General features: G+C 55.8%; 51 protein-coding genes and 1 pseudogene (2 of these 52 only partly in view). 21 read left to right on the top strand and 31 right to left on the bottom strand.

Going from position 1 to position 57,671, the window contains the following annotated elements; genetic code table 11:
* The 4 genes in view from pth to J2X72_RS15970 are tightly spaced (at most 14 nt apart) and all read left to right on the top strand, a layout consistent with a single transcriptional unit that may run on beyond the window.
* A protein-coding gene (gene pth / locus J2X72_RS15985; RefSeq protein WP_310073404.1) for an aminoacyl-tRNA hydrolase crosses the window boundary here: on the top strand, positions 1 to 5 show its final stretch. 721 nt of this gene lie to the left of the window's left edge; 5 of the gene's 726 nt are visible here — the last part of the coding sequence; its start codon lies beyond the left edge, outside the window; its stop codon occupies positions 3 to 5.
* A 12-nt stretch (positions 6 to 17) separates the two neighbouring features.
* Entirely contained in the window at positions 18 to 1,121 is a 1,104-nt protein-coding gene (gene ychF, locus J2X72_RS15980) for a redox-regulated ATPase YchF (RefSeq protein WP_210003110.1), read from the top strand.
* Positions 1,122 to 1,135: 14 nt separating this feature from the next.
* Complete coding sequence (locus J2X72_RS15975) at positions 1,136 to 1,603, top strand: MaoC family dehydratase (RefSeq protein ID WP_310073402.1); 468 nt, start codon at positions 1,136 to 1,138, stop codon at positions 1,601 to 1,603.
* Entirely contained in the window at positions 1,600 to 2,088 is a 489-nt protein-coding gene (locus tag J2X72_RS15970) for a MaoC family dehydratase (protein ID WP_310073400.1), read from the top strand. The genes J2X72_RS15975 and J2X72_RS15970 overlap by 4 nt, the downstream gene beginning before the upstream one ends.
* A 72-nt stretch (positions 2,089 to 2,160) precedes the next feature.
* On the opposite strand, the gene J2X72_RS15965 is transcribed toward J2X72_RS15970, so the two are convergent.
* From J2X72_RS15965 to J2X72_RS15945, 5 genes are all read right to left on the bottom strand, one after another.
* Positions 2,161 to 2,706: an adenine phosphoribosyltransferase gene (locus tag J2X72_RS15965; RefSeq protein WP_310073398.1), complete on the bottom strand. Its 546-nt coding sequence runs from the start codon at positions 2,704 to 2,706 to the stop codon at positions 2,161 to 2,163.
* Between the two features lie 100 nt (positions 2,707 to 2,806).
* Positions 2,807 to 3,670: a cytochrome c1 gene (locus tag J2X72_RS15960; RefSeq protein ID WP_210003114.1), complete on the bottom strand. Its 864-nt coding sequence runs from the start codon at positions 3,668 to 3,670 to the stop codon at positions 2,807 to 2,809.
* Positions 3,671 to 3,690: 20 nt separating this feature from the next.
* Positions 3,691 to 4,989, bottom strand: coding sequence for a cytochrome b N-terminal domain-containing protein (locus J2X72_RS15955; protein WP_210003115.1), 1,299 nt, complete (start codon positions 4,987 to 4,989; stop codon positions 3,691 to 3,693).
* 21 nt (positions 4,990 to 5,010) lie between these two features.
* On the bottom strand, positions 5,011 to 5,574 hold the full coding sequence (petA, locus tag J2X72_RS15950) for a ubiquinol-cytochrome c reductase iron-sulfur subunit (protein WP_210003116.1): 564 nt from the start codon (positions 5,572 to 5,574) through the stop codon (positions 5,011 to 5,013).
* A 289-nt stretch (positions 5,575 to 5,863) separates the two neighbouring features.
* Positions 5,864 to 7,711 (bottom strand): ABC transporter ATP-binding protein, encoded by a 1,848-nt coding sequence (locus tag J2X72_RS15945; RefSeq protein WP_210003117.1) that lies wholly within the window; start codon positions 7,709 to 7,711, stop codon positions 5,864 to 5,866.
* 51 nt (positions 7,712 to 7,762) lie between these two features.
* Between J2X72_RS15945 and J2X72_RS15940 the strand changes: the two genes are divergently transcribed.
* Entirely contained in the window at positions 7,763 to 8,239 is a 477-nt protein-coding gene (locus J2X72_RS15940) for a tRNA (cytidine(34)-2'-O)-methyltransferase (RefSeq protein WP_310073395.1), read from the top strand.
* Positions 8,240 to 8,286: 47 nt separating this feature from the next.
* Here J2X72_RS15940 and J2X72_RS15935 read toward each other — a convergent pair whose 3' ends face one another.
* On the bottom strand, positions 8,287 to 9,390 hold the full coding sequence (locus tag J2X72_RS15935; protein WP_310073393.1) for an ABC transporter substrate-binding protein: 1,104 nt from the start codon (positions 9,388 to 9,390) through the stop codon (positions 8,287 to 8,289).
* A gap of 220 nt (positions 9,391 to 9,610) precedes the next feature.
* Complete coding sequence (locus tag J2X72_RS15930) at positions 9,611 to 9,883, bottom strand: hypothetical protein (RefSeq protein WP_210003120.1); 273 nt, start codon at positions 9,881 to 9,883, stop codon at positions 9,611 to 9,613.
* 155 nt (positions 9,884 to 10,038) lie between these two features.
* Between J2X72_RS15930 and hemF the strand changes: the two genes are divergently transcribed.
* Both hemF and J2X72_RS15920 read left to right on the top strand, forming a co-directional pair.
* Positions 10,039 to 10,953 (top strand): oxygen-dependent coproporphyrinogen oxidase, encoded by a 915-nt coding sequence (gene hemF / locus J2X72_RS15925; protein WP_210003121.1) that lies wholly within the window; start codon positions 10,039 to 10,041, stop codon positions 10,951 to 10,953.
* Between the two features lie 123 nt (positions 10,954 to 11,076).
* Positions 11,077 to 11,259 (top strand): DUF1059 domain-containing protein, encoded by a 183-nt coding sequence (locus J2X72_RS15920; RefSeq protein WP_112530660.1) that lies wholly within the window; start codon positions 11,077 to 11,079, stop codon positions 11,257 to 11,259.
* Here J2X72_RS15920 and J2X72_RS15915 read toward each other — a convergent pair whose 3' ends face one another.
* Genes J2X72_RS15915 through J2X72_RS15905 form a run of 3 tightly spaced genes read right to left on the bottom strand, consistent with a single transcriptional unit; the run spans position 11,260 to position 13,792 of the window.
* Positions 11,260 to 12,531, bottom strand: coding sequence for a CCA tRNA nucleotidyltransferase (locus J2X72_RS15915; RefSeq protein ID WP_310073389.1), 1,272 nt, complete (start codon positions 12,529 to 12,531; stop codon positions 11,260 to 11,262). It lies immediately after the preceding gene.
* Complete coding sequence (locus J2X72_RS15910; RefSeq protein ID WP_310073387.1) at positions 12,528 to 13,169, bottom strand: CoA pyrophosphatase; 642 nt, start codon at positions 13,167 to 13,169, stop codon at positions 12,528 to 12,530. The genes J2X72_RS15915 and J2X72_RS15910 overlap by 4 nt, the downstream gene beginning before the upstream one ends.
* Positions 13,166 to 13,792: a DUF1285 domain-containing protein gene (locus tag J2X72_RS15905; protein ID WP_210003125.1), complete on the bottom strand. Its 627-nt coding sequence runs from the start codon at positions 13,790 to 13,792 to the stop codon at positions 13,166 to 13,168. Before J2X72_RS15905 ends, J2X72_RS15910 begins: the two co-directional genes overlap by 4 nt.
* 120 nt (positions 13,793 to 13,912) lie before the next feature.
* Between J2X72_RS15905 and J2X72_RS15900 the strand changes: the two genes are divergently transcribed.
* Genes J2X72_RS15900 through J2X72_RS15885 form a run of 4 tightly spaced genes read left to right on the top strand, consistent with a single transcriptional unit; the run spans position 13,913 to position 20,747 of the window.
* On the top strand, positions 13,913 to 14,920 hold the full coding sequence (locus tag J2X72_RS15900; RefSeq protein ID WP_310073384.1) for a MoxR family ATPase: 1,008 nt from the start codon (positions 13,913 to 13,915) through the stop codon (positions 14,918 to 14,920).
* Positions 14,920 to 15,834 carry a DUF58 domain-containing protein gene (locus J2X72_RS15895; protein ID WP_210003127.1) on the top strand — a complete coding sequence of 305 codons (915 nt, stop codon included), beginning with the start codon at positions 14,920 to 14,922 and terminating at the stop codon, positions 15,832 to 15,834. Before J2X72_RS15900 ends, J2X72_RS15895 begins: the two co-directional genes overlap by 1 nt.
* On the top strand, positions 15,831 to 18,662 hold the full coding sequence (locus J2X72_RS15890) for a DUF4159 domain-containing protein (RefSeq protein WP_310073382.1): 2,832 nt from the start codon (positions 15,831 to 15,833) through the stop codon (positions 18,660 to 18,662). The genes J2X72_RS15895 and J2X72_RS15890 overlap by 4 nt, the downstream gene beginning before the upstream one ends.
* Positions 18,663 to 18,671: 9 nt before the next feature.
* A complete protein-coding gene (locus J2X72_RS15885; protein WP_310073630.1) occupies positions 18,672 to 20,747 on the top strand; it encodes a hypothetical protein in 2,076 nt (691 codons plus the stop codon).
* Positions 20,748 to 20,770: 23 nt separating this feature from the next.
* Here the strand turns inward: J2X72_RS15885 and J2X72_RS15880 are convergent, their stop codons facing one another.
* Entirely contained in the window at positions 20,771 to 21,277 is a 507-nt protein-coding gene (locus tag J2X72_RS15880; RefSeq protein ID WP_210003129.1) for a GNAT family N-acetyltransferase, read from the bottom strand.
* Between the two features lie 316 nt (positions 21,278 to 21,593).
* Between J2X72_RS15880 and J2X72_RS15875 the strand changes: the two genes are divergently transcribed.
* Entirely contained in the window at positions 21,594 to 22,571 is a 978-nt protein-coding gene (locus J2X72_RS15875; protein WP_310073380.1) for a glutathione S-transferase family protein, read from the top strand.
* A 3-nt stretch (positions 22,572 to 22,574) separates the two neighbouring features.
* Here the strand turns inward: J2X72_RS15875 and J2X72_RS15870 are convergent, their stop codons facing one another.
* Entirely contained in the window at positions 22,575 to 23,045 is a 471-nt protein-coding gene (locus J2X72_RS15870) for an NUDIX domain-containing protein (RefSeq protein ID WP_310073378.1), read from the bottom strand.
* An 85-nt stretch (positions 23,046 to 23,130) separates the two neighbouring features.
* On the opposite strand from J2X72_RS15870, the gene J2X72_RS15865 reads away from it, so the two are divergent.
* Entirely contained in the window at positions 23,131 to 24,057 is a 927-nt protein-coding gene (locus J2X72_RS15865) for a metallophosphoesterase (RefSeq protein ID WP_210003132.1), read from the top strand.
* A gap of 1 nt (position 24,058) precedes the next feature.
* On the opposite strand, the gene J2X72_RS15860 is transcribed toward J2X72_RS15865, so the two are convergent.
* From J2X72_RS15860 to putA, 7 genes are all read right to left on the bottom strand, one after another.
* On the bottom strand, positions 24,059 to 24,703 hold the full coding sequence (locus J2X72_RS15860) for a hypothetical protein (RefSeq protein ID WP_310073376.1): 645 nt from the start codon (positions 24,701 to 24,703) through the stop codon (positions 24,059 to 24,061).
* Between the two features lie 124 nt (positions 24,704 to 24,827).
* Complete coding sequence (gene leuA / locus J2X72_RS15855; RefSeq protein WP_405044726.1) at positions 24,828 to 26,525, bottom strand: 2-isopropylmalate synthase; 1,698 nt, start codon at positions 26,523 to 26,525, stop codon at positions 24,828 to 24,830.
* 451 nt (positions 26,526 to 26,976) lie between these two features.
* Complete coding sequence (locus J2X72_RS15850) at positions 26,977 to 27,927, bottom strand: alpha/beta hydrolase (protein WP_310073374.1); 951 nt, start codon at positions 27,925 to 27,927, stop codon at positions 26,977 to 26,979.
* 456 nt (positions 27,928 to 28,383) lie between these two features.
* Positions 28,384 to 29,292 (bottom strand): cation diffusion facilitator family transporter, encoded by a 909-nt coding sequence (locus tag J2X72_RS15845; protein ID WP_210003135.1) that lies wholly within the window; start codon positions 29,290 to 29,292, stop codon positions 28,384 to 28,386.
* Positions 29,289 to 31,472, bottom strand: a complete 2,184-nt coding sequence (locus J2X72_RS15840) for an anthranilate synthase (RefSeq protein WP_310073371.1) — start codon at positions 31,470 to 31,472, stop codon at positions 29,289 to 29,291. The genes J2X72_RS15845 and J2X72_RS15840 overlap by 4 nt, the downstream gene beginning before the upstream one ends.
* Positions 31,473 to 31,704: 232 nt before the next feature.
* Positions 31,705 to 33,384 carry a formate--tetrahydrofolate ligase gene (locus tag J2X72_RS15835; protein ID WP_310073369.1) on the bottom strand — a complete coding sequence of 560 codons (1,680 nt, stop codon included), beginning with the start codon at positions 33,382 to 33,384 and terminating at the stop codon, positions 31,705 to 31,707.
* 96 nt (positions 33,385 to 33,480) lie between these two features.
* Entirely contained in the window at positions 33,481 to 36,573 is a 3,093-nt protein-coding gene (putA, locus tag J2X72_RS15830; RefSeq protein WP_310073367.1) for a bifunctional proline dehydrogenase/L-glutamate gamma-semialdehyde dehydrogenase PutA, read from the bottom strand.
* 111 nt (positions 36,574 to 36,684) lie between these two features.
* Between putA and J2X72_RS15825 the strand changes: the two genes are divergently transcribed.
* Positions 36,685 to 37,146, top strand: coding sequence for an Lrp/AsnC ligand binding domain-containing protein (locus J2X72_RS15825; RefSeq protein WP_112530643.1), 462 nt, complete (start codon positions 36,685 to 36,687; stop codon positions 37,144 to 37,146).
* Positions 37,147 to 37,493: 347 nt separating this feature from the next.
* Here J2X72_RS15825 and J2X72_RS15820 read toward each other — a convergent pair whose 3' ends face one another.
* The 6 genes and pseudogenes from J2X72_RS15820 to J2X72_RS15795 all read right to left on the bottom strand — a co-directional run bounded on the left by J2X72_RS15820 (position 37,494) and on the right by J2X72_RS15795 (position 45,284).
* Complete coding sequence (locus J2X72_RS15820; RefSeq protein ID WP_310073363.1) at positions 37,494 to 38,627, bottom strand: DUF2333 family protein; 1,134 nt, start codon at positions 38,625 to 38,627, stop codon at positions 37,494 to 37,496.
* A gap of 327 nt (positions 38,628 to 38,954) precedes the next feature.
* Positions 38,955 to 40,235, bottom strand: coding sequence for a DUF6638 family protein (locus tag J2X72_RS15815; RefSeq protein WP_310073361.1), 1,281 nt, complete (start codon positions 40,233 to 40,235; stop codon positions 38,955 to 38,957).
* Positions 40,235 to 42,142 (bottom strand): AAA family ATPase, encoded by a 1,908-nt coding sequence (locus tag J2X72_RS15810; protein ID WP_310073359.1) that lies wholly within the window; start codon positions 42,140 to 42,142, stop codon positions 40,235 to 40,237. Before J2X72_RS15810 ends, J2X72_RS15815 begins: the two co-directional genes overlap by 1 nt.
* Before the next feature lie 168 nt (positions 42,143 to 42,310).
* Positions 42,311 to 43,465, bottom strand: coding sequence for a hypothetical protein (locus J2X72_RS15805; protein WP_310073357.1), 1,155 nt, complete (start codon positions 43,463 to 43,465; stop codon positions 42,311 to 42,313).
* A gap of 3 nt (positions 43,466 to 43,468) precedes the next feature.
* Positions 43,469 to 44,557: a hypothetical protein gene (locus J2X72_RS15800; RefSeq protein ID WP_310073355.1), complete on the bottom strand. Its 1,089-nt coding sequence runs from the start codon at positions 44,555 to 44,557 to the stop codon at positions 43,469 to 43,471.
* Positions 44,558 to 44,681: 124 nt separating this feature from the next.
* A pseudogene (locus J2X72_RS15795) lies at positions 44,682 to 45,284 on the bottom strand (thymidine kinase).
* A 191-nt stretch (positions 45,285 to 45,475) separates the two neighbouring features.
* Here J2X72_RS15795 and J2X72_RS15790 point away from each other — a divergent pair.
* The 3 genes from J2X72_RS15790 to choV all read left to right on the top strand — a co-directional run bounded on the left by J2X72_RS15790 (position 45,476) and on the right by choV (position 48,402).
* On the top strand, positions 45,476 to 46,417 hold the full coding sequence (locus tag J2X72_RS15790) for a choline ABC transporter substrate-binding protein (protein ID WP_310073353.1): 942 nt from the start codon (positions 45,476 to 45,478) through the stop codon (positions 46,415 to 46,417).
* A 102-nt stretch (positions 46,418 to 46,519) separates the two neighbouring features.
* Positions 46,520 to 47,362 (top strand): choline ABC transporter permease subunit, encoded by an 843-nt coding sequence (gene choW / locus J2X72_RS15785; RefSeq protein ID WP_210003146.1) that lies wholly within the window; start codon positions 46,520 to 46,522, stop codon positions 47,360 to 47,362.
* Positions 47,359 to 48,402 (top strand): choline ABC transporter ATP-binding protein, encoded by a 1,044-nt coding sequence (gene choV, locus J2X72_RS15780; protein ID WP_210003147.1) that lies wholly within the window; start codon positions 47,359 to 47,361, stop codon positions 48,400 to 48,402. Before choW ends, choV begins: the two co-directional genes overlap by 4 nt.
* 273 nt (positions 48,403 to 48,675) lie before the next feature.
* Here choV and J2X72_RS15775 read toward each other — a convergent pair whose 3' ends face one another.
* The 6 genes from J2X72_RS15775 to J2X72_RS15750 all read right to left on the bottom strand — a co-directional run bounded on the left by J2X72_RS15775 (position 48,676) and on the right by J2X72_RS15750 (position 54,213).
* Complete coding sequence (locus tag J2X72_RS15775; RefSeq protein ID WP_210003148.1) at positions 48,676 to 48,936, bottom strand: hypothetical protein; 261 nt, start codon at positions 48,934 to 48,936, stop codon at positions 48,676 to 48,678.
* Between the two features lies 1 nt (position 48,937).
* Positions 48,938 to 49,768 (bottom strand): dipeptide ABC transporter ATP-binding protein, encoded by an 831-nt coding sequence (locus tag J2X72_RS15770; protein WP_310073349.1) that lies wholly within the window; start codon positions 49,766 to 49,768, stop codon positions 48,938 to 48,940.
* Complete coding sequence (locus J2X72_RS15765; RefSeq protein ID WP_210003150.1) at positions 49,765 to 50,619, bottom strand: ABC transporter ATP-binding protein; 855 nt, start codon at positions 50,617 to 50,619, stop codon at positions 49,765 to 49,767. The genes J2X72_RS15770 and J2X72_RS15765 overlap by 4 nt, the downstream gene beginning before the upstream one ends.
* Positions 50,620 to 50,622: 3 nt before the next feature.
* On the bottom strand, positions 50,623 to 51,483 hold the full coding sequence (locus tag J2X72_RS15760) for an ABC transporter permease subunit (RefSeq protein WP_210003334.1): 861 nt from the start codon (positions 51,481 to 51,483) through the stop codon (positions 50,623 to 50,625).
* A 64-nt stretch (positions 51,484 to 51,547) separates the two neighbouring features.
* Positions 51,548 to 52,555, bottom strand: a complete 1,008-nt coding sequence (locus tag J2X72_RS15755) for an ABC transporter permease subunit (protein WP_112530624.1) — start codon at positions 52,553 to 52,555, stop codon at positions 51,548 to 51,550.
* A 53-nt stretch (positions 52,556 to 52,608) separates the two neighbouring features.
* On the bottom strand, positions 52,609 to 54,213 hold the full coding sequence (locus J2X72_RS15750; protein ID WP_310073346.1) for an ABC transporter substrate-binding protein: 1,605 nt from the start codon (positions 54,211 to 54,213) through the stop codon (positions 52,609 to 52,611).
* A 333-nt stretch (positions 54,214 to 54,546) separates the two neighbouring features.
* Between J2X72_RS15750 and J2X72_RS15745 the strand changes: the two genes are divergently transcribed.
* The 4 genes from J2X72_RS15745 to J2X72_RS15730 form a co-directional block, all read left to right on the top strand.
* Positions 54,547 to 55,308, top strand: coding sequence for an SDR family NAD(P)-dependent oxidoreductase (locus J2X72_RS15745; RefSeq protein ID WP_210003153.1), 762 nt, complete (start codon positions 54,547 to 54,549; stop codon positions 55,306 to 55,308).
* A gap of 144 nt (positions 55,309 to 55,452) precedes the next feature.
* Positions 55,453 to 56,649: a hypothetical protein gene (locus J2X72_RS15740; RefSeq protein WP_310073344.1), complete on the top strand. Its 1,197-nt coding sequence runs from the start codon at positions 55,453 to 55,455 to the stop codon at positions 56,647 to 56,649.
* On the top strand, positions 56,646 to 57,236 hold the full coding sequence (locus tag J2X72_RS15735; RefSeq protein WP_310073342.1) for a protein-S-isoprenylcysteine O-methyltransferase: 591 nt from the start codon (positions 56,646 to 56,648) through the stop codon (positions 57,234 to 57,236). Before J2X72_RS15740 ends, J2X72_RS15735 begins: the two co-directional genes overlap by 4 nt.
* Before the next feature lie 21 nt (positions 57,237 to 57,257).
* A protein-coding gene (locus J2X72_RS15730; protein ID WP_310073340.1) for a hypothetical protein crosses the window boundary here: on the top strand, positions 57,258 to 57,671 show its 5' portion. 246 nt of this gene lie beyond the right edge of the window; 414 of the gene's 660 nt are visible here — the first part of the coding sequence; the start codon lies at positions 57,258 to 57,260; its stop codon lies beyond the right edge, outside the window.

The raw sequence follows: 57,671 nt of genomic DNA, 5'->3' as shown, positions 1-57,671 counted from the left end.
AATAAGGATAGCGAATTATGGGTTTCAAATGCGGCATCGTTGGTCTGCCAAATGTCGGCAAGTCGACGCTTTTCAACGCGCTGACCAAGACAGCAGCTGCCCAGGCTGCGAACTATCCGTTCTGCACGATCGAGCCCAACACCGGCGAAGTTGCAGTACCCGATCCGCGCCTGCAGGCAATCGCCAAAATCGGTAAATCGGCAAATATCGTGCCCACTCGCATCAGCTTCGTTGACATTGCTGGCCTCGTGCGTGGTGCGTCGAAGGGCGAAGGTCTCGGTAACCAGTTCCTGGCCAATATTCGCGAAGTCGACGCAATCGTCCATGTCCTGCGCTGTTTCGAGGACGACGATATCACCCACGTTGAGGGACGGATCGACCCTGTGTCCGATGCCGAGACGGTTGAGACAGAGCTGATGCTTTCGGACCTCGAAAGCCTTGAGCGCCGGATCGTCCAGTTCCGCAAGCGAGCAAGCAGCAAGGACAAGGAGGCACTGACCGTTCTGCCGGTAATGGAGCAGGCGCTGGCACTTTTGCAGGAAGGCCAGCCGGTTCGTTTTATGTTGAACGGTATTGCCTCAGAAGATCTGGCGATTCTCCAAGGACTGAATCTCCTGACATCAAAGCCGGTACTCTATGTCTGCAATGTCGGCGAAGAAGATGCAGCCACAGGCAATGAGTACACCGAAGCCGTCGAGGAGATGGCGACGGGCCAAGGCGCTGAAACGGTTACCATTTCTGCTGCAATAGAAGCCGAAGTGGCGCAATTGCCGGAGGAGGAAGCGAAGGAATATCTGGACGCCATGAACCTTGACGAGCCTGGCCTCGACCGTCTCATACAGGCCGGATACAAACTTCTTCACCTCATCACCTATTTCACCGTCGGGCCGAAGGAAGCCCGTGCATGGACGGTTCACCGCGGCTCGAAAGCACCTCAGGCGGCTGGTGTCATCCATACGGATTTCGAGCGGGGCTTCATTCGTGCCCAGACGATCGCCTACAATGATTTCGTATCCCTTGGGGGCGAAGTCCCGGCAAAGGAAGCCGGCAAGGCGCGCGATGAGGGTAAGGAATATATCGTGCAGGACGGCGACATCATGCTGTTCAGGTTCAATACGTAAACTTCAGGTAGAACATGAGCGAATATTCTCCCCGGTACGCCTATGAGGATTTTACGATTGGCAGCGAATGGCCCCTCCGATCAAAAATCGTAACGGCCGAGGAAATCATCGAATTCGCCAGCCAGTTCGACCCGCAGCCCTTTCACCTCGATGAGGCAGCAGGCAAGGCGAGCATTCTTGGGGGCCTGGCTGCATCTAGCTGGCATACCGTCTCGATGTTCATGCGTATGCTTTGCGACGCATATCTTCTCGATTCCACATCGCAAGGCGCTCCAGGAATTGACTATGTGAAGTGGACGCAGCCGGTTCTAGCTGGCGACACACTGACTGGAAAGACTACCATTCTCGACCGGCGCGTATCGAATTCGAAGCCCTCATTAGGCTTCGTCAAGCTACACCATTCGGTCTTCAACCAGGATGGTCTTGTTGTTTGCGAGCTGGAACACACCGCAATGTTCTCTCTAAGGGAGCCGGCCAGATGAACAGGATAGAACAGTGGGCAGGCATCGAACGCGACCTGGGGACTTACACGTTCGAGGCGGACGAAATCATTGCATTCGCGACCAAATATGATCCCCAGCGTTTCCACGTTGATCGGGAAGCTGCCAAGAAAAGCAATTTTGGCGCGCTCTGCGCTTCTGGTTGGCACACCACCGCGGTTTGGATGCGATTGAACGTCAAGGACATCGTGAACGAGGTCAAATCGGCAATCGCACGGGGCGAGCAGCCGCCGCAATTTGGCCCCTCGCCGGGTTTCAAAAATCTCAAATGGCTCAAACCAGTCTATGCCGGCGATACGATCCGCTTTACGCGAACGATCACCAGCATTCGCCCGCTCAAATCCCGCCCCGGCTGGTCGATGCTGCAAATGTTCTGCGCGGGCTACAACCAGAACGATGAGCGCGTGATGGAATTTGAGGGTGCAGCGCTGATCGCCCTGCCAAATCGCGATGCCAATTTAGCTTGATCACTGAATTTGCTTACAATCTGATTGTCCGTTATGCAGTATAGTCCGTCTCACAGGTCCAATTTCACTCGCTCAGTGACCTTCGAACTCGACGAGCGTTCGAACGTTCACACCAAGCGTTTCGAGCTTCTTGCGCCCGCCGAGATCCGGCAAATCGATAATGAAACAGGCGCTGACGATATCAGCGCCCATTTGATGCAATAGCTTCACAGCGGCTTCAGCGGTGCCTCCGGTGGCGATCAGATCGTCAACGAGTATGACCTTATCACCCGGCACAATCGCGTCGCGATGCATTTCCATCTCGTCGACGCCATATTCGAGGCTGTAAGCGATACGCACGGTGTCATGCGGCAGCTTACCCTTCTTACGAATCGGGACAAAGCCGGAAGAAAGCTGGTGCGCTATAGCACCGCCGATAATGAAGCCTCGTGCCTCGATGCCAGCCACCTGGTCAACTTTGCCACCCGCGTAGGGATGGACGAGTTCATCCACCGCTCGCCGGAAGGCACGCGCATTGCCAAGCAATGTGGTGATATCCCGGAACATCACCCCTGGCTTCGGATAGTCAGGAATGTTGCGGATGGCCTCGACCAGCGTCTGCTTCAGTGTTGAATCCATCGTGTATTCCTCGTGCTGTCCGCAGCGTAGACAATTTACTGCCCCGCACTCAAAAGAAAAGGGCGCAGCGCGCCCTTTCAAAATCCGTAATCTTCGTCGCTCAATGTTCGACGTCGGCCCAAATCCTGCGTTTCGCCACATAGATCAGGCCGGCGAAGAGAACGAGAAAGACCATAACGCGGAAACCGGTCTTCTTGCGCTCTTCAAGATGCGGTTCTGCAGCCCACATCAGGAACGCGGCAATATCCTGCGAGTACTGAGACAGAGTCTGCGGCGAACCGTCATCGTAAGTCACCTGGCCGTCCTGCAGAGGCGGCGCCATTGCAAGCGACTTTGCAGAAATGAAGAATGGGTTGTAGTGCGTACCTTCTGGGATTTGCATACCCTCCGGCGGCGTTTCGCCAAACCCGGTCAGCAGCGCATGGATATAATCCGGGCCCCCTTCCTGATACTGTGTGGCGATATCGAATATGAAGCGCGGGAAACCGCGTTCCACCGCACGCGCCTTGGCAATCAGCGAGAAATCGGGTGGTGCAGCACCATTGTTGGCTGCGGCGGCAGCCTGCGCATTTGGAAACGGCGACGGGAAGAAATCGGACGGCAATGCCTTGCGGGTGAACATCTCACCTTCAGCATTAGGGCCATCCTGCACTTCATATTCCGCGGCGAACGCCTTTACCTGTGCTTCCGTATAGCCCAGTTCTTCCAGCGAGCGGAATGCGACCAGATGCATGGAATGGCAAGCTGAGCACACTTCCTTGTAGATTTTCAGACCGCGCTGCAACTGCTGCTTATCATAGCGACCGAACGGACCCGCAAAGGACCAGTTCATCTCGGCCGGCTCCTTGATCGGGAAGTGCGTTGGCTCAGCCGGATTATGTGCTTCTTCGGCGCCATTGGCGGTGCCGAATGCAAGCATGGTGCCAAGACCGGCTGCTGCGAGACCGAGGAGGATTTTTTTCATGTTTGAGCCCTTCACGATTCTCAAGCCCTGGTTTCCGGAGCGGCAGCGACACCAGCCAGCTGGCCGCCACTCCTGGTTTTCGCAAGCACAGCTTCGGTGATCGAATTCGGCAACCGGCGCGGCGTCTCTATCAAACCAAGCAAGGGCATGATGACGATGAAGAAGCCGAAGTAATAGGCCGTTCCGAATTGCGAAAACAGCGTGTACAGCCCTTCAGCCGGGCGCGATCCGAGCCAGCCAAGCATGATTGCGTTTGCAATGAAGAGCCAAAAGAAGAGCTTGTACCAAGGACGGTAGACAGCCGAACGGACCTTCGATGTGTCAAGCCAGGGCACGATGAACAGGATGGCGATCGAACCAAACATCGTCAGAACGCCACCGAGCTTGGAATTGATCGGTCCAATGTTGAAGGTGATGGCCCGCAGCATCGCGTAGAATGGCAGGAAGTACCATTCCGGAACGATGTGGGCTGGCGTCTTCAACGAGTCGGCCTGAATATAATTGTCCGGGTGGCCCATGAAATTCGGCAGATAGAAGACGAAATAGGCGAAGAGGATGAGGAACAACACCAGTCCGAATGCATCCTTGACCGTCGCATAGGGGGTGAAGGGAACTGTATCGGTCTTCGATTTGACTTCGATGCCGGTCGGATTCGTTTGTCCGGCAACATGCAATGCCCAAACGTGCAGGATAACAACGCCTGCAATCATGAACGGCAATAGATAGTGCAGCGAGAAGAAGCGATTGAGCGTGGGATTATCGACGGCAAAACCACCGAGCAGAAGCTGCTGGATCGGGTCGCCGATGATGGGGAACGCCGTAAAGAAGCCCGTAATAACGGTAGCACCCCAGAAGGACATCTGTCCCCATGGCAACACGTATCCCATGAAGGCGGTCGCCATCATCAAGAGAAGAATGATTACGCCGAGAATCCACAGAAGTTCGCGCGGCGCTTTGTAGGACCCATAGTAAAGCCCGCGGAATATATGCACGTAAACGGCGAGGAAGAACATCGATGCGCCGTTCGAGTGCAGATAGCGCAGGAGCCAGCCGGAATTGACGTCGCGCATGATCTTTTCAACGGAGTTGAAGGCGAGGCCAGTGTCGGCAGCGTAGTGCATTGCCAGAACAACACCGGTCAAGATCTGCGAAACCAGCATGATCGCCAGGATTCCGCCGAACGCATAGGCGTAATTCAGATTGCGTGGCACCGGATAGGCGACGAAAGAATCATAGACCAGACGCGGCAACGGTAGTCGCGCGTCGATCCATTTTTCGATGCCAGTGCTCGGCGTATAGGATGAATGTCCACCGCTCATGTCGTATCTCCCCGTGGAACCTTAGCCGATCTTGATGACGGTGTCGGAAGTGAAAGTAAGTGGCGGGATAGGTAGATTTTCCGGCGCTGGACCTGAACGAATGCGTCCGGCAGTGTCGTATTGCGAACCATGACAAGGGCAGAACCAGCCACCGAATTCGCCTTGCTGGCCAAGCGGAATGCAACCAAGGTGAGTGCAAACGCCGATCATCACCAGCCAGTTTTCCTTGTCCTTGGCTGCTGCACGATCCGCGTCGGTCGCCTGGGCGTCGCTCGGCAAATTGGCATTGCGCGCAATCGGATCCTTGAGCTGACCCATTTGAACGTTCTTGGCGTCTTCGATTTCTTTCGGCGTCCGGTTGCGAATGAAGACCGGTTTGCCACGCCATTTGACCGTCAGAGACATGCCTGGCTGAACAGCCGAAACATCAACTTCAATGGACGAGACTGCCAGCGTGGATGCGTCCGGTCTCATCTGATCAATAAAGGGCCAAGCAAAGGCGCCTGCACCGACCACACCGGCCATACCTGTCGCAATATAGAGGAAGTCACGCCGTGTCGGCTCGGTCGTATCGTGTGCGCTCACGGGGCCTGTTCCTTTCCGAATAACAACGCAGCGGGAGAGTCCACATTGTCAGCACAATAGAAGACTGGCCCAAGAGCTGAGCCATGAGGAATCCCCAACATATGGCGTGGTTTCTAAGCATGTCGCTTGAGCTTGTCCAGTGAGACAGCGTCACAAGGGCAGGATGTCGCAGGGATAGACCTTGATCCTGTTCCTACCCTGCAAAACTCCCGATTGCCTTGTCCGAGCCCGGGATAAATGCTGGCGGCTACGATGAGATCGCCTTGGGCCGATTTTGTCTTCGATCGTATTATTCCGCAGCTTCCTGATCGTCGAGACCAAGGAAACCGCCAGACTGACGTGCCCACAAGCCGGCGTAGATACCGTCGGCCGCAATCAGCTCTTCATGACTGCCGCTTTCGACAATTTGTCCCTTGTCCAAGACGATAAGCCGGTCGAGCGCCGCAATGGTCGACAGCCGGTGCGCGATTGCGATAACCGTCTTCCCCTGCATCAGCCGATAGAGGTTGTCCTGTATCGCTGCTTCCACCTCCGAATCGAGCGCCGAAGTCGCTTCATCCATGATGAGGATAGGAGCATCTTTGAGCATCACACGTGCAATGGCGATACGCTGGCGCTGCCCGCCAGAAAGCTTGACCCCGCGCTCGCCAACATGGGCGTCGAAACCGCGTCTGCCCTTAGGGTCCGATAGGTCTTCAATGAAGCTGTCGGCCTGGGCATTTCTCACGGCCTGCAGCATCATCTCTTCCGACGCATCGGGACGACCGTAAAGCACATTATCCCGGACCGAACGATGCAAGAGTGACGTGTCCTGCGTCACCATCCCGATTTGTGCACGTAGCGAATCTTGCGAGACCTTGGATATATCTTGACCATCGATAATGATCCGGCCGCTTTCGAGGTCGTAAAATCGCAACAGCAGATTGACGAGGGTCGATTTGCCGGCTCCGGATCGGCCAACTAAGCCGATCTTTTCGCCTGGACGTATATCCAGAGACAGACGATCTATAATGCCCGCGCCTTTTCCGTAGTGGAAGCCGATCGAATCGAAGCTGATCGCCCCTGCAGTGACCTCGAGCTCCGGCGCATTAGGGACATCGGGCACAAGTCGCGGCAAGGAAATGGACGTGATGCCGTCTTCGACGGTACCGATATTTTCGAATAGGGCTGACATCTCCCACATGATCCACTGCGACATGCCGTTAAGGCGGAGCACAAGGCCAATCCCAACCGCTACAGCACCGACGGAGATAGCGGATCCTAGCCACAGCCAGATGGCGATTGCGCCAACCGAGAAAAGCAGCAGGCAATTCATGGCATAGAGCGAGAAGTGAAAACTGGTTACCAGCCGCATCTGCCCGTGGACAGTGGTTAAGAAGTTTTCCAATCCTTCACGCGCGTAACTCTCCTCGCGTTTCGAATGCGAGAACAGCTTTACCGTGGCGATGTTCGTGTAGCTGTCGACGATCCGTCCGGTCATCGTCGAGCGTGCATCAGCCTGTCGCTCGGAAATGACGCGGATTTTCGGAATGAAATAGCGAAGCAGCCCGATATAAATAACGAGCCAGACAACGAAAGGCAGCATGAGCCGCAAATCCGCTGCTGCCGCGATGATCAATGTCCCGGTGAAATAGACGATGACGTAGTTTAGCACGTCAAGAAGCTTCATAACCGTTTCGCGCACCGCAAGCGAGGTCTGCATAAGCTTGGTGGAAACCCGCCCGGCAAACTCATCCTGGAAGAAGGTCATCGATTGGCGAATGAGATAGCGATGCACCATCCAGCGGATGCGCATGGGATAATTGCCAAGCAAGGTCTGATGGATAATGAGCGAATCCACGAGAACGATGCCCGGCATGACGATCAACACGACACCGGCAATCAGCGCCAGCTTCCACCCTTCATCGGTAAGGAAGGTTTCGCGCGAATGATTGGACAGCCAGTCGACGATATTGCCCATGAAGGCAAACATGGATACTTCCAGGACCGCGATCAGCGCGGTGCACACAGCCATAACGGCAATCCATGGCCAAGCGCCTTGGGTATAATGCAGGCAAAACGCGACGAGCGATTTCGGTGGCTCGGCGGGTTCCGCCGTAGGAAATGGTTCGAGCCTCTCTTCAAACCAGCGAAACATTGTTAAACCTCATCATCGTCATTCCGCGCCGACTCATGGAAGGGCATCTCGTTGACCGAAGCATATACCGACTTACGCATTGCACTCTACCAGCCAGATATACCCGGCAATGCCGGGACTATTCTGCGTATGGCCGCATGTTTTGGCGTCGCCGTTGATATCATCGAGCCTGCCGGATTCGATATTTCCGATCGTGCGCTGAAACGCGCCGGCATGGACTACCTCGAACAAGCCGTCCTGACACGTCATCCCGATTGGGCGCAGTTTCAGGAATGGCGGATTTGTGAAAAACGCCGGGTTCTGCTTTTCTCGACCAAGGCGGCCGAGCCATATACTGGTTTCAAGTTTACGCCCGGTGATATTTTGATGTTTGGCCGCGAATCTGCCGGTGTGCCCGATGAGGTCCATCAGGCGGCCGACGCCAGACTCATCATTCCAATGGTGCCCGGCGCCCGCTCGCTCAATCTGGCGCTCTCCGCAGCCATCGCAACCGCCGAAGCGCAACGACAATTTTCATTGCTCCGCTGATAGTTCGCCGGCCAACTCGGCCGGCGAACTGGCTGTCAACCGTCCGGTCAGTCGATCTGGGTGGCCTTGCCACCTTCCCATTTGTAGAAGACGAATGCAGGCGTGTTCAGATCTCCGGTGCTGGAATAGCTGAGATCACCTGCCACCGTCGGAAACGCGTCACCCGACTTGATCTTTGCGGCTACCTCGGATGGTTCAGCAGAGCCAGCCTTTTCGATAGCACCGGCGATCACTTGCAACGCGGCATAGGCGTTGAGGGTGAAGGCTTCAGCCGGAATGTTTTTGGCCTGAAGGGCTTCCACAACCTTTGCCGCAGCAGGATTCTTGGTTGGATCGGCGCTGTTGGTGAACAATGTACCCGCGGCTGCATCACCGCCGATTGCCCAATATTCTGTGTTCGACAAGCCATCGGGACCGATGATCTGGGCCTTGATCCCCTGGTCGTTCAACTGGCGGGCGATAAGACCTCCCTCGGCATGATAACCGCCGAAGTAGATTACGTCGGCTTTTTCAGACTTGATGCGTGTGATGAGCGCGCTGTAGTCCTTTTCGCCGGCATTGATACCTTCAAAGACGACTTCGGTAACGCCGCCTTTGTTAAGTACAGCCTTCAGACCGTTGGCAATACCGGTACCGTACGGCGTTTTGTCATAGACGATAGCGATGCGCTTGTCCTTGAAGTTGTCCAGCATGTACTTGCCCGCGACGTCAGCCTGCTGGTCATCCCGGCCGCAGGTGCGAAACACAGTTTCGAGACCGCGTGTCGTGAGATCTGGTGTGGTGGCCGTAGGCGTCACCATGACGATACCGTTTTCGGCCAGGACATCAGATACAGGCATGGCGACGCCGGACGTCACCGGACCTACGACGAACTTGATGCCCTCACCAACGACCTGGTTGGCAACCGACACACCCTGCTTGGGTTCGCCCGCATCGTCGAAGATCTTCGTTACGATCTTTTCGCCCTTGATGCCGCCCGCCGCGTTGATGGCTTCGGCAGCGCTTTCGACGCCATTCTTTACCTGCAAACCGTAAGCCGCGACAGGCCCGGTCACAGGTGCGATAATACCGACGACGATGTCGGCTTTGGCAAACGACGTCATCACCATAACAGCGGCCAACGCCACGCCAGAGATCAACGATAAGCGCATTATTTCCTCCTTGGATTTTCTTATGCGTCCGGAAGGCTCTCCGGTGCTGGCAGAGTTCTACTGTCTTTGGAAATGGCTGTCAGCTGCGATCACTCGAAATTCTGCATAAATGCAAGAAAATTTGAAGAATTCTCAAAAACTGCGGACGTTTTCGGCCAAAACAATCAAATATTTGAAAAAGAACATCAATTTTATTGTTGAATCGAGGATTTCCGTATTTTCAGTCCGCGTTCGGCAAGCGGCGCATGGTGAACTCTATGATATCGCCAGGACGCTCGTACCAGCTTTCGATTTCGGTCCAATAAGCTGCTTTCGGATATTGTTCGAACCATTCGCGTGCCTTTTCGCGCGCTGCAAGACGCGGCAGTTTGAAGCTTTCGCGAACAAACGCACCGCGTTGCTGGCTGGGAGCTGCGCGGCTTTCCTTAAGTCTCTTCCGCAAACCGTCAAGCGGCGGTTTTGGATATTGCGATCGGGGCGCTTTGGAGACCATCTCGTATCCCTCACTGAACCCTACAACCATAAGAGTAGGTGCAGCAAAGCCGGAAAACGAGTCATTTTTTTATGGATAGGGTGAATGAACTGCAGCAACTTCCTTTTGGCTTCAAGTTGATGTGATAATGTCCAGGCGAAAAAGGATTCTTTGCCATGGACCGTCCAGATATCCCCGCCGTACTTCCCGAAGCGCTCGATGAAAAGAAAGCTGAGGCTACCGCTTGGTTTGTGGAATTGCGCGACAAGATTTGCGCGAGTTTCGAGCAGTTGGAAGACGAACTGGACGGACCGCTCTCGGACCGCACGCCGGGGCGCTTCAAGCAGACCCCATGGCAACGCGATGATGGCAAGGGCGGCGGTGGCGTTATGTCGGTCATGCACGGCCGCGTTTTCGAAAAAGTCGGTGTCCACACATCCACGGTTCATGGCGAATTTTCGCAAGAGTTTCGCAAGCAGATACCCGGCGCGGATGAAGATCCCCGTTTTTGGGCATCGGGTATCTCGTTGATCGCACACCCTCAAAGTCCGTTTGTCCCCGCTGTACATATGAACACGCGCATGGTTGTAACGACGAGGCAATGGTTCGGCGGTGGCGCCGATCTCACGCCGGTTCTTGATCGCAAGCGAACACAGGACGATCCGGATACGCTGGCGTTCCACAAAGCGATGAAATTTGTTTGCGACAAGCATTCAGCTGTCGCCGATCATGAGAAATTCAAGACATGGTGTGACGAGTACTTTTATCTTCCTCACCGCAAGGAGCCGCGTGGAACTGGTGGTATTTTCTACGACTGGCTACACTCCTCCGAAGAAAATGGTGGGTATGCGGCCGATTTCAATTTCACGCGCGACGTAGGCCGCGCCTTTTCCGTAGTCTACCCCTATCTCGTGCGGCAGAATTTCAATCATGACTGGACGGATGCCGATCGTCAGGAACAACTTGTACGCCGTGGCCGCTATGTCGAATTCAATCTGCTCTATGATCGAGGCACGATCTTCGGCTTGAAGACCGGCGGGAACGTCGATTCAATTCTCTCTTCGATGCCCCCTACGGTCAAATGGCCGTGAGATGGATATTTAAGGGATCAATCAGCCGCTTGATGCGTTATGCTACCGCTGGTGCGGCAAAATCGGCCGCGCTCTTATGGGACAGAGCACCTATTCTTGCGTCCTACAACAGGGAGAGAAGGCATGAAAGAACTTCATTGCATAGTTCCCGGTTGCCAGTGGCATACACGTCACGACACCGAGGCTGAAATCATTCGCCGCGCTGCCGAGCATCTGCGTGAAACCCACGGTGAAACGGTCATTCGGGAATCAATGCTCGAAACCATCAAGGCGAATATCCAGCCGTCGAAAGGCCAGGCGGCCTGATCAGACTTTTCCTGCATATTCAGGAATTTTGGCAAGGAGTGTATCGCGCTCGAGGGTAAAGCCCGATTTGATCCAGTCGTCCTCTAGCGCGCGCTGGACCCTGCCGATTTCCGGCCCTTTTTCCAGACCCGCAGCGAGTAGATCGCTGCCGGACACGGGAAACGTCGGCCGCTCGTAACTATCGAGATATTTAAGTAGTTTGGATAGGTGCCCGGACCTCATCATCGCAGCGTTATCATTGATCGCCTCGGCACGTGCTGAAACCAGCGCCAGACTGAGCCTGTCGCGCATGCCCTGCTGATCGCCGCGGTAAAGTTGCTTTGCAAATTTGCTCTCGGAAATGTCCTGTTGCGGCATCGCAGTTCCAGCCCAGGCCTCCAGCCGTGTTCGCTCACTGTTGGAGAGTTTCAGCCGCGACGCCATTTCGGTGATGCGGCCGATTTGCGGGGGTATCATGCTTGCCAGGCGTAAAAGCGGATCGACCTTCCAATGGAGGTCCTGCTCGGTCTTTACCAAAGAGTGGATCGCGTCAATGCCCCATTTTTCACTTTCGGGCAAAACTGCCGTCAGGACGCCTGCCTGCCGCATCCATAACAATGCGCGCGAAGGATCCGGCGCACTCAGCAATTTCTTGAGCTCTGACCAGATACGTTCGGCCGAGAGCCGCGTCAGTCCATCTTTCAGACGCGCGCAGGCCTTCAGCCCTTCGCTTTCAGGTCTGCCTTTGCCGTACCAGGCGAAAAATCTGAAAAACCGTAATATACGCAGATAGTCCTCGCGGATACGCTGCTCCGGATCGCCGATGAAGCGCAGCGTACGGGTTTCAACATCCGCGAGCCCGCCAACGAGATCGATGATGGTCCCATCCGCCTCGACATATAAGGCATTCATGGTGAAGTCGCGCCGGTTGGCATCCACCTGCCAATCGCGGCCATAGGCAACTTCAGCATGCCGTCCATCTGTCTCGATATCAGCGCGCAAAGTCGTCACTTCGAACGGTCTGCCATGCGCCATGACCGTGATCGTGCCATGGTCTATGCCGGTCGGAACAGCCTTGAACCCGGCCCCAATTGCCCGCTGCAAAGTCAATTCCGGCAAGCACGTCGTTGCGATATCAATATCGCTGACCTCTTGACCCAGAAGCGTATTCCTTACCGCACCGCCGACAACGCGTGCAGCCTCACCATCGCCGGCAAGTACGGCGAGCAGCCTTTGCAAGGACTCATCTTTAAGCCACGAGGCATCGTCGGCAATGGAAACAGTCGCACTCAAGAATAGAGCCTTTCATAAAGTGTGCGGATGATGCCTGCAGTTACGCCCCAGATGAAGCGGTCACCAAACGGCATCGTGTAGTAGAACCGCTCTTTTTCCTGCCATATCCGGCTTTCGCGTCGATGATTGGCTGGATCCATCAAGAACGACAAGGGCACCTCGAACACGTCGGCCACTTCAGCAGGATTCGGAGTGATTTCAAACGGCGGATGCACCAGCCCCAGTACCGGCGTGATCGAATAGCCGGTCGTGGTCAGGTAGCGAGGCAGCCGCCCGATGACCTCCACATGACGACCTTCGAGCCCGATTTCCTCATGCGCCTCACGGAGCGCCGCTTTCTCCGGCTCGTAATCGTCTTCAGGGTCAATCGCACCACCCGGAAAGGCGACCTGCCCCGAATGCTTGCGCATATTGGCGTTGCGCAGGGTGAGGAGCACGCTGGCCTCATCGCCGCGATCCACAATTGGCACAAGGACGGCAGCGTCGCGCAGGGGATTTGCCGCGATCAGCGCATCGAGCTCAGGATTGAGCAAATGATCGCCATGATCCCGGTCCAAGGGTTCATTGCCCTTGAGCGCCACACGTTGTGAGAACGCCCGGGCGGAAAAACCCTCGTGCAGCGAGTTGATTAGACTCATTGGCTTAGCTTTTCCAGCTCACTTGACGGCATGATTGGGAACACACTGCCCTTTGATCGTACCGCGAACATAGGCTTTCCGTTGATAATGATTTCCTCCCCATAGTTGACCAGCTCATACATCACCGGCCGCGCCAGGAGCGCCTCAAGACGGCCTCGCACCAAGAGATAAGGCTTTAGTCCACCGTTGACTTGATCGATCACAAACCGCAACGGATGGCCGGCGCCTACCTCGACGATGTCGCCAACATTTGTGCGCAGTGTCATGACGCGCGCATCCCCTTCGCCTGTCACATCGAGTTCAACGGCCAGAAAAGGTGCATCCTCGACACGGATTCCTACCTTTTCAACTGGCGTCACGAGATAGGTCCGCCCATCGGCGTCCTTGCGCAGGACCGTGGAGAAAAGCCGGACAAGCGGCTGCCGACCAATCGGAGTGCCCATATAGAACCAGGTACCATCGGCCTTGATCTCCATATCGAGATCACCGCAAAAATCGGGATTCCATTTATCGACGGGTGGCAGGCCCCTGCCCGGCGCAGCGGCACGCGAGATCAGCGCTTCGAGCCCTGCTGTATCCCCTGGAGTGTCTTCTGATCCTGCCATGGTCCGCCTTTTTTCCATATGCGTCACGAAATAGTCAACGTTGGACCGCTTGTCAGCATGTCATAGTGACTTAGAGTCGTTTTACGTTAGAGTCATTTAAGAGAGACTCTTTGCAGATACCAGCGGTTGAGGTGACCCATGACCATGATTAAACCTGAGGTACCGTCCGATCCCAAGGCTATGATTGCCGAGGCTGAGAAAGCGCTAGCAGACATCTCAAGGATAAAGACTGGCATCGGCACCGTCATCTTTGGGCAGGAGAGTGTCATCGAGCGAACGTTGGTGGCGCTGCTGGCAGGCGGACATGCGCTCCTTGTCGGCGTCCCGGGCCTCGCAAAGACAAAGCTGGTGGAAACATTGGGAACTGTTCTCGGTCTTGACGACCGCCGCATTCAATTCACGCCGGACCTTATGCCTTCGGATATCCTGGGCTCTGAAGTCATGGAGCAGGATGACAACGGCAAACGTTATTTTCGCTATGTCAGAGGCCCTATTTTTGCTCAATTGCTCATGGCGGACGAAATAAATCGCGCCTCGCCTCGGACACAGTCGGCGCTCTTGCAGGCCATGCAGGAGTACCACGTTACCATTGCAGGCGAGCGGCATGATTTGCCACAACCGTTTCATGTATTGGCAACGCAGAACCCACTTGAACAGGAAGGGACCTATCCGCTGCCAGAGGCACAGCTCGATCGGTTTCTGATGCAGATCGATATTCTCTACCCGGAACTTGAAGCAGAACGCAGGGTGCTACTAGAGACCACCGGTATTTCAGATGTCAGAGCGGAGAAGATCATCGATGCGGAGCGCTTGCGCGACATGCAGCACCTCATCCGTCGGATGCCGGTACCGGAAGGTGTGGTCGATGCAATTCTCAAGCTCGTCCGTTCTGCTCGTCCGGGCGCAGACAACGACATTGCAAAAAAATTCATCTCATGGGGCCCTGGTCCTCGCGCCAGCCAGGCCCTGATGCTCTGCGCTCGGGCACGCGCGCTCTATGATGGCCGGCTCGCTCCGTCGGTAGACGACGTAAAGGCTCTCGCGGAACCGGTATTGCAGCACCGGATGGCGCTGACATTTGCTGCGCGCGCCGATGGTATGAATGTGCGCGATGTCATTGGCAACCTTACAAAAGTTGCTTTCTAATGGCAGCAATTGGCGCGCAGGTAACACGGGCTGACACAGGGGATGCGCTTGCGCGTGCCCGCCAGCGCGCCGCTCTGCTACCAGACCTGCTCGTCGAAGCGCGTCGTATTCTCAATACCGTCAACACCGGCTGGCATGGCCGGCGGAAAAGCGGCGTTGGCGAAACTTTCTGGCAATTTCGGCCTTACGCTCAGGGCGAGGCTATTTCCCGAATCGACTGGCGCCGCTCGGCCCGCGATGATCGTACTTATATCCGCGATCAGGAATGGGAAGCAGCTCATACGGTTTGGTTGTGGGCCGATCCTTCGCCTTCCATGCTCTACAAGTCCGAGCAAGCCCAAGTGTCGAAAGAATCGCGCGCCCTGGTACTCGTTCTGGCACTGGACGAACTTTTATCACGCAGTGGTGAACGCATCGGCTTCCCCGGCGTGGCGGATCCTATATCGGCCCGAAACGGTGCGGAACGCCTCGCAACCCTACTCGCCCACACGACGAACCTGCCTGCCAAGCCTGATCTGAGCAGAGTGCGGCGCTTTTCCGATGTAGTTCTTGTCAGTGATTTCCTGGAGCCCGTGGAAGATACGCTGGCCCTTCTTCAACAACTCGTTCAAGCTGGCGCTCGTGCGCACCTGATAGAGGTCTATGATCCAGCCGAAGAAGATTTCCCTTACAAGCGGCGCACCGAATTCATTGATCCCGAAACTGGCGCGTCACTAACGTTCGGGCGCGCAGAGGACTACGCCGAAGACTACCGCAGATTGTTCTACGCGCGCCGCGAGGTTCTTAGCGATTTCTGCCGGCGGATTGGCTGGAGCTACACCAGCAATCGTACCGATCGCTTGGCCTCCGACGCGCTCGTGTCGGTTCACATGAACATGACCGCCAATATTGGTTACGAGGGGAACCGCGCATGAATGCACTCCCCCTGGCCTTTGGTGCCCCTGCCGTCCTTGCCGGACTCATCGTTCTTCCAATCATCTGGTGGCTTTTGCGGGTGACACCTCCCCGTCCTGTCACTGAAATATTCCCCCCGCTGAAAATCCTTGCTCAACTCCTCAAAAAGGAAGAGACGCCCAACAAAAGCCCTTGGTGGTTAACGCTCTTGCGACTATTGCTCGCGGCTTTCGTTATTCTTGCGCTGGCGGAACCTGTATGGAATCCCCGAGCTGAAACACTGACGGGCAAGGACCCGGTCGCAATAGTCCTCGACAATGGCTGGTCGTCCAACGAGGAATGGGGCTCGCGCAAGGATACCGCCGAACGGTTGATTTCCGATGCAGAGAACTCCGGAGCGCTGATCTACATTCTAGGTACGGCCGAAAAAGCCAATACCGATATCGGACCGTTCGACGCCAACGCCGCACTAGAACGGCTCCGGGCTATGTCCGTGCGCCCAATCCCGGTCGACCGGCCGGCCGCGTTTGCCCGGTTGAAAACGGCGATAGCGAACGTTTCCGGCATGAGGCTTGCCTATCTCAACGATGGCGTAGACACGCCAGGGGCTGCGGAAGCAGTCAAGTCGCTCGAAGGTTCAGGTATCGCATCCATTATCTGGTACCAACCAACGATAACGTCTCTGGTCGCTCTGCGTCAGGCCGTCAACAACGCGAATGGTCTGACCGTTCGTGCGGTACGGCCGAGCAATGATCGCGGCCAAAACGGAATCACAATAGGCGCATTCGACGAAAAAGGCCGGCGTATCGCTGAAGCCGGTTTGGTCTTTGCCGCAGGCGAGAGCAGCGGCGAAGCTGTCATCAACGCGCCTTACGAATTGCGCAACGACTTCCACACATTGCGGGTCGACGGCGCTGCACAGGCCGGGGCCACCTACCTCATCGACGACAATAACAAGCGAAGGCGCGTTGCGTTACTTTCCGGTTCTGATGCAGACCTTTCACAACCGCTGCTCTCGCCGCTCTACTACATATCCCGGGCGCTCGAGCCGTTTGCCGATCTGTTGCGCCCTCGCAACCCGGAACTCGTGCGCGCCGTGCCCGAACTCCTTGAACAGAAGCCCTCGGTTTTCATCATGGCGGATATCGGCAAACTGCCGCCGGAGACTGAGCAAACACTTTCAGATTGGGTCAATAAGGGCGGTACGCTGATCCGTTTTGCTGGACCGCGTCTTGCAGGCAACAGTGATCAGGATCCTTTGCTGCCCGTTACCTTGCGTAAAGGCGAGCGGTCCCTTGGCGGCACCTTATCGTGGAAGGAATCGCAACCTGTTGCGGCCTTTCCCGAGAACGGGCCCTTCGCCGGCTTGCCAACGCCGCAAGATGTGACCGTGACGCGGCAGGTTCTCGCAGAGCCGTCTTCCGACCTGTACGACAAGAGCTGGGCCAATCTGGCAGACGGTACGCCGCTCGTAACCGGCGAGACACGCGAGCGCGGCCAGCTGGTACTGTTCCACGTAACACCTGAAGCCACATGGTCGAACCTGCCGATCAGCGGCAGTTTTGTCGATATGCTGCATCGTCTCGTCTCGTTGTCCAACGCAGCCGGACCATTGGCAAACGATAATGGCGCAAGTGGCTCGCGTGTCCTTCCACCGTATCTGACACTAAATGCCGAGGGTTCGCTTGTCCCGCCCAACGGCGACACCAGACCGCTCCTTGTCGGAAATGGTGCTGGCCCACAGGTGAGTTTCGACAATCCTCCCGGCTTCTACGGCGTTGAGGACGCCATGACGGCACTCAACCTTTTCAAGCCGGATGCCGATATCAAGCCGCTGATTCGACCGAACCTCGCATTTCCGGTAACGACAGCACGCTATGCCGTGGATGAATCCTTGCCATTGCGAGGGCCGCTCCTGGCACTTGCGGCACTTTTATTGGCACTGGATGCCATTGCCGTACTTTGGCTCGGCGGCCATCTGCGGCGCCGTTATCGCACGGCCGCGGCGGCATCGCTGGCCATCCTCCTGTTACCGGCGCTCCTTGCCCTTGGCCCTACCCCCGCGTCTGCCCAGCAGAATGACAGCAAGCCCGGCGATCAGGCGATTCTCGAAGCCGTCAATGCCACACATCTCGCCTACGTCATAACTGGTGATGGTGCTGTCGACGATGTCAGCAAGGCGGGCCTGCTTGGCCTGTCCAAAGCTCTCTCCGACAGCACGGCCTTGGAACCTGGTGAACCCATCGGAGTCAATCCTGCGACTGATGAACTCGCCTTCTATCCCTTGATCTATTGGCCTGTTGACCCTGCCGCAAAAATGCCGTCGCCAGAGGCGATCGCCAAGATCGATGCTTATATGCAGCAGGGCGGAACGGTGCTGTTCGACACCCGCGATCAGGACGCGGCTGCAATCAGTTTCGACAACTCGACAACCCCGGCCAATCAAAGGTTGCGCGACATTCTTGCCGGGCTCAACATACCGCCGCTCGAGCCCGTCCCGAGCGATCACGTCTTGACCAAATCCTTCTACATTCTGCAGGACTTTCCTGGCCGTTATCGCGGTAGTCCTTTGTGGGTGCAGGCATCACTCTCGACCGAGACCCGCTCCGACCGGCCAGTGAGGGCGGGAGATGGTGTCACGCCCATCATGATAACCGGCAATGATTTTGCCGGCGCCTGGGCGACGAATGCGGAAGGCTCTCCACTCTACCCGACTATCCCCAATGATCCGATGCAACGCGTTTACGCATACCGCGCCGGTATCAACATTGTCATGTATATGCTGACCGGAAATTACAAATCCGATCAGGTGCATGTGCCTGACCTTTTGCAGCGGCTGGGGAACTAGGTCATGTATCTGTCATTGGATTTCCAGCCTCTTGTTTCAAACACGCTTCTCGCGCTTTTGCTCGTACCGCTGTTCATTCTTACGCTGGCCGGAATCTACTTCCGCCAGCGCGGCAGCCTGATCCGGCTGTTGGCCGTTGCAGCATTTGCCATGGCACTCTTCAATCCGATTGTTGTGAATGAGGAACGCGAGCCGCTGAAAAGCGTGGTTGCTGTCGTCGCTGACCGCAGCCAGAGTCAGGATATCGGCAACCGCACTGCAGATACCGATGCAGCTTTGAAACAGGTTCAGACCGAACTTGGCCGCCTACCGCAATTCGAGGTCAGGACGGTTGAAACCGGTCAAGCAACCGAAAATGATGACGCAACCTCAACACGTCTGTTCCAGGCATTGAATGGCATTTTCCGTGATGTGCCACCGGCTCGTATCGGCGGCGCGATTATGATCACGGACGGCCAGATTCATGATATCCCGGCCAATTTGGCCGGTCTCGGTTTCGCCGCTCCGGTGCATGGGCTAATCACCGGCACGCCCGGCGAGATCGACCGCCGTATCCAATTTGTCCGTGCACCACGCTTCGGGTTGACCGGCAAGCCGCAAGAAATGACCTACAAGGTTACAGCTTCGGGCGAGCCGCAAGGTGGCCGTGCGCGTGTTAGCGTGCGCGTGAACGGCGATGAGGTGAGCAATCAGGATGCTATTATAGGTCAGGAAATGCCGCTGGAGGTTACGCTACCGCGAGCAGGCGTGAACATTGTCGAAATTGTCGTCGATGCCGTTCCTAACGAACTCACGGAAGTGAACAACCGAGCCGTTGCCATGGTTGACGGCATTCGCGAGAATCTGCGTGTCCTGTTGGTTTCAGGCGAACCGCATAATGGCGAGCGCACGTGGCGCAATCTTTTGAAATCCGACGCATCCGTCGATCTCGTGCACTTCACGATTTTGCGGCCGCCCGAGAAGCAGGATTCGACACCGATCAACGAGCTTTCGCTGATTGCCTTCCCGACCCGGGAACTTTTCGTCGACAAGATCGAGCAGTTTGACCTCATCATTTTCGATCGCTACCAACACCGCGACGTGCTGCCGCTGCTCTATTACGACTACATCAACGATTACGTCCAAAAGGGGGGCGCACTTCTCATCGCCGCCGGTCCCGAATATGCGGGCAACATGTCGATCGCCAATACACCGCTCCTCTCGGTCCTGCCTGCGACGCCGACGGGGAACATCGAAGAAAAAGCGTTCTATCCGCGTCTGAGCGATCAAGGCAAACGCCATCCGGTGACACGTGGCCTTGAGGGCAGCACGCAAGAGCCACCGCATTGGAGCCGCTGGTTCCGCGTCATTGACGTCAATCAACCTGAAGGCACAACAGTTATGGATGCAGGCGATAAGCCATTGCTGGTGCTCAATCATGTTGGAGAAGGCAGGGTCGGCATGTTCCTTTCCGACCAGGGCTGGCTCTGGGCGCGCGGTTTCGAAGGCGGCGGTCCGCATGCCGCGCTCTACCGGCGCATCGCCCACTGGCTTATGAAAGAGCCGGAATTGGAAGAAGAAGCGCTGACAGCAAGCGGAAGCGGCCGCAACCTGGAGATCCGCCGGCAGACCATGCAGAAGACCGCCAATCCTGCGAGCATCATCACGCCATCGGGCAAGACGAGGTCCGTTCCCCTGACGGAAACCGAGCCAGGGGTCTTTACAGCTTCCGTGACAACCGATGAAATCGGCCTTTACCAGGTGGCCAATGGTGACCTGACGACGCTTGCCCATGTCGGACCCGTCGACGCGCCAGAATTCAGCGACAATGTTTCCACGACCGCCAAGCTCGCCCCCCTGGCGCGCGAAACGGGTGGCGGAACGCGCCGGCTGCGGCCAACCCCCGACCAGACCACAATTGAGGTTCCAAATATCGTGGCGTCGCGCGGCATGGCGGGCGCGAGCGGCGACAACTGGATCGGATTGCGTCCGACCAACGAGACGATCCTGAAGAGCGTCAATCGCCTGCCACTCTTCTCAGGCTTCCTTGGACTCGCCGCAATGATCCTGGTGCTGGGCGGCATGTGGTACCGCGAAGGCAAGTAGTGATCCGTCAGTCCAGATTACTGTCAGGTCTGGGTGGCGTGGCGTACACGTCCCTGCACGGCCTCAAGCGCGCGCGGTGTGAGTTCACAGGCGAGAAACCGGGTCGGTTCCACGGGCGCGGGCATTTCGATCAGATGACCTGGTATCTGGCGAAAGCCAAAAGGCGCATAGTAGGGCTCATCGCCGACAAGGATAACCAGATGGTGCCCAGCGACACGCGCTGCTTCCATACTGGTGCGCATCAGCGCAGCGCCGATGCCTTGATTTTTCCATGCAGGACGTACGGCCAGAGGGCCGAGAAGCAAAGCCGAAGTCGTGCCAATATGGATTGGCGTTAGCCGGACCGATGCGACCACGTGCTCTCCGTTCAACGCGACGAAGGAAAGCGTGCGATCGTGCGGGCCACCCTCTCGAATCCGGTATGCGGCACGAGCAAACCGCCCCGGTCCAAAAGCTTCTTTATTGATGTCTTCTATGGCAGCGTCATGCACCGGATTTTCCGGGGCGTAGGTCACGACTTGGGTCAGCATGCTGAATGTCTTTGTGAAACGAGTGGATAGGCGCCTCGAACCCTTTCGGTCGTCGGCAACACAGGAGTGTCCGCCGCTTTGAAAAAGCGCCGGTCCGGGTTTCATCGTCGGATGAACAGAATTCCTGCCACAAAAGTCTCCTTTTTTGTCCGCGTAACATCAAAAGAAACCGCCGTAAACCGAAAATCCGGTTTGTCCGGCAAAAAGTGACACTCTGTTCACCGGCTTGGTCATGGAACCGAGAGGAATTGGGCCTAACTGTGAGAAACAACGAAATAGTGAAATCAACCAGCACAGCGTGGTTCAAGGAGACGAGATGGGTTTATTGATTGATGGTGTGTGGCATAACCAGTGGTACGATACAAAGGAAACTGGCGGCCGTTTCATCCGGACCGAGTCACAGTTTCGCAATTGGGTGACTGCTGATGGTAGCGCAGGACCGTCGGGCAAGGCCGGATTCAAGGCCGAACCTGGCCGCTATCATTTGTATGTTTCCTATGCTTGTCCCTGGGCGCACCGTACGCTGATTTTCCGCGCACTCAAACAACTGCAGGATGTAATCTCGTTGTCAGTCGTCGACCATTACATGGGAGCGGAAGGCTGGACATTTTACGAGAAGGACGGCGCAACACCCGACCACCTCTTTGGTTCTAAGCGCTTGCATGAAATCTACACGCGCGCCGATCCCAATTATTCGGGCCGTGTAACCGTGCCGGTTCTTTGGGACAAACAGCGCAATACCATCGTTTCCAATGAATCATCGGAAATCATTCGGATGCTCAATTCCGCGTTCAACGACTTCGGCGATGCCTCGCTTGATTTTTATCCCGAAGCGCTGCGCGGCGAGATCGATGAGATCAACGCGCTGATCTATCCGAATATCAACAACGGCGTCTATCGGGCAGGCTTCGCCACGACACAAGAAGCTTATGAAGAGGCGTTTGCGCAATTGTTCAATGCGCTTGACCACGTGGAGGAGCGGCTGTCACGTCAGCGTTATCTCGTTGGCAATCGATTGACGGAAGCCGACTGGCGCCTGTTTACCACTCTGCTGCGCTTTGATCCCGTCTATGTGGGTCATTTCAAATGCAATCGCCAGCGCATTGCCGACTATCCGAACCTGACGAACTACACGCGGGAACTATATCAGGTGCAGGGCGTGGCCCCGACAGTGAACTTGAAACACATCAAGGCGCACTACTACTGCAGTCACAAAAGCATCAATCCAAGCGGGATAATTCCTGTTGGACCGGAAATCGACTATACGGTCCCGCACGATCGCGACCGTTTCTGATCGCTACCAGTTAAGCGGGACGTCTGCGCCGTCCAAAATCTCGGCGAGCCGGCGCCGGGTGGACGGTGTCGTATCCTGCGGCAGCGCTCCGAGTTTGAAAAACCCCGCTTCGGCAATCTCGCGATTGGCGATGAACGGTGTTATCTGCCGGAAAGAGCGGCAAACATACAGTGCAACGTGATCGCGCCTTGATGCGTGCGCATTGTGATAGATGGCGAAAAGCTGCGGTCGACCTGTCAGCTCGATATTGCCTTCCTCCATCAATTCCTTTCTGAGCGTCTGTTCAACGCTATGCCCCGTTTCCACGCCACCGCCTGGAAATTGCCAGCCAGGAACGTAAGTGTGGCGAATGAGAAATACCGATTGCTCCTTGTCATCCAGAACAACGCCGCGGGCACCAAGGGTCATGGGTCGACGAAGCAGAAAGTAGGTATGGAACAGGCGATGACGCCATTTTGAACGTTTTTCAACCATTCTGCGTGACCTTGGCCGGAACTGCTCCGGTGTGCGACGGTTGTATCACTGGATTTCGCGCCAATACTCTCATAAAGCTGAGTCGATGTTTCACCTCGCTCATATCTCCGACATACATCTGTCGCCTTTACCCGCGCTGACTTTGCGTGAACTGATCTCCAAGCGCATTACTGGCTATATCAATTGGCGATCGAACCGCAAGGGCTCGATGACCAGCGGCACACTGGATGTTCTAGTGGCCGATATGAAGGCACAGTCCCCGGATCATATCGCCGTGACCGGCGATCTCGTGAACTTGGCTCTAGATGAGGAACTGGAGACGGCCCAGCGCTGGCTCAAAACATTGGGCGATCCCGCTGACGTCTCGGTTGTTCCCGGTAATCATGATGCGTACGTGCCGGGTGCGCTGAAAAAGACACGTCGCTTTTGGCAACCATGGATGCGAGGGGACGCGCAGGCAGCGGCAAACAGCCCTGTGGAGTTCCCATATCTTCGCGTCCGCGGCGACATAGCGCTTATTGGCGTTTCCTCAGCGCGCGCTACCGCTCCCTTCATGGCGACCGGCGATATTCGCGAGCGGCAAGCTCGAAAACTGGGCGAACTTCTCGACGAAACAGGTAAACTTGGCCTCTTCCGGGTCATTATGATCCACCATCCGCCAGTGCGCGGGGCTGCGCCCTCGCATAAGCGCCTGCTCGGCATCGGTCTTTTTCAGCGCACAGTTCGCAAACATGGGGCTGAATTGGTCCTTCATGGTCATACGCATCTTGCGACACGCTACGAGATAGAAGGTCCAAGCTGGAAAATACCGGTCATATGCGTCCCCTCGGCAAGCCAGAGTTTTGGTGGAAATCACAAGCCTCCAGCGGCGTTTAATCTGTTTTCCATTGCCAAAACCAACATCGGCTGGTCGTGTCATATGATTGAGCGTGGAATTGTCGACGAACAGATGAGCATCCGGACCATCCGCGAACATGACCTTCAAGTGGGCGCTGTACTCGCCCCGGTGTGATTCAAAAGTAGGGCGCCAAGCGATCCCAGAAAAAAGCCAGGAGCGCACCTGCACCCGCGAGGCCGCCGATAACAAACCAGGTCAATACCGTGACCAGTTCGCTCACAACCGATCTCGAGCGACGCGCTGAAGCGGACGATAGTGCGGGTGGCCGAGCCAATGCATGTTCAGTTGGACCAAGTGCCTGATTTTCCTGATAAATTGCGGCGGAGCGAAGATTGATCCTCTCACCTTCCATCAGCCGCTGACGCTCCACGATCCGCTCAGCGATATAATTGGTTACCGCATCTGAAATGGGCTGCACATCGGGCGACTCCACCAGTACGATCCGTCCAAGCCTGGTGTCCCGGACAAAACGATATGTCCGCCGATCACGGCCCATCATGACATGCGACGTCGGATCAATCCACAATCTTGGCTGCTGCCCTTTGGAAATTGCGAAATCCCATTGCAAATCGTCCGCAGGCACATCATCAAATACCGGCTTCAAATCATGGGCAAGGATTTCGATCCTGGCGAGGTCCGCTTCCTTCATATCGACGACGACATCGCCGCGGTCGGCAGCAGCAATTTGCGCACCCCGAACGGCGTCAGCAAGTTTTCGCCGATTATCAACAGCGGTGATCTTCTCTCGCATTTCACTCATAGGCATTTCCGGCACCAGCTAGGTTAGAACATCATTAACCATCTGTCGCGGCCATTGCATCAGAAACTTGTCCGGAATGATTTTCGTTCCCGCGTATAAATGAAAGGCCCCGTAGGGCCCTTCATCACTTTCCGACTATCCGGTTTGCTGCCGAGACAATGCCTTCAAGCGAGGCAGTCACAATGTTCTTGTTGATACCTGCACCAAACATCTTGCCGCCGGGATGTTCGATTTCCATATAGCTGATCGCGGCTGCATCCGAACCATGCTGGAGCGAGTGTTCCGAATAGTTCACGACCGACAATTTAATGCCGAGATAATGCGAAAGAGCGTCGATGAATCCATCGACAGGGCCGGTGCCTCTTCCCTCAATCCGTTTCGTTTCACCGCGATCAGTGATCTCCGCAGAAAGCACACGCACACCCTTCCGCTCAGTATCGGGATAGGTGTGGTGGTCGACGAATTTCAATCGCGCGTTCGGCTGTTCGACATAGAGTTCCTGGAAGCGGTCATAGATGCGCTTGGACGGCATTTCCTTGCCCTCCTCGTCCGTGATCTGCTGGATGTCTTCGCGAAACTCCACTTGCATGCCGCGCGGCAAGTTCAGGCCGTAGTCGGCTTGAAGGATATAGGCAATGCCGCCCTTACCCGACTGTGAGTTGATGCGGATGATTGCCTCATAGCTGCGCCCGACATCCTGCGGGTCAATGGGCAGATAAGGCACCTCCCACAGCATCTTGTTGGCTTGCTTGATCGCCTTCATCCCCTTGTTGATCGCGTCCTGATGCGATCCCGAAAACGCCGTGTAGACCAGCTCGCCGACGTAAGGGTGACGCTCAGGGATAACAAGCTGGTTGGAATACTCGTACACCTCCTTCATCCGGTTGATGTCGGAGCAGTCGAGTTCGGGATCGACGCCTTGCGTAAACATGTTCAACGCCAACGTAACGATATCGACATTGCCGGTGCGCTCGCCATTGCCAAACAAAGTTCCTTCGACGCGGTCGGCACCAGCCATCAGGCCGAGCTCGGTGGTTGCAACGCCGGTGCCACGATCATTGTGCGGATGCAGCGAGATGATCAGATTTTCGCGATTGTCGAGCTGACGGCACATCCATTCGATGCGATCCGCATAGATGTTTGGCGTGGACATCTCCACCGTCGAAGGCAAATTGATGATCAACTTGTTGTCGGCTGTCGGCTTGACGATTTCCGTTACCGCATTGCAGATTTCCAATGCGACTTCGAGTTCGGTGCCCGTAAAGCTTTCAGGCGAGTATTCAAAACGATAGCCACCGCCCGCCTTTGCAGCCATATCCGTGATCATTTTGGCGGCGTCTGTGGCAATGGTCTTGATGCCGTGAACGTCCTTATTGAAAACGACGCGCCGCTGTAACTCGCTGGTTGAATTGTAGAAATGTACTATCGGCTTGTGTGCGCCTTCCAAAGACTCGAAGGTACGGGTGATCAACTCCGGACGGCACTGCACCAGCACTTGCAGGGAAACATCCCTACCAGCGTTGCCCTCCTCCACGCACCAGCGCGCAAAGTCGAAATCTGTTTGCGAGGCTGAAGGAAAACCGATCTCAATTTCCTTGAATCCCATCTCGAGCAGCAGCGCGAACATGCGCACTTTCCTGTCGTGCCCCATCGGATCGATCAATGCCTGGTTACCGTCGCGCAAATCGACGGAACACCAGATGGGTGCCTTCTCGATACGTCTGGAGGGCCATTGGCGATCTTTCAGATCCACCATGGGATAAGGTTCGTATTTCTTGGCCGCATAGGGCATGCCCATGTTCCGCTGGATCATGTCGGTCATTTGTTTCTCGTTTCCGGCCGGTGCGCATCAAATCTGGCGCGATCTCGGCACTCTTCTTGAGTGTTACATTTATCTTGTAAAGGGAATAAGGAGCGATTGCCTGGCGGCTAGTTCGACCGCCGGACGCTCCTCTTAACGAGCCCGGCGATCGCCAGTAAGGTTAAGAAGAAGCGGAAGGAGAAATGCGCGATCGGTCACGCCCGCGGAAGCGGACTGAACAAATGACTGCGGGGTCGGGCGCGTTTTCATGACCAGACAGTTAAACGACTGCCAGGCCTGATGCAAGAAGAATGCTAGGTCGTCAACTCATAATCTGATGGAAATGGTCTGCAGCCGTCTTTTCGGATACGAGGAGCAAAGGGGACCATGTTGTCAGGAAGATGGACCAATCCTCCTGACGCCGGAACGGCTGCGGTGTCGAACCGCTCGGCCGGGGGTATAGCAAGTTTGTCTAGTTCTTCTTCAACTGAGCCGTCGCCCCGCCAGCCAGCCATTCACTGACGACTTTCACGTCGTCCTTGCCCAATCCATGATCGGACTTGATCGAACGCGCTTCCACGCGAGCACCGTGCGAGCGAAGCAAGTCCTCAAGGGCAGGCGCATAGGGTGCATAGAGCTGATCGGAAGCACCGGAAACGGTCAACACTCGAGCATTGGCAAGATTGGCTTCGGTCGATTCTGTCAAGACGGGCATTGAACGTAAAAGTACAGCCTGTTTCACCAGGTCCGGGTACAGCATCATCACGGCGTTGACCAAGTTAGCGCCGTTGGAGTAGCCGAGAAACGTCGTGCGATTGGGGTCGAATTTGTATTCCCGCGTGACCTGCTTCAGGAACTCAGCAAAAGCCTTTGCTTCGGATCGAATACCCTGCTGGTCGAAACTGATGGGTGTCAGCCGGCGATACCAGCGGTTCGAACCATCCTGCACGACACGCCCCCGCACGGCGAGCAGAAGAGCATTCGGTGCGATCTTCGACGCAAAGGAAACGAGGCTGGTCTCGTCCTGGCCTGAGCCATGCAGAAGAACCATCGTATCTCCGCTCTGAACCTCCGGACGATAGATCCGATACTTGAAAGTACGATCCTCATGGAGCGAACCTTCACTCTGGGGAAGAACGTCGCCCTTGATCGCTTTCTTCACGATAGTCCCACTGCCTGTCGCTCCAAGGTTAATCGGTACTGCCTTTACCGGTGTCTGCGAATTTGCCTGACCCTTCTGCGGGCAGGCATCTCCGGTGCTATTTTTATCGGCGTCGGGCTGCGGATCAATCGTATTTAACAGTACTTCCGCTTTACCGGACTGCAGCTTGTCGCAATCTGCGGTATTGCGTGCGCTAGCCGGATAAGCGGCAACGATCACCGAGAGCCCGGCCAATAGTCCATAAAGATAAGGTTTACCCATAAGTTAATCCTGGCAGTTTTAGAGCAAAGGATATCCAGATAGAACCAGTTCTGTTTCGCGGATGGCGCGACAATCCACGCGGAAGGTGACGAGGCCGATGTTTATCCATCGGCCTTGAAACAAATTCTCTCCGGCAGAACGATTCTATCTGGTTATCCTTTGCTCTAAGGTTAACTGAGATTGTAAACAGCCGCGGTTATCCGCTCGGCGCTGCCATGCGCTTTGGGCGCTCGATCCTCAAAGGGAACTGATGCGTATCGCCAAAATTTACGGTCCCCAGACGTACGCCCCCGGCGTCGCATCGAATATGGAGAATTGCATTGCTGGGAAACATGTCACCCGGCAGCGCTTCTATGTCAACATAATTGTAACGAAATCATGACCGATTGAAATAATCCGTTACAAAATGTTGCAAGACTGCATCGAATGCTTGGTTGTAACAGCGAATAAGTAAACTCAGGCGAAAGGAACGGCCGCCGTCCCGATAGGCAATTTTGCCTCGTCTTCGGGCTCGACATGGATCACCACGCTGGCGTCCGGGATCTCTGCCATCAACGCATTTTCGATACGGTCACAAATGACGTGTGCATCGCCGACGCTCATTCTCGCCTCAACGACCAGATGAAATTCAATAAAGGTTACTCGCCCGGCGATGCGTGTCTTGAGATCATGAACCTCGAGCGCGCCGCCCGCATTGGATGAAATGACATCGCGGATGCGCATGGTCTCTTCCGTCGCGACCCCGACATCCATCAGGCCTTGCACCGAATTTCCGATCACGCTCCATCCCTGCCAAAGGATATTGAGCGCAACGATCAACGCGAGTATCGGATCAAGGATCGTCCAACCCGTCAGGATGGCGCCCACCAGACCAGCAAATACACCAACAGAGGTTACCACATCGGTCATGATGTGCCTGCCGTCCGCCTGCAATGCCGGGGATTTGTGTTTGCGTCCGCGGTTGATAAGCAAAGAAGCCCAGAACGCGTTGATGATCGATGCACCGCCGTTGATCGCAAGACCAAGCCATGGCCGCTCCAACGTCCGGGGCGTTTCCCAAGCGACCCAAACTTCACGCAGGATCAGCAAGGCAGCAACGACAATCAGTACCCCCTCAAGCACCGCCGAGAAATACTCGGCTTTATGGTGTCCGAAGGGATGATTCTGGTCGGCGGGCTTGTAGCTGACGCGGATCGCCCACCAGGCGGCAATCGCAGCCACCACATTGACGATCGATTCCAGCGCGTCTGAATAAAGTGCGACGGAACCGGTCACGTAATAGGCAACGTATTTCAGCGCCAGAACGGTGATTCCGACGAAAATCGACCAGAACGCAATGCGCTGAACTGTGGTGTTTTCCGTCATGCTGCTCTTATCTTTGCCCGGCGCGGCAGGTGCGCCACGACATTCTCGATCATGCGCATACCAGCGTTATGCCCGAGTGTCATGATCGATTCCGGATGAAATTGCACCGCCGCAATCGGTTCGCTTTTGTGCTCGAACGCCATGATGACGCCGTCCTCCGTTTCTGCAGTAACGATAAACTCGTCCGGCAGGCGAACCGGATCGGCGAAGATCGAATGATACCGACCCACCGTGACTTCCTTGGGAAGGCCCGAGAAAATCTTGCCTTGCTTGGTAATGCGAATGCGCGAGGGTTTGCCGTGCATCGGAACATGCAGCTGTCGCAGCGATCCGCCATAGGCTTCGGCAAGCGCCTGCAAACCGAGGCAAACGCCAAAGATCGGGAGTTCACGCTTGCGGGCTTTCTTGATCGTCGCCTTGCAATCAAAATCTTCCGGCGTCCCCGGTCCGGGTGACAGAACCACCAGATCCGGCTTGATCCTGTCGAATATCTCCTCTGCAACCGGCGTGCGTACGGTTGTCACGCTTGCACCGGTCTGTCGAAAATAATTCGCCAAGGTGTGGACGAAAGAATCCTCGTGATCGACGAGAAGAACGGATAACCCCTCTCCCACGCGAGCGACAGCGCGTTCCTCGGGCAGGACATTGCTCTTGTGCGCGTCCCGAACCGCAGCAATCATCGCCGACGCCTTGAGTTCGGTCTCCGCTTCCTCCTCCTCCGGAACTGAATCGTAGAGCAAGGTTGCGCCCGCACGAACCTGCGCGATGCCGTCCTTGATGCGGATCGTGCGCAAAGTCAGGCCCGTGTTCATGTCGCCGTTGAAATTGACCATGCCGATGGCACCACCATACCAGGCGCGCGGGCTCCGCTCGTTTTCTTCGATGAAACGCATCGCCCAAAGCTTCGGGGCACCGGTTACGGTCACCGCCCAGGCGTGCGACAGGAATCCGTCAAATGCGTCCATATCCTCACGCAAGCGGCCCTCGATGTGATCGACGGTATGGATCAGCCGCGAATACATTTCGATCTGGCGACGCCCGATGACACGGACCGACCCCGGCTCACACACACGGCTCTTGTCGTTGCGATCCACGTCCGAGCACATCGTGAGCTCGGACTCATCTTTCTTTGAGTTCAGCAGCTTGATGATCTGCTCGCTGTCGGCGATCGCATCTTCGCCGCGCTTGATCGTTCCTGAAATCGGGCAAGTCTCGATACGCCGACCGACCACGCGCACGAACATTTCCGGCGATGCGCCGACCAGATATTCGTTATCGCCGAGGTTGATGTAAAACGAATAGGGCGATGGGTTGATGGCTTTCAGCCGGCGCGAAATAACCGACGGTCTGGTTTCGCAGCGCTCATAGAACGTCTGCCCGGGTACGACTTCAAAGAGATCGCCACGCATGAAGCTTTCCTTGGCCTTCTTGACCAGTCCAGCATATTCGCCTGGATTGTAGTCGCCGCGTCCGGGTATTTTGTCTGTTGGCTTGAATGGCTTTGCCGCCGTATCCCGCGGCAGACCCTCGGTTGAAGCGCCGGCGAACGCATAGTCATAGCGGTCGAGCCATGCCTTGGCAGCATGATGGTCGACCACCAGGATCTCATCCGGCAGATACAGGACGATATCACGCTGGTCATCCGGACGTTTCAACTTGTACTGGACCGTATCGAACTGGAACGCCAGATCGTAACCGAACGCGCCATAAAGACCGAGATTGGCATCATCTTCGGTAAAGAACAGTCCAACGATACCGCGCAGGACCGTGAAGACGGAAGGTATGCGTGAACGCTCTTCTTCGGTGAACTGGCGGCTGGGTAGCGCAATCTCAAGTTCAAGCCTGGTCGCACTTGTACCTGTAACGGACACCTCCTCAAGCGCTTCGATAGCTTGCTTGATTGGGACCAAAAGAACTTCGCCGCGCTCGTTCAACGCCTCAACGGTCATATGGCGGCCATTGGACGTTATAACGACAGGCGGATCGACAATCGCCGTATCCCAGCGCGTATAGCGGCCAGGATATTCGTAATTAGACGAGAAAACGGCGCCGCGCCGCTCGTCGAGAGCATCGACATAGCTGTCGATAGCGCTGGCATAGGTCGTCGCTATGCGGGATCGCGTGATCGTGACACCGCCTTTGGTATCGAATATTTCCACATCGCCTTCAATTCTATGCATCATAAATTCCCTTGTTGCATCTGGCGTTGCGGGCTTCGGCGGTCAAACAAAAAGGCCGCCCGGAAAACCCGTCGCGGCCCTGTTCCCTTTTCACAAACATGCAAAAAGCTTTAGCGGCCGCTATCAGCGAGCCCACCACCAGCCATTTGAAAGAATGCGCTTGTCCATGAGGTGATTGTTAGCGTTACATTGCAGCGCTTGCAACAGCAAAAATATGAGCTTCGACCAACGTCTAAAATAGCCCCTCGATCAAGCCGTGGTCGTTGAGATGAATCCGCTCGGCCGAGGGAGACTTGGGCAAGCCAGGCATGGTCATGATTTCTCCGCAGATGGCCACAACGAACCCGGCTCCGGCAGAAAGACGAACTTCCCGTACGTGCACGACATGGTTTACCGGCGCCCCGCGCAGATGCGGGTTCGTCGAGAATGAATATTGAGTCTTTGCCATGCAAACCGGAAGATTGCCGTAACCAGCCTCTTCCCACTGCAGCAATTGTTCGCGCACACTCGCATCCGCATCCGCTTCAGCACCCCGATAGATGCGCTTGACGATGGTTTCGATTTTCTCGAACAGCGAAAGCTCATCCTCGTAAAGCGGCGAAAACTGCTCCGAGCCGCTTTCCGCCAACGCAACGACCCTGTGCGCAAGTTCCTCGATCCCGGCGGAACCCTGGGCCCAATGCTTGCATAGAACAGCCTCGGCGCCATGTGCCGCGACAAACGTCTTCATGGCCGCAATCTCCGCATCCGTGTCGGCAGTAAAATGATTGATTGCAACCACGACCGGCACACCGAACTGGCGGACATTTTCCATATGACGTCCGAGATTTGCGCAACCAGATTTGACGGCAGCGACGTTCTCTTGACCCAGATCTTCCTTTGCCACACCGCCATGCATCTTCATGGCACGGACCGTTGCGACGATCACCGCGGCCGCCGGCTTCAAACCGGCCTTTCGGCATTTGATGTCGAAGAATTTCTCGGCGCCAAGATCCGCACCAAAACCTGCCTCGGTAACCACATAGTCTGCAAGTTTCAGCGCAGTTGTCGTCGCGACGACCGAATTGCAACCATGCGCAATATTTGCAAACGGGCCGCCGTGCACGAAGGCTGGATTGTTCTCGAGAGTCTGCACCAGGTTGGGCTGCATGGCATCCTTGAGAAGCACGGCCATGGCCTTGTCGGCTTTCAGGTCGCGGGCATAAACAGGGGTCTTGTTGAAGCGGTAGCCGATGATGATTTCGCCGAGCCGCTGTTCCAGGTCCTCCAGATCATTGGCAAGGCAAAGAATAGCCATCACCTCCGAGGCGACAGTGATATCGAAGCCCGATTCACGTGGAAAACCGTTGGCCACGCCGCCGAGCGAGGAAGCAATATCGCGTAAGGCCCGGTCGTTCATGTCCATAACGCGCCGCCAGGTGATACGGCGCGTATCGAGATTTAGCTCATTGCCCCAGTAGACGTGGTTGTCGATCATCGCCGCCAGCAAATTGTGAGCGGAGGTGATGGCATGAAAATCACCTGTAAAGTGCAGGTTGATGTCCTCCATGGGAATGACCTGCGCATAGCCGCCACCCGCAGCACCACCTTTGGTGCCGAAACAGGGACCAAGCGATGCCTCGCGAATGCAGACGATAGCCTTTTTCCCGATCCGGTTGAGCCCGTCGCCAAGACCGACTGTCGTCGTCGTCTTGCCCTCCCCCGCCGGCGTCGGGCTGACTGCAGTTACGAGAATGAGCTTGCCATCCTTGGCACCACGCTTGGACCGGATGAACTCCGCCGAAAGTTTCGCCTTGTCATGGCCATAGGGAGCAAGATGCTCGGGCGGAATACCGATCTTGGCGCCGATCTCCAACACCGGCTTTTTCACCGCCGAGCGCGCAATCTCAATATCGGATTTGACGATAGCCATCGACGTCTCCTCAATGCTTCAAGAACGTCAAATAGCATCGTGTAAGCGAAATGGGGATAGCCAGAAGGGACTATCCCCAGTTGCTGAGGCCAGAGTCTATTCGCCCATGGCAATAAGACTTGCGTTGCCACCTGCCGCCGCCGTGTTCACGGAAACAACCTGCTCGAGTGCAAATCGTGCCAGATAGGCCGGCCCGCCTGCCTTTGGTCCAGTACCGGAAAGGCCGGAACCACCGAAAGGCTGCGTACCCACGACAGCGCCGATCGTATTGCGGTTGACGTAGACGTTACCGATATCGAGCCGGTCGATGATCTTGGTTACTGTCGCTTCGATACGGGTGTGCAAACCAAACGTTAGGCCGTAGCCGGTCGACGCGATCTGGTCGAGGACCTTGTCGAGGTCCTTGGCCTTCCAGCGAACAACATGCAAGACCGGGCCAAATACCTCGCGCTCCAGCGCTTCCGGCCGGTTGAGCTCAACGATATGCGGCGCGAAAAACAGGCCGTCTTCCGGCGCCTCGCCTGCAAAGCGCACTTTTTGTGACTTCCGCATCGCCGCTATATGGTCTGTCAGCATGTCGCGCTGTGCCCGATCGATGATCGGCCCGACGTCCGTTGAAGGCAAGGAAGGATCACCGAGGATGAGTTCCTTTGCTGCACCTTCAATCATTTCAAGCATGTTGTCGGCGATGTCTTCCTGCAGATAGAGAATACGCAGAGCAGAGCAACGCTGGCCCGCCGATCGGAAGGCCGACATGACAACGTCATCGGCGACCTGTTCGGAAAGGGCTGTCGCATCGACGATCATCGCGTTAAGGCCTCCTGTCTCGGCGATGAGCGGAACAATGGGTCCCTTCTTCGCCGCGAGCGCGCGGTTGATCGCCCAAGCCGTGTCCGTCGAGCCGGTAAAGGCGACACCGGCGATGTCCGGATGTGAGGTCAGCGCCGCCCCGACGGGACCATCGCCTGGCACATAGAGGACTGCATCTTTTGGAACACCTGCCTCATGCAGGGCGCGAATTGCCTCATAGGCAATAAGTGGCGTCTGTTCTGCCGGTTTGGCCAAGACGGTATTGCCGGCAGCGAGCGCTGCCGTTACCTGACCCAGGAAGATCGCCAAAGGGAAATTCCAAGGGCTGATACAAACGAAAGCACCACGGCCGCGATGCCGCAACTTGTTGTCCTCGCCGGTTGGCCCCGGCATGACTTTGTCTACGCCAAACTGTCTGCGAGCTTCGGCTGCGTAGTAGCGGCAGAAATCAACTGCTTCGCGGATTTCGGCGATGCCGTCATCGATCGTCTTGCCTGCTTCCCGCGAAAGAAGATCGAGAAGCCTGTCACGATTGGCTTCCAGGAGGTCTGCCGCCTTTTCCAACGCTTTTGCCCGCGTTTCCACCGGGACACGCGACCAGGATGAGAAACCCTTGCGCGCAACACTGACGGCTTTGGCCGCCTCTTCAGCGGTAGCAAAAACCACGGTACCAACAGTCGAGCCGTTTACTGGAGAGACCACATCCTGCGTCTTGCCGGATGGCTTCACGCCTTCGATCAACGGGACCGCTTTTACGGTCGTTGACGCCTTGGCAATTCCAGACAGCAAAGCCGCCAATTCCTTGCGATCGCCGAGCTCGACCCCAGCGGAGTTGGCGCGTTTGCCATAGAGCTTCGGCGGCAATGGGATGTTTGGATGGCGATAGCCCTTGCCATCGTTCAGTTTCTCGGCCGGCCTTATCAACAATTCCGAAATCGGTACATTGTTGTCACCAACCACAGAGACAAAGGACGAGTTTGCACCGTTTTCGAGAAGGCGGCGCACAAGATAGGCAAGAAGATCGCGATACCCGCCCACGGGCGCATAAATTCGGCAGGCGATCTTGTCGTTTTTCTCGGTGATCTGCTTGTAAAGGCTCTCGCCCATGCCGTGCAGGCGCTGGAATTCGAAGCCACTCTTGTCGGCGCCTGCCATTTCCAGAATCATGGCCACGGTCAGCGCATTATGCGTGGCGAATTGCGGGAAGATACGCGGTCGCGCATCGAGCATGCGCTTGGCACACGCAAGATAGGACGCATCGGTTGCTGGTTTGCGTGTAAAAACCGGATAGTCGACAAGGCCGCGTTCCTGTGCCCGCTTCACCTCGGTGTCCCAATAAGCCCCCTTGACCAGACGCACCATCATCTTGCGGTTGTGCCGCGCCGCGAGCTTGTCGATGTGATCGATCACATCGAGAGCCCGCTTCTGGTAAGCCTGGATGGCGAGGCCGAATCCGTCCCACCCATCCAGGGATGGATCCGCAAATACCCGGTCGATCACATCAAGTGATAGTTCAAGCCTGTCGGCCTCTTCAGCGTCGACGGTGAAATTAAGATCGTAAGACTTCGCCTTTTGCGCAAGAGCCAGAAGGTCGGGCACCAGTTCGGCCATGACCTGGTCATGATGTGTCGCCAGATATCGCGGATGCAGCGCCGAGAGCTTGACCGAAATCCCCATCCGATCCGGGAGCTTCTTATTGCCAGTGGCCCGGCCGATCGCGTCGATGGCGTCGGCATAGGATTTGAAATAACCCTGCGCATCCTTACGCGTACGTGCGCCTTCCCCCAGCATGTCGAAGGAATGGCGATAACCCTTGGCCTCATTGGCGCTTGCGCGCTTCAGCGCGTCCTTGATGGTTTCACCCAAGACAAAATGGTGTCCGAGATAGCGCATGGCCTGCTTGGTGGCAGTCCGAACCGTCGGCAGGCCAATCCGCTTGACCAGCGAGGAAAGCACGCCTTCCGGCGTTTCGCCTGGCTTGATGACCTTGGCCGAAAGACCGAGCGCCCAAGCGGAAGCGGACACAAACCAGGTATCGCCGCTCGGCTCGTGTTCTGACCAATGACCTTGCTTCAGTTTATCCTCGATCAGCTTGTCCTGCGTTGCTGCATCCGGTACGCGCAGAAGGGCTTCCGCCAGCACCATCAGCGCAAGACCTTCGCGGGTCGACAAACCATATTCCCGCAGGAAATCCTCGACCCCGCCGATACCGCTCGCTTCCTTGCGGATCGTCGTGATATATTTGCTGGCGCGGGCATCTATGCGGCGGTTGACATCTTCCGGCAACGTTATGGACTTAAGCAGCGAGGCAACCAGCGCCTGATCATCGACGGCATAAGGTGCGGAAAAATCATTGGTGGATGGCAATGGTGCGGTCATCAGGCTTCCCCTTATTGATTTTTCCCATATAATCCAAATCTACTCAGTTATTCTCACCAATGAATGTGAGAGATTGCGTGTAAAAAACTACAAACGGGGAATATTTTAGCGATGAAAAATTTGGACAGTCTCGATCGCAGAATATTGCGCGAGCTCCAGAAGGATGGACGCCTGACCAACACGGAATTGTCCGAGCGCATCAGCCTGTCGCAAACCGCTACAACCGAACGGGTGAAACGCCTGTCCCGTGACGGCTACATCCTTGGATACACGGCAAAATTGTCGCCGAAAAAGCTCGACCGTGCAATGCTTGTATTCGTCGAGATCAAACTTGATCGTACTACGCCGGACGTCTTTGCGACCTTTGCCGCAGCGACGCGCCGTAATCCGGACGTTATGGAATGTCATATGGTCGCCGGCGGCTTCGACTATCTGATCAAGGCCCGGGTTGCCGATATGGAGCACTACCGGCGCTTTCTTTCCGATATGCTGCTTTCCTTGCCAGGCGTCCGCGAAAGCCACACCTACGCCGTGATGGAAGAAGTCAAGGAAACGTCAAGCTTGCCGGTTTGAACCTTGCCCTCGGTTTGCAACTGATCACAGCTTTATCTGCAACCGCACATGCGTTGCCGAGCCTACCGAATAGCGTCATGTAGAGAGGGTCCAGCAGAAAAGCAGCAGCACCGGGCCAGCGGTACATTGGAGGCGATGGGCTTCTCCAACTGCGGCAACAGCCTTGCTGTTTGGATTTGGAGGTGAGCGATGTGGTTTAGACCGCTGAGCATAACCCTTATCGTAAAAAGAACCCGGACTAGCTGGCAAGTTACGCTCCGGGTTCATTTTATAAGATAAGGAAAAGGGGCAGGCGCAAGCTTGCCCCTACTCCAACCTCAATATAGCAGCTTATCAGCCCAAGTCTACTATTGCTGCAGCACCTGCTTGATGTCGATCAGGTTTGAACGCACGCGCAAGATATAAAAACCCATCGTCGTCAGGTGGTTCGGCAACAGCCAGCCGCCTTCGCTGCCATTGGCGATAATCCAGGGCTTGATGTTCAAGGCCGAACGAAGTTGCCCGTCCATGCCATCCCAAAGCGGTGTCAGGTGTTTTTCATCGAGCACCTGTTTGAAGTCCAACTGAGCCGCGTTCATCAGACCGTAATAGGCATAGAGCTGACCATAGGCGAACCAGAAGCGGTCATCGGCGCGCGTGTCGAACCAGCCATAATTGTTATTCTCCGAACGATCTTTCAAAATCGCCGAAGTCGCGCCGATATCATTGGCGATACGGTCGATGAACTGGATTAGATTGTCCGCGCGTGCATCGAAGATGGCATTGCACGACTCTAGCTTGGTGTTGAACGTACGCAAATCCTTGACCGCCGACCGATAATAACTCGGCGTCGGCGTCTTCGGACCAAAGGGATTGAGGCCGAAATACCAGGCGTCTTCGGTAAACTGCAGATTTCCACGTGCCTTTTGCAAGTCGGCGTCTATCTGCGAGGTCCCGCGAACACGGCCCAGTGTATCGACGAGTTCAACTGCCGTGCGGCGTATAGCGGAGTTGATACCGCGCTGGAAGGACGCCTTGTTGTCGAGGAAAGGCGTATTGTCCCAATCGACGCCGAAGAACCCGAGCTTGTAGAGCAGCATGGAGGAAATCCACGCGTTCTGGTTGACGTTGAAATCCGTAAGGTCTGCGGTCACCTGCACGATAGCCGAGCGCGCGCAGGTCTTCGCTGCGCCTGTATCGGCAGCTTGCGTCGGCGAAGGAACCGGCTCGCCTACAGGAACGGTGAGATTTTTGAAATTGTAGGAGCTGATGTAGTCCGGGTTGAAATTCGTCCAGACCTGTGTGTTGTAAAAGAAATATCCGTAGAGCCCGAGCCATACGAGCACGGCGAGACCAAGAACTGCCTTGAGGATGATGCCGCGTCGTCCATACCAGCTCCCCACCCACATGAACGGCCACAGGATAATACCGACCACAAAGCCGATACCGCGCCCAATATAGTAGAAAATCCGGCTGAAAAAATTGATCACGGGCTCGAGCATCCTGTTTCCTTGTTATTGTTCAAGTCCATAGAGCCCAGCCCAGCGGGGCTCTCTCAACCTTCAGATATGGTGTTTTGAGAATATCGACAAGCATGTCGATTTAAAATGCTCGCTTCCTACGAAAGTTTCATCGACGAAAACTATAGGCCCTTGTCCTATAAGGACCTGCTTACGGTTTGGATGCCTCATATTATTGATATTATTGACTAATTTTAGAATGCCAATCTATTTCATATAGAGGCGATGGACCGGCCCTATGGTTGGGGCATGCGACTGGAAAAATCTCAAAATTGGCATGCAAATTGAATTTGTTTTTACGAGCCAGAATCATAACCCGTACAGCCTCTTCCGCAGCCCCTCCTTATCCTTCAAATAAATCGTCTTCAGAGTCTCGACGACGTGTTGCTGATAGGGAGGGCTCCAGTCCTGATAGTCTGCATAAAAACCCGGCTTGTTGAAGACATAGCGTGACAGGAAATCCCAGGGGACTAAGTCGCTGATGAGTTGGTTGACCAGCCACGCATCCGGATGTCTTGGCAGGGCGCGTACGACAAGAAACCGGCGTTTCGGATCGATTTCCGCCATGTTGAGCTGCCCGGTCTGGCCGATCTCGCGCTTGACTGCATTAAGGAATGGCCATGTGCCGTCATGGTTGATCAGGCTGGCATTGGCGTGAATCCACGTCTGCAGCCAAATACGGTCGATATTGGTCAGGTCCCGCTCCGGCTCCAGTGACTGGATCAAATGCCGGATGATCATCTCGCCGCGATTTTCCAGATAGCCGGACTGCTCGATCCATGAGGCGCGCGGCAATTCGATACGCCCTGTTGTGCTGAGAAACTGAAAGACCTGTTCCGCATCCTTGATGGAAATATAATTCACCTGCCACGGCCGCGATCGCCGGAATCCCGGCGCTGACGGATCGCCGATGACGGTTGTCGTATTGTCGTCGACAAAGATGAAGACACCGCCGAAATGGCTGGTCCAGAAGGCGCGGTGCCGGAAGATGACCTTGTCCGGCACCAGCGAATTCTCCCGAATATCGCCGGTTACCTTGGCGAGTTCCACCATGCGGTTGATGAGTTCGTTGTTGCGCCAGGCGTCTGGCTCGTCTTCCAGTCTGTCGACCAACAGCCGCAGTTCCGCGGCTTGCCCCATGACGTTCTCGGCGGAAAGGACCCGGAACTCCACCTGATTGATCGACAAAAGGTCCTCGATGTCGTTGACGACCGAAACGCTATCCTCGATCTCGCCGTAAAGCACATCCTTGATCGTCAGCGCGTTGATGGCCCGTGAATTGCTGGTGAAAAACTCGTACATCAGTTGCGATGTGTTGGAAAACTGCGTGTGTACGACCGGCAAATCCGCCTGCGCCGGTGTCAAAATGATAAACCGCCGATTGACGCCATTGGGGTCGAGGTAAGATGGGTCCTTCAGCTCCTTGGCGATTTCCGGCGAAAAACCGGTCCTGTCGATATTGAATTTCTTGAGTTTCGTCGCAGAGAAACCGAAGGATTTCAGTGCACGATTATAGCGCTCTACCAGGTGTGGCTGGTCGATCGTCAGCAAGCGTCCATAGATCAGCTCGTTTTCGTAGAGAAGGTCCATCAGAGGTCCCATTGCCCTTTGGCCTTGAGTGCCTCGACCTCTCTGACCGCCCGCTCCCGCAACCTTGCTTCGCGGACCATCTTGTCGACGGCAGCATCATCGGATTTGTCCGCATAGCGGAATTCGGAGTCTGCATAGCGGTTGGTTTCCTGCAGCACCATCTCCATCGTGAAGGGCTTGCGCAACGTCTCGATCATCGCCTTCTTTTCATCATAGCCCTTGTGCATGAACGTTTCCGGCTTTTCAAACCATTCATCCGGAAGTTCCACATCCATCGCCCGCATCTTGACCGCATCGGTGACGTTCTTGATGGCACGTCCTGTGAAGCGCGGCTCACGCTCCTTGATCATGTGCAGATAGGTGCCGATGTCCGACAGGGTTTTCGGCTCGCCATTGTCCTTGATGAAGCGATCAAAAACCACTTTCAACCCGTCCTCCTGCGGCTCCGACAATTCGTCATAGGCTGTCTCCACCGCCCGTTCGATCTGTTGCGCTTCATAAAGCTTGTGATCGCCCAGCGGTATCTTGTGGTTTTTGCCCGCCAGCAGCGCGAAGATGTCGATATAATCGTCGCGCGTCTGCGGCCCGTCGACCAGCCATCGAGCTCCTGCCCTCTGCCTCAACGCATCGTCGACGTTCTCCGGATAGTTGGAGAACATGCCGAATGAGCAATTGCCGCGCACAACAGTGGAAGCGCCTGAAAAAGCTTCCATCAACACGCCGGTGATCTCATGTTGGCCCGATGATGCCCTATCATCCGAACGCTTTGCCGCCACCTGGTCGATGTCGTCGATCGTACCGAAGCCGATCACGCGCGGATTGAGCACATTCGTCACGAATTGCTTGCAGTTCTGTCCGGACTTGCCCTGATAGGATGATATCTGGTCCACACCGAAATTCTCATAATGAAATGCGTAGCCGGCAACCTGGCAATAATCATTGAGCAGCCCGGCGATCATCTGGATCAGCGTGGTCTTGCCCGTGCCCGGCGCACCATCACCGATAAATGTGAAGAGAAACCCGCCCAACTCGACAAACGGATTGAGCTGCCGGTCGAAATCATAAGCCATCAGCATTTTGGAAAGCTTCAGGGCCTGAAACTTGGCGATGTGGTTGCCGATAACTTCGTTCGGTTTCTTGAACGTCATCACCAGCGGTGTGCGTTTCTTCGACGGCGCAACATCGAACCCGTCCAGTGTGAAGTCATCGCTGTCGAGCCGCAGGTGCGTATCTTCGAAACGGCCGAGCCCGTCAAATCGCCCCTTGCGCTGCAAAAGCCCCTCGATGGCGAGTGCCGAAAAGGCTTTGGCGCGCGCCAGCATCACCTGCTCGTCGCTCGCGCCGGATATCGCACGATCGAGACCGGCAATTACCGATTTCAAGGCGTCTTGCGCGGTATCGAAGACGAAATCAGGCTCGCTCATATCATTGGCTGGCTCTGAATCAGCCTCGATCGATTGCGCGAGATATGCCGCAAGGGCGAAAGCGGCAACGTAAGCTGCAGCTGACAGAAGCCGTTTGAAATGACTGGCCTCTTCACCCAGTAACGGAGCGGAAGCATTGCGCGCCATCAGGCTTTCAAGGTCACTCTGCCGGCCGAAAACGTCGGCGACGGCGAGTGCAATTGCGACACCACGACGAGCCCGAAACAACAGCGTGTGTTGGGCAATCGAAAGCATCAGATCGTCGGGCCGCACAGATTGGATGGTTTTTGCGAGCTCCACCTCACGCGTCTTGCGCAATCCGCCGGTGGAAACAGTGGAGACAAAACGTCTGCCAGTGCCGGCAATTTCGGTACCGGACTTCTCGCCGCTATCGAGCGAGACAAATCGTGTCACCATTGCCTGTGCGACGGCAAGATGCTTGGAGATGTCCTTTTCCTCAATCGTGGTCAGACCGACGTCCATGATCGTTTCCTCCTCAAATCGGTACCGGTGTCCGTTTGGAAAGTCGCTGCGGTGAGATATATGGCGCGGTTTTCGAGAACCCGAGCGGAGCGTACATGAAGTGCGTGAGCACCGGAAGCGCCGAAAATCGCGTTGGATAACCGCCGCGGTCGAGTTTCAAACGGGCACTCATACGCCGCTGATCACCTGACCATTGGATAGGATATGGGTCTGAAACCCCTTGAAAATTCCTGCCGCTTCCCCTGATGCGTACAACGCCTGATAGGCTTCATGCGGGATGAGAGCGTGCTGCTCATAGTGACTGACGCCCTGCCTTGCCGCTTCGAGGTCATCCGTATTGATGTGGAACTCTTCGCGCGAAGGCTCCGACGACCAAAGGCCACGTTTGCCGGGTTTCTCCGCCTTGGAAAAAACTTCCTGCAAGGTCCAGGTCAAGAGCCAGGCGTCCTCTGGCTTGCGCACCCGCTCAAGAACGTCGGCAACCTTCTGATTATGCTCGGTAATTCCGGCCGTGTAGAATGGCCCGAGAACAAGCCGGCGCAGTTGTTTGGGGTGCAATTCCGGAAAATCCTGATCGAGTGCCGTAGCGATAGTAACTGGCGACAGCGAATAGGCCGAGTTCTTCGCGGCGAAGTCATCGAAGCGGCGTGCAAGATCCGGATTGAGAAGACCGCCGACCGGCAGAGGAATCCTGACCTTGTCATTGAGCTTGCCCTCGGCCACCAGCGTCTCCACCATATCTTCCGATGAGTCCTCGATGATCGCCATGTAGATCAATGGCAAGTTCGAGGCTCCGTCGAATGCGCCCCAATGCACCACGTAAAAGGGGCGCATTGTTTTCGGGTTAACCGAAACCCGGATGGTGGTCGGGAGCAGGAAGGGGGAGAATATCTCGCCTTTGTCTACGACTTCCAGATATACCCGTTCCGCCATGGACCCTTGCAGGTCGCGCGGAAACTCGCGATTGCGCAGAATGAAATCCGCCATCTCACCCCGAAGCGCATCCGCCGGCGGAATGGCAGCAAGCCGCAGCGATGCATCCTTCTTGTCATTTTCAAGCTCCAGAACATTCTGGAAGACAGGAAAACCGCTCTCGGCCTTGGATATGCGAAAGCGCTCGGCAAAACCGAGCCTGTTGCGCCAGCACTCAAATGAAGCATCAAGTCGCTGCAGGTATTCCGACACAGTCTGTGCCACCAGATCATGCTTGTAGAGCGGCGACTCCTGGTTGTTCAGAAAGATCTCAAGCCCATCCAGCGCGGCGCGGATAGCGCCAAAATAGCGCTCGGCCGCTGCAAGATCCGCATTGGCACTGTCGGTCATTGATTAGCTCTGCACGTAATCGGCGGAATTGTGCTTCTTCAGAACCTCTGAGAACCGCCGGGAGAAAGCATCGTCAGCCAGCTTCTTGCGACGCTGGATATCCTGCGAACTGACCATGTTCCTCTCGTGCATCTCAAGAAGATCACCGATGTGCTTCTGCGCCGCAGCGCCAACACCGGCCATGGTCTCTTCAGCTGCCGTATCCACCTTGCTGCCGAGCGTATTGATCTTGTGTGCCACATCCTGTTGCGCGGCTGTTTTCAACGAATCTTCCAGCGCCTTGTAAAGAACGATGCGCTGCTCGGTATCGATCGACAGCTTGTTGATTAGCGTGCTTTGCGCCGCGATCTGGTTATTGAGAGAATCGACGAAAGTCTGAAACATGGACGTATAGCGCTCCAGCGTCTGGCTCTCTGCAAGCAGTTCCTGCTCCTTGGCCTGGCGCTCATTATATTCTGTGGCAAGTTTCGACCGCTGACCTTCAAGATCAGTGCGGGTGCCCTGATCTGTCGAGGCGGCAATCCTGTTCTCGATATCCAGCAAGAGCGGGTTTAGTTCTTCGATTCTCTTTTGCGTCGCTTCGAGGTTGGCGATGGTGGACTTGCGCCGTTCTATGACAGTCGCAAGGCTCGTTTCGGAGGTCTTGTAGCGTTCGTCCAGAACAGCTTTCTGCTCTTTCAGAATACCGACAATCCGGTCGGACTTGGAAAGAAGTTCCTGAAGATTTCCCGCAAGGGACATATTGCGGACGCGGTCTGAACGCAGGCGCTGCATCTTCTGCTTGGAGAAGACGCCGATAAACTTTTCCCAGCCCGAATAGCCTTTCATGCTTTCAAATTCAGAACCGAAAACATTGGTGGCATCCTCCAGCCCGATGATCAGCTCGGCAATGTTGCCTTCCATCACCTTCTGTTGACGCAGGACATCATCAATGCGCGCATTTTCGATATCGAAATCGGAAGCGCCGATCTTCTCATCAGCTTTGGCGAATTTGTCGAGGACGATTGTGGATTGATCGATTTTGGTCCGCATATCATTGACCATTGTTCTGGTCTTCTCGATCTCGGAATCGAAGTTCTGCAAACTCGCCATTTAATCTTCCCCTGATTACCAAAATCGCTTCTCGCGACTCGAATATAGACACGGTACATTGTGAAAAAAAGCCTGCGGGAAAATGACAGGTCTCAAGGTAAACTTGCAAGCAGAGAATCGCCGTCTAAGACTTTTGGACTTCTCCATGTGCCATCCGGCCTGTTTCCTCTTCCCAGTGTTTGCGGCAGAGCGAGACATAGACCGATTTCTCAATCGCCACCTGATCGCCCTCGATCAGAGCTTTACCTTCTTGGTCATGACGAACAACCATCGTTGCCTTGGCGCCGCAATGACAGATGGTGCGGATTTCCCGCAACGTATCGGCAATGGCGAGCAATTCCGCGGAACCGGGAAAGAGTTTACCCTGAAAATCCGTGCGCAGACCAAAACACAAGACCGGCAGGTTAAGCCGGTCGACCACGCGCGCCAGCTGCCAGACCTAATCCTTGGTCAGGAACTGCGCTTCGTCGACAAACACGCAACTCAGCGCGCTTTCACCGTGAGCCTTGGCGATAATCGAAAAAAGATCGTCTTGATCGCGATAAAGCAGCGCTTCGGCGCTCACACCCAGACGTGAGGTTATCCTTCCGACACCGTCTTCGGCATAGTGTGCAGCCGTGAACAGCATCGTCCGCATGCCGCGTTCCTGATAGTTGTAGGAGGCCTGCAAAAGCAGCGTCGATTTTCCGGCATTCATAGCCGAGTAGCTGAAATAGAGTTTTGCCATCTCCCGTTTTAATCAGAGTTGGCTCTCCGCATGAACCCCTTACAATCCACTCCCTTGCAACTTTTGTCGGAATATCAACAACTGTCGCTATTTGACCGGATTTATGCGCGGCTATGCTTGAATGCGTTTCCGTTTGGTGCTTGGTTCATGACATTGAAAATCCGGTAAAAACCGGAAGGGGAGAACTATCGATGAAAGTACTATCCAAATTCACCATTTCCCTGGCCTTGGTCCTTTCCGCGGGTACGGCATTCGCTGCGGAACCCGGATCCTGCAAGACAGTCCGATTCGCCGATGTGGGCTGGACTGACATCACAGCCACCACGGCTGCGACGAGCGAAGTGTTGAAGGCCCTGGGCTATTCGACTGCCACGAAGGTTCTCTCCGTGCCGGTGACCTATGCTTCGCTTGGCAAGAAAGACATTGACGTGTTTCTGGGCAACTGGATGCCCACCATGGCAGCCGACGTAAAGCCATATCTCGAGAACAAGACTGTCGAAGACCTCGGCCCTAATTTGACAGGTGCGAAATACACCCTCGCAGTGCCGCAATATCTCTATGACAAGGGTTTGAAAGACTTCAAGGATATTGCCAAGTTCAAGGATGACCTCGGCGGCAAGATCTACGGCATCGAGCCCGGCAATGACGGCAACCGCTTGATTCTCGACATGATTTCCAAGGACACCTTCGGTTTGAAGGGTTTTGAACTTGCTGAATCGTCTGAGCAGGGCATGCTCGCACAGGTCGCCAAGCAGACCAAAAGCGAAAAGCCGATCGTCTTCCTCGGCTGGGAACCGCACCCGATGAACTCGAATTTCAAGCTTGCCTATCTCTCTGGCGGCGATGATGTTTTCGGACCGGACTTTGGTGGCGCTATCATTCATACCAACGTTCGTGCCGGGTACACCACCGAATGCCCGAATGTCGGCAAGCTCCTGACCAATCTCAAATTCAATCTGCAGATGGAAAATGAGATCATGGGCAAGATTCTTGATGATGGTGAAGACGGTGCCAAGGCCGCTACGGAATGGCTGAAGGCCAATCCGGCGATTCTGGATACGTGGCTGGCAGGCGTTACAACCTTCGACGGCAAGGAAGGCCTCCCCGCGGTCAAGGCATCGCTGGGTCTATAACAATCGCTATCCCTGACGGGATCAGAGACCAGAGAACATGAGCCGCCCGGCGCACTGGCCGGGCTGCTCTTTTCACTTACTCATTGTGGGGATGGTTTTGGTTTGGATTGGTTAACGCAAGACAAGATTCCGGTTGGCAGGACAGCGAAAGCGGCCGTCGATTGGCTCACCACTAATTTTGCCGGATTTTTCGATGGACTTGCCGCTGTCATGCAGGCGTTCATCGACGGCCTGATGTTTGTACTGAAATATCCACATCCCCTGATCATGGTCGCGATTTTCGCCGCCATCGCTTACGCCCTGCGCCGGTCCATAGCGGTCACGCTTCTCACCATTCTTGGCTTCCTGTTCATCCTCAATCAGGGGTACTGGCAAGAAACAATGGAGACCCTGACCCTGGTGCTCTCCTCGTGCATCCTATGCATGGGCATCGGCGTACCCATCGGCATTATCGCCGCGCACCGACCGAAGTTCTATGCTGGGATCCGGCCCGTACTCGACCTGATGCAGACATTGCCCACCTTCGTCTATCTCATTCCCGCCATCGTCTTCTTCGGCATAGGTATGGTGCCCGGCCTGATTGCAACAGCAATCTTTGTTTTGCCAGCTCCCATCCGCCTCACCCATCTCGGCGTTTCCTCGACACCCCGCCATTTGATCGAAGCCGGCGAGGCATTCGGTGCATCCTCCCGCCAACTGCTATGGAAGATCGAACTGCCCTACGCCATGCCGCAAATCCTGGCTGGACTTACCCAGACGATCATGCTGTCGCTCTCCATGGTGGTCATCGCGGCACTGGTCGGGGCAGATGGCCTTGGCGTTCCGGTCGTTCGTGCTCTGAACTCCGTGAACACGGCCCTGGGCTTCGAAGCAGGCCTGGTCATTGTGGTCGTCGCCATCATACTCGACCGTATCTTCCGTCCCGGCAAGGAGCCAGGTGAATGACCGCAATCACACTGGATAATGTCTGTATCATTTTTGGCAAGAAGACTGACGGTTCGCTGTTCTTGGCCGATCAGGGAAAAAGCCGCTCGGATATCCAGGCCGAGACAGGGCATGTGCTTGGCGTTCACAATTGCACTTTAACCGTCGCTGAAGGAGAAATAGTCGTGTTGATGGGGCTCTCGGGCTCCGGTAAGTCGACGCTCCTGCGCGCCATCAACCGCCTTAACCCTATCTCGCGCGGCTCCGTCGTCGTCCATAACAATGGGCGGTCAATCGATGTGGGCAAGGCTGACAAGACAACTTTGCGGGATTTGCGCAAGCACCTTGTTTCGATGGTTTTCCAGCAATTCGGTCTCCTGCCCTGGCGTACAGTTGAAGAGAATGTCGGGTTCGGGCTGGAGCTCTCGGGTGTTCCAAAGGAAGAGCGCGCGAAAGCAGTGCAGCAGCAGCTCGAACTGGTCAACCTCAAGGACTGGGCCAAGCGTAAGGTCGGCGAACTCTCCGGTGGCATGCAGCAGCGTGTCGGCCTTGCGCGCGCTTTCGCGACAGGTGCACCGATCCTGCTGATGGATGAGCCCTTTTCAGCGCTCGACCCGCTTATTCGAACCCGCCTGCAAGATGAACTTCTCAGCCTGCAGGAGCGCCTGAGGAAGACGATCGTTTTCGTCAGTCACGATCTCGACGAGGCCATGAAAATTGGCAATCGCATCGCCATCATGGAAGGCGGACGGATCATCCAGTGCGGTACAGCTCAAGATATCCTGCTTAATCCGGCCGATGAATATGTTGCGGATTTTGTCGCCAACATGAATCCGCTTGGTGTCCTTACTGCCGCCGATATCATGGTTCCCCTTGACCGCACGCGTCCCGCCGGCAGGCCCTTTGCGGCTACAGCGCGTCCGGAAACGCCTGTGCGCGAAATCATGCAAGCGATCGCGAAAAACAGTGGCGATGTGGGCGTCGTGGAAAACGGCGCATTTCTCGGGATGATCTCCGCCGATGACATCGTGCGCGGCTTGTTAAAGCACCAGAGACACTAGAGCAAATTTTGTCTATTCAGAGCCATTCTGCCGGAGGGAATTTGGTTCAAGGTCGAGGGATTTGGCGAGGTCGATGTCTTTCCATCGGACGAAGCCGAAGCCCGAAGGAATTGGGCCAAATTCACCCGGCGCTTTGGGTTTCGGGCTGGCGGGCACCCACTTTGTCAGGCAGCGTCGTCCGACGGATAAACATCGGCCTCGCCACCTGCCGTGTGGATTGCCTCGCCATCCGGGAAACAGAACTGGCTCTGAATAGACAAAATTTGCTCTAGGCTACTCTTCTTCAGCATCCTCGTCGCCGGATTTCCCGGCTGGCTGCCAGGAATGAGGCACGACTTTTTTCTGCGTGTTCGAATCCGTGAATATCCACCAGCCGGCATCCGTTTCGTCCCACTGGCCGCCCGTGGCCTTCAGGCGATCCAGCGAACGGTACTGGCCGATGGACTCGTTTTCCTGTCCGTCCTCGTCAGTCCAGAACACCTGAACCTTGCTGCCATCCTTGGGTGCTGTGGTGATCGGCTGCTTTTTGGTCATGTCATGCAGCCTTCTTCTTGGCCAGACGCGCCCGGATGCTTTCCACATCGGACTTTGGCGTCGCCGCAAACAGCGTCTTCGTATAGCTGTGCTGCGGGTTGGCAAACACTTCTTCCCGCGAGCCATATTCAACCACTTCGCCGTAGTACATCACCATCACCTCGTCGGCGATGTAGCGCACCACAGAAAGATCGTGGCTGATGAAGACGTAGGTAAGATTGAACTCGTCCTGCAGATCCGCCAACAGGTTAAGAACCTGTGCTTGTACCGAAAGATCCAACGCAGAGACCGGCTCATCCAGCACGAGCAGGCTCGGGCTCAGCATGAGCGCGCGGGCGATGGCTATGCGTTGACGCTGACCTCCGGAAAACATGTGCGGATAGCGATTATAATGCTCCGGACCAAGCCCGACCTTCACCAGCATTTGCATGGCCAGATCACGCCGTTCGGCGGCCGTCTTGTTGGTGTTCAACAACAAGGGTTCGCCCAGAACTTCACCGATCTTCTGGCGCGGATTGAGTGAGCCATAGGGATTCTGGAAGATGATCTGCACCTTGCGGCGCATCTCCGCCGTGACGCGATCCCTGGCGATATTGATAGGCTTGCAGTCGATCAAAAGTTCGCCGGACGTTTGGGGATCGATCAGCGTCAGTATCCGGCCCAGCGTCGACTTTCCGCAACCGCTCTCGCCCACGATGGCAAGGGTCCTGCCCTTTTCCAGGGTAAAGCTGACGCCCTTGACCGCGTGCACGGTCTTCTGCTTGCCAAACAGACCGCCGCCGACATGGTAGTCGCGGACGATATTGCGGCCCTCGAGTACGATCTCGCTCATGGCGCCGCTCCTGCATTGGCGGCTTCATTCTTCATGAAATCCGCAACCGTTGACAGACGGTCGCCAGTCGCATTCTCCGGCAGGGCAGACAGAAGCGCACGGGTGTAGGGGCTTTTGGGCGCCTCGAATAGCGAGAGCACATCGGCCTCCTCCATCTTGCGGCCCTTATATTGAACAATCACGCGATCCGCGGTTTCCGCAACGACACCCATATCGTGCGTAATCATGATCAGACCCATGCCGTGCTTCGCCTGCAAGCTCACGAGAAGGTCGAGAATTTGCTTCTGGATCGTCACATCGAGCGCCGTCGTCGGTTCATCGGCAATCAGCAGCTTCGGATTGCAGGCAATGGCAATGGCGATCATGACGCGCTGGCATTGGCCGCCGGACATCTGATGCGGGAAGGAGTTCAATCGCTCTTCCGGCGACGGGATGCCGACTTGCTTGAACAATTCGATCGCGCGCTTGCGCCGCGTCGGACCATCCATCTTCATATGGAAGCGCAGCACCTCCTCCAGTTGGAAGCCGACTGTAAAGCAGGGATTGAGGCTCGCCATCGGTTCCTGGAAGATCATAGCGACGTCTCGGCCGACGATTTCTCGCCTCTGTTTGCCGGTCATCGTCAACATGTTATGGCCATCGAATGTCATGCTGTCGGCGGTGACGGTTGCGGTCTTCGGCAAAAGGCCCATCACGGCCAGCATGGCAACAGACTTACCCGAACCGGATTCACCGACAATCGCCAGAACTTCGCGAGCGTCGACCGAAAGATCGATGCCCTGCACGGCCATGAACAGGCCGGCGTTGGTGTCAAAACCAACGGACAGGTTTTTGATTTCAAGCAGCGCCATACCTCAGCTCCTTTTCAGCTTAGGATCGAGGGCGTCGCGCAGACCATCGCCAACGAGATTGATCGCAAGGACGGTGATCAGGATTGCCAGGCCAGGGAAGGTCACGACCCACCAGGCGCGCAGGATGAATTCGCGCGCTTCGGCCAGCATCGTTCCCCATTCCGGTGTTGGCGGTTGGGCACCCATGCCGAGGAACCCGAGCGCTGCCGCCTCGAGAATAGCATTGGAAAACGACAATGTTCCCTGCACGATCAGCGGCGCGAGACAATTCGGCAGGATCGTCTTGAACATCAGGCGAAGGTGGCCAGCGCCTGCCAGTTTCGATGCAATGACGTATTCGCGGTTCTTTTCGCTCATGACCGCCGCACGCGTGAGGCGGGCAAAGTGCGGTTGCAGAACGAGAGCAATTGCGATCATCGCATTGAAAAGACCGGGGCCCAGAATAGCCACGAGCACAAGGGCCAGCAGCAGCGGCGGAAACGCCAGGATGATATCCATGATGCGCATGATCAGCGTATCGACCCAGCCACGGAAATAGCCAGCCAGCACACCGAGAATAACGCCGGTGATCATCGCGAACGTCACGACGATCAAGCCGATGAACAACGAATAACGCGCGCCGTAGATCAGGCGGGAAAGCAGGTCTCGGCCCACGGCGTCGGTGCCAAGCAAAAACTGCTCCTTGCCGCCCACCTGCCATGACGGCGGCGTTAGCAAAGCATCACGGTACTGTTGGTAGGGAGCATGCGGCGCGATGAGCGGACCGAATATGGCGACCAGCACCAGAAGGACGAGGACGGCAAAACCTATCACCGCGCCCTTGTTGACGCTGAAATAGAACCAGAATTCCGAAAACCGCGCCATACGGCCCGAAGACTGGGACGAGGCAAGCGGTACGGGCGGGGAAACTTCGTTGGTCACGGGTTCCTCACTTTACGCGAATACGCGGGTTGATAACCGCATAGAGCAGATCAACAATCAGATTGACGACCATGACGATCAGCGCCACGAGCATGAGACCTCCCTGCACGACGACGTAATCGCGGCGGGAGATGGCATCGATCATCCACTTGCCGATGCCAGGCCAGGAAAAGATGGTCTCGGTCAGGATTGCGCCGGCCATAAGCAGCCCCATCTGCAAACCGATCGTCGTTATGACCGGGATCATCGCATTGCGAAGAGCATGCACACCAATGACGCGCTTGGGTTCCAGGCCTTTTGCCCGGGCTGTGCGCACGTAGTCTTCACCCAACACCTCCAGCATCGCTGAACGAGTCTGACGGGCAATGACAGCGAGCGGGATCGTTCCAAGCACGATTGTCGGCAGAATCAGATGCGAAACAGCCGATTTGAATGCGCCTTTACCACCTGAAATCAGGCTATCTATCAGCATGAAGCCTGTGGTTGGCTTGAAGAAATAGATGAGGTCCATTCGTCCTGACACCGGCGTCCAATGCAATATACCGGCAAAAAGGATGATCAGGAGAATACCCCACCAGAAGATCGGCATCGAATAACCGACGAGTGCGATGCCCATGCTCAACTGGTCGAATATCGAACCGCGCTTGACCGCGGCGAAGATACCTGCCGGGATGCCGATGATCACGGCAAAGAGCATGGCACAGATACTAAGCTCCAGTGTTGCCGGAAAAAGCGCCCGGAAATCCGCGAGTACGGGCCGCTTGCTGGCGATCGACGTCCCGAAATCTCCATGGAAAATACCCCATAGGAACGAAAAGTACTGTTCCCATATGGGCCTATTGAAGCCGAACTGGTCCATCAGCAATTGATGCCGTTCCGGCGTCATGCCGCGTTCCCCCGCAAGTGCGATGACTGGGTCGCCGGGCAACAAACGAATGAAAATAAAGGCCACAAAACTGATGCCGATAAATGTCGGAATGAGTAGCAGCACTCTGGACGCGATATAGCGAAACATGGTGACCTGATAAAAATGCGGTACCGGCCGAAGCCGGTACCGCTGGAGTAGATTTACTCTGCGACGTCGACGCTGGCGAAGTTATGAACACCGAGCGGGCTCGGGACATAGCCAGATACGTTCTTCGTCATAGCCGTCGTAACGAGCGAATGAGCGAGCGTTGCCCATGGTGCTTCACGCTTGAATACAACCTGCGCCTCTTCGTAGAGCTTGGTACGCTCTGCAGGATCGGAGACGACAGCCGCCTTGTTGATCAAATCCGTGAACTCCTTGTTGCACCATGCAGCGCGGTTGGACGTACCAACAGCCTGGCAGGACAACAGGGTTGCAAGGAAGTTATCCGGATCGCCATTGTCACCGGTCCAGCCAATGATGACCGCACCATCATGCTTTGGATCGGAAGCCTGCTTCAGGTATTCCTGCCAATCGAAGGTAACGATCTCCGCTTTGACACCAACCTTGGCAAAATCCGACTGGATCAGTTCGGCAGTGCGACGGCCGTTTGGCATGTAGGGACGTGCAACCGGCATTGCCCAGATCTTCATCGACAGATCTTTTACGCCAGCCTTTTCGAGTGCTGCCTTTGCCGCTTCAGGATTGTATTCGTCATCCTTGATCGACTTGTTGTAGGACCACATCGTTGGGGGGATCGGGTTGATCGCCGGTGTGCCCTGACCGAGATAAACCGCGTCGACGATGGCCTTCTTGTCGATTGCCTGGTTGAGTGCCTTGCGCACTTCCGGCTTATCGAACGGCGCCTGGGTTGTGTTGTAGGCAAGCGTCGAAACGTTCAGGCCTTCTTCCTGGATGACATTCAGGTTTGAATCAGCCTTCAGGCCTTCCACATCTGCCGGATCCGGATAGATCGTGAGCTGGCATTCGCCGGCTTTGAGCTTCTGCACGCGAACAGCCGCATCAGGCGTAACCGCGAAGATCAGGTTGTCGAGCTTGACCTTGCCTTTGTAGTATTCAGGATTGGCTTCGTAGCGGATAGCAGTGTTGAGCTGATAGTCCACGAACTGGAATGGGCCCGTACCAACCGGCTGTTCGTTGAACTTTCCCGGTGTTCCGTCAGCCATCAGCTTGTCAGCATATTCCTTGGAAACAATGGACGAAAAGTCCATGGCAAGGTTGGCAAGCATTGGTGCGTTGGGCTTGGTCAGCGTGACCTTCACAGTCAGGTCATCGACTTTTTCCACTGACTTGATCAGCTTCGGGAAGTCCATGCCTTCAAAATATTCGTAGGAAGCGCCGTCGACATATTTGGCCCAAGGGCTGCCTTCCTTCTGCCGTTCAAAGGAAAACACAACATCGTCTGCATTTAGCTCACGCGATGGCGTGAAATAGCTTGTTGTCTGAAACTTGACGCCTGGATGAAGTTTGAACGTGTATTCCAGGCCGTCATCGGAGATCGTCCAGCTATCAGCGAGAGCTGGTTCAACTTCCGACGTTCCCGGCTTGAATTCCACCAGCTTGTTGAAGACGGCTTGTCCTGTCGCATCGAGTGTCTCACCACCCGTATAAAGCGCCGGATCAAAACCGCCTGGGGCAGCTTCCGAGCAAAAGACTAACGACTTGGCTGCGGCTCCACCTGCCATCAGCCCACCTGTCAGCATTGCGAGCGCGGTCGCCGCAAGGAGTTTCTTGTAGGTATTCATCTTTTCCACCTTCAGAGGTTTTTTTGTGTTGCAGACCCCCATGCCTACAACGAAGGTTGCATGGAAGCCTTTGCCATGTCGCAATGCAAGCAGATTTATTCGCAGTCAACCCATCGAAACGCCGATAATACTGGATTCTGGAGAATCTCTGCCTTCATGCCAAAAAAAAAGTGAAAATCCCTAAAAATCCGTCCACTCGCTTTTACTATGACGCGTCGCGGGGTGCCTCATACTTGCGCGGCAGGGAGTGATTTTGACAGCAGGAAACACCGAAACGGCTGGATAACCGGCTAGGCCCATGCGAGAAGGCAGCAACGAGCATCGGAGACGATCATGGATACGAACGGACATGTGGCAATTGTAACAGGTGGCGGCTCGGGTTTGGGAGCAGCGACTGCCCGCGCGCTGGCGGCAAAAGGTGCGAAAATCGCCCTTTTCGACATTAATCTTGATGCCGCGCAGAGCGTCGCAAATGAGATCGGCGGATTGGCCTTCAGTTGCAACGTGTCGAGCGCAGAGGACGCCGAGAAGGCTGTTGCGCGCGTGATCGGCGAAATCGGAACGCCGCGCATTCTCGTCAACTGCGCCGGTATAGCCAATGCGGGGCGCATCGTCGGTCGTGATGGCCCACACGATCTTGACCTTTATCGACGCGTCATCGAGGTCAATCTCATAGGTTCGTTCAATATGCTCCGGCTTGTCAGCGATGCCGCTTCAAAGCTCGATCCGCTCGAAACGGGCGAACGCGGTGTGATCATCTCCACCGCATCCGTTGCCGCTTTCGACGGCCAGATCGGTCAGGCGGCCTATGCGTCGTCCAAAGCCGGTATAGCCGGCCTGACCCTACCCGCTGCGCGCGAACTTGCGCGTTTCGGCATTCGTGTCATGGCTATTGCGCCCGGCATTTTCGGAACGCCGATGCTGCTCGCCATGCCGCAAGAGGTTCAGGATTCCCTGGCTGCCGCAATCCCATTTCCGTCAAGACTTGGCAAGCCGGAGGAATATGCGGCTCTCGCCCTGCACATCATTGAAAATCCGATGCTTAACGGCGAGACTATCCGTCTTGATGGCGCAATCCGGATGGCTCCAAAATGAAGAGGCAAGTTGACGCATAAATCGAATTGTGGGTTGCAACTTTTACGCGCCGGCGATGTTCTGTTAACGTCGGTCATCTAGAATCTTTGGTAGAGTTGTCATAGGCCGCTGACACCGATTATACCCGACGAGAAAAGGTTGCAGATGTCCGTTATCAATCGTCTGGTCGTCCTATTACCAGGCTTTGAGCATATGCCTGTAGAGGCTCATCATCGCCGCTTTACTCGCGAAGCGGCCAAGACCGCCCCTGTCTACGACATGTCCTTGACTCAGTCTGAACCGCTGCGCGTTTCCTCGACCGATGGCGGGATCGCAACCGGCGAATTCAGTCTGCATACTTCAGGCGAAGGCTGGTCGGCTGATACGGATTTCATCCTCTACGGATTGGGCGACATCACCCTTTTCTACGCCTCCAGAAATCCGCTAAGGCGGTTGCTGAGTGGAATTATCGCCCTGCTTGATTTTATCCTCACCGGGACGTTCTTCCGGTTTGTTGCGACGAGTTGGCGCTATGCCCTGTTCTTCGTTTATCCATTGTTGATCTGCTTGGTAATACTGGGTGCATCCTACGGCACCGGGCGCCTGGCCATGGTGTACAACCAGACCAGCGTACCGGTCGCGCCGGTGATAGCCTTGATGACCGCCATCCTGTTGTTCTGGCTTGCTGCCTCGAAGCTCCATTTCCTGCTCCTCATGGATGACTGGACGTTTGCCCGTGATATGGCGCGGGGTAAACGTCCGGATGTGATGCGGAAGCTGGATCGCGTCATCACCGATGCGGCCAACCGTATAAGCAATGCTCCACCCGGCACAGAAATCGTCGTTGCAGCTCATAGCCTGGGCGCCGTCTGCGCACTTCCGATTCTCGATGCCGCCCTTCGCCGCGAGGGTTCCCGCAGATATGGCCTGCTCACTGTCGGGTCCAGTCTGTTGAAGGTAGCGTTGCATCCTGCTGCTCGCACCCTGCGCGAAAGTGTCGAGACCGTTGCAAAAAGCAAAACGGTCTGGATCGACGTGCAATCGCTGACGGACCCAATGAATTTCTATCAATCTGATCCCGTGCGGGACTTAAAGATAAAAGATGGAAAATCGCCCATCCTGGTGAGAGTGCGTTTCCGCAACCAACTTTGCGATGAGGCCTATAAATCTATTCGACGGGATTTCTTTCGCGTGCATCGCCAGTTTGTTTTCGGTGTTGAAAAGCGCACCCATTACTCATGGCATGCCATTTTATGTGGTCCGGAACAATTCGCCGATGTCGCCGCGTTGGGTGGCCTGCGCTGTGATCAGAACACACCATCCCCGGCAAAACTAAACATTGCTGGAACTGCCACCACATGATCTCTCTTGTTTCTGCCGGCAAGGTCTTGTGGGTCCTCCATGTCGTTGCCTGGTATGCGCTGCGCCGTCCATTCGATCGACGCGCGCGCAAGGTGAACCTCAAGGTCGATCGGCGGAAGGGCGCCGATACGGCCAGACTGGCGGTTTCCCTCGCCGGCCTCGGTATCATTCCAGCAATCTACGTTATGACCGACCAGCCACGTTTTGCATCCTACCCGGCAAGCTCTACGCTTTTTCTGCTTGGTATTGCCTCCGGAATTCTCTCCTTGATCATGTTCCGTCTCACGCACAAGGCGCTGGGAAAAATGTGGTCCGTATCGCTGCAGTTGAAGCAGGACCACAAGCTCATCACCACGGGCATTTACAAATATCTGCGTCACCCGATGTATACCGCGTTCTGGCTCATGGCATTGACCCAGGCGCTGCTCCTCCCGAACTATGTCGCCGGCCTGGCTGGCATTGTTGGCTTCGGCTATCTGTTTTTTTCTCGGATAGGCCCGGAAGAAGCGATGCTGCAGGAAGCATTTGGAGAGGAGTATAGCCGATACCGCGCGCGCACGTGGCGTGTCCTGCCTTATGTCTACTGACCAACCGAGAAAAGGTTAATCGTGCCTCCAGTAACACTCCAAGCAATCATCGCCAGCATCGCCGCAATTTCCCTCACAGCCTGTCAGTCAGTCCCCCAATCCACCAGCGCCATAACGGTATCGGCCTATGCCCCTGAAACGCCGCAGCTCAGCTGCGCTCCGCACGGTAACCCCAATGGCTCACCGGCGAAACTGACCGCCAATCGCACAAGAATCGGTGATCCCGCCTATATCGAGTTCCGCCAGCGTTTCTCTCCCGGCATACCGAGCGGTCATCTTTATGTGGTTTTTGGGCGATTGGACGCCAAAGGCAATCCGGTGACGCGCCTTTATACCGGTCTCTTCCCGAAAGGCAGTCTTGCTGGGTTGTATGCCGGCGCGATTGTCCCGATGCCCTCGGATCTGATGCCGAGCTATGCCGACTGCCATCTCACG

The sequence above is a fragment of the Phyllobacterium sp. 1468 genome (assembly GCF_031455525.1).
In the GTDB taxonomy this organism is placed as follows: Bacteria; Pseudomonadota; Alphaproteobacteria; order Rhizobiales; family Rhizobiaceae; genus Phyllobacterium.
Note: the sequence above shows the minus strand (reverse complement) of the source record. Positions and strands in the feature narration are given on the sequence as shown.

What these genes read in the sequence shown, in the direction of transcription:
- ychF (WP_210003110.1), top strand. Translation starts at nt 18, where the DNA reads ATGGGTTTCAAATGCGGCATCGTTGGTCTGCCAAATGTCGGCAAGTCG.
- J2X72_RS15975 (WP_310073402.1), top strand. Translation starts at nt 1,136, where the DNA reads ATGAGCGAATATTCTCCCCGGTACGCCTATGAGGATTTTACGATTGGC.
- J2X72_RS15970 (WP_310073400.1), top strand. Translation starts at nt 1,600, where the DNA reads ATGAACAGGATAGAACAGTGGGCAGGCATCGAACGCGACCTGGGGACT.
- J2X72_RS15965 (WP_310073398.1), bottom strand. Translation starts at nt 2,706, where the DNA reads ATGGATTCAACACTGAAGCAGACGCTGGTCGAGGCCATCCGCAACATT.
- J2X72_RS15960 (WP_210003114.1), bottom strand. Translation starts at nt 3,670, where the DNA reads ATGAAAAAAATCCTCCTCGGTCTCGCAGCAGCCGGTCTTGGCACCATG.
- J2X72_RS15955 (WP_210003115.1), bottom strand. Translation starts at nt 4,989, where the DNA reads ATGAGCGGTGGACATTCATCCTATACGCCGAGCACTGGCATCGAAAAA.
- J2X72_RS15945 (WP_210003117.1), bottom strand. Translation starts at nt 7,711, where the DNA reads ATGTTTCGCTGGTTTGAAGAGAGGCTCGAACCATTTCCTACGGCGGAA.
- J2X72_RS15935 (WP_310073393.1), bottom strand. Translation starts at nt 9,390, where the DNA reads ATGCGCTTATCGTTGATCTCTGGCGTGGCGTTGGCCGCTGTTATGGTG.
- J2X72_RS15930 (WP_210003120.1), bottom strand. Translation starts at nt 9,883, where the DNA reads ATGGTCTCCAAAGCGCCCCGATCGCAATATCCAAAACCGCCGCTTGAC.
- hemF (WP_210003121.1), top strand. Translation starts at nt 10,039, where the DNA reads ATGGACCGTCCAGATATCCCCGCCGTACTTCCCGAAGCGCTCGATGAA.
- J2X72_RS15920 (WP_112530660.1), top strand. Translation starts at nt 11,077, where the DNA reads ATGAAAGAACTTCATTGCATAGTTCCCGGTTGCCAGTGGCATACACGT.
- J2X72_RS15910 (WP_310073387.1), bottom strand. Translation starts at nt 13,169, where the DNA reads ATGAGTCTAATCAACTCGCTGCACGAGGGTTTTTCCGCCCGGGCGTTC.
- J2X72_RS15905 (WP_210003125.1), bottom strand. Translation starts at nt 13,792, where the DNA reads ATGGAAAAAAGGCGGACCATGGCAGGATCAGAAGACACTCCAGGGGAT.
- J2X72_RS15900 (WP_310073384.1), top strand. Translation starts at nt 13,913, where the DNA reads ATGACCATGATTAAACCTGAGGTACCGTCCGATCCCAAGGCTATGATT.
- J2X72_RS15895 (WP_210003127.1), top strand. Translation starts at nt 14,920, where the DNA reads ATGGCAGCAATTGGCGCGCAGGTAACACGGGCTGACACAGGGGATGCG.
- J2X72_RS15890 (WP_310073382.1), top strand. Translation starts at nt 15,831, where the DNA reads ATGAATGCACTCCCCCTGGCCTTTGGTGCCCCTGCCGTCCTTGCCGGA.
- J2X72_RS15880 (WP_210003129.1), bottom strand. Translation starts at nt 21,277, where the DNA reads ATGCTGACCCAAGTCGTGACCTACGCCCCGGAAAATCCGGTGCATGAC.
- J2X72_RS15875 (WP_310073380.1), top strand. Translation starts at nt 21,594, where the DNA reads ATGGGTTTATTGATTGATGGTGTGTGGCATAACCAGTGGTACGATACA.
- J2X72_RS15870 (WP_310073378.1), bottom strand. Translation starts at nt 23,045, where the DNA reads ATGGTTGAAAAACGTTCAAAATGGCGTCATCGCCTGTTCCATACCTAC.
- J2X72_RS15865 (WP_210003132.1), top strand. Translation starts at nt 23,131, where the DNA reads ATGTTTCACCTCGCTCATATCTCCGACATACATCTGTCGCCTTTACCC.
- J2X72_RS15860 (WP_310073376.1), bottom strand. Translation starts at nt 24,703, where the DNA reads ATGAGTGAAATGCGAGAGAAGATCACCGCTGTTGATAATCGGCGAAAA.
- leuA (WP_405044726.1), bottom strand. Translation starts at nt 26,525, where the DNA reads ATGACCGACATGATCCAGCGGAACATGGGCATGCCCTATGCGGCCAAG.
- J2X72_RS15850 (WP_310073374.1), bottom strand. Translation starts at nt 27,927, where the DNA reads ATGGGTAAACCTTATCTTTATGGACTATTGGCCGGGCTCTCGGTGATC.
- J2X72_RS15845 (WP_210003135.1), bottom strand. Translation starts at nt 29,292, where the DNA reads ATGACGGAAAACACCACAGTTCAGCGCATTGCGTTCTGGTCGATTTTC.
- J2X72_RS15840 (WP_310073371.1), bottom strand. Translation starts at nt 31,472, where the DNA reads ATGCATAGAATTGAAGGCGATGTGGAAATATTCGATACCAAAGGCGGT.
- J2X72_RS15835 (WP_310073369.1), bottom strand. Translation starts at nt 33,384, where the DNA reads ATGGCTATCGTCAAATCCGATATTGAGATTGCGCGCTCGGCGGTGAAA.
- putA (WP_310073367.1), bottom strand. Translation starts at nt 36,573, where the DNA reads ATGACCGCACCATTGCCATCCACCAATGATTTTTCCGCACCTTATGCC.
- J2X72_RS15825 (WP_112530643.1), top strand. Translation starts at nt 36,685, where the DNA reads ATGAAAAATTTGGACAGTCTCGATCGCAGAATATTGCGCGAGCTCCAG.
- J2X72_RS15820 (WP_310073363.1), bottom strand. Translation starts at nt 38,627, where the DNA reads ATGCTCGAGCCCGTGATCAATTTTTTCAGCCGGATTTTCTACTATATT.
- J2X72_RS15815 (WP_310073361.1), bottom strand. Translation starts at nt 40,235, where the DNA reads ATGGACCTTCTCTACGAAAACGAGCTGATCTATGGACGCTTGCTGACG.
- J2X72_RS15810 (WP_310073359.1), bottom strand. Translation starts at nt 42,142, where the DNA reads ATGGACGTCGGTCTGACCACGATTGAGGAAAAGGACATCTCCAAGCAT.
- J2X72_RS15805 (WP_310073357.1), bottom strand. Translation starts at nt 43,465, where the DNA reads ATGACCGACAGTGCCAATGCGGATCTTGCAGCGGCCGAGCGCTATTTT.
- J2X72_RS15800 (WP_310073355.1), bottom strand. Translation starts at nt 44,557, where the DNA reads ATGGCGAGTTTGCAGAACTTCGATTCCGAGATCGAGAAGACCAGAACA.
- J2X72_RS15790 (WP_310073353.1), top strand. Translation starts at nt 45,476, where the DNA reads ATGAAAGTACTATCCAAATTCACCATTTCCCTGGCCTTGGTCCTTTCC.
- choV (WP_210003147.1), top strand. Translation starts at nt 47,359, where the DNA reads ATGACCGCAATCACACTGGATAATGTCTGTATCATTTTTGGCAAGAAG.
- J2X72_RS15775 (WP_210003148.1), bottom strand. Translation starts at nt 48,936, where the DNA reads ATGACCAAAAAGCAGCCGATCACCACAGCACCCAAGGATGGCAGCAAG.
- J2X72_RS15770 (WP_310073349.1), bottom strand. Translation starts at nt 49,768, where the DNA reads ATGAGCGAGATCGTACTCGAGGGCCGCAATATCGTCCGCGACTACCAT.
- J2X72_RS15765 (WP_210003150.1), bottom strand. Translation starts at nt 50,619, where the DNA reads ATGGCGCTGCTTGAAATCAAAAACCTGTCCGTTGGTTTTGACACCAAC.
- J2X72_RS15760 (WP_210003334.1), bottom strand. Translation starts at nt 51,483, where the DNA reads ATGGCGCGGTTTTCGGAATTCTGGTTCTATTTCAGCGTCAACAAGGGC.
- J2X72_RS15755 (WP_112530624.1), bottom strand. Translation starts at nt 52,555, where the DNA reads ATGTTTCGCTATATCGCGTCCAGAGTGCTGCTACTCATTCCGACATTT.
- J2X72_RS15750 (WP_310073346.1), bottom strand. Translation starts at nt 54,213, where the DNA reads ATGAATACCTACAAGAAACTCCTTGCGGCGACCGCGCTCGCAATGCTG.
- J2X72_RS15745 (WP_210003153.1), top strand. Translation starts at nt 54,547, where the DNA reads ATGGATACGAACGGACATGTGGCAATTGTAACAGGTGGCGGCTCGGGT.
- J2X72_RS15740 (WP_310073344.1), top strand. Translation starts at nt 55,453, where the DNA reads ATGTCCGTTATCAATCGTCTGGTCGTCCTATTACCAGGCTTTGAGCAT.
- J2X72_RS15735 (WP_310073342.1), top strand. Translation starts at nt 56,646, where the DNA reads ATGATCTCTCTTGTTTCTGCCGGCAAGGTCTTGTGGGTCCTCCATGTC.